At 49.5% G+C, this 57,671-nt stretch carries 48 protein-coding genes and 1 pseudogene (1 of these 49 only partly in view); 25 read left to right on the plus strand and 24 right to left on the minus strand.

Annotated features, from left to right (window positions below; translation table 11 throughout):
* Positions 1–303: 303 nt before the first annotated feature.
* Positions 304–375 (plus strand): annotated as a pseudogene (locus tag HMPREF2606_RS11150) (dioxygenase); the annotation flags it as partial.
* A 75-nt stretch (positions 376–450) separates the two neighbouring features.
* Here the strand turns inward: HMPREF2606_RS11150 and HMPREF2606_RS08435 are convergent.
* Complete coding sequence (locus HMPREF2606_RS08435) at positions 451–1,509, minus strand: pseudouridine synthase (protein WP_003686367.1); 1,059 nt, start codon at positions 1,507–1,509, stop codon at positions 451–453.
* Between the two features lie 159 nt (positions 1,510–1,668).
* Positions 1,669–2,301 carry a pyridoxamine 5'-phosphate oxidase gene (gene pdxH / locus HMPREF2606_RS08440; RefSeq protein WP_003686383.1) on the minus strand — a complete coding sequence of 211 codons (633 nt, stop codon included), beginning with the start codon at positions 2,299–2,301 and terminating at the stop codon, positions 1,669–1,671.
* A gap of 111 nt (positions 2,302–2,412) precedes the next feature.
* Between pdxH and dut the strand changes: the two genes are divergently transcribed.
* The 3 genes from dut to guaA all read left to right on the plus strand — a co-directional run bounded on the left by dut (position 2,413) and on the right by guaA (position 5,092).
* Complete coding sequence (gene dut / locus HMPREF2606_RS08445) at positions 2,413–2,865, plus strand: dUTP diphosphatase (RefSeq protein WP_004520325.1); 453 nt, start codon at positions 2,413–2,415, stop codon at positions 2,863–2,865.
* 186 nt (positions 2,866–3,051) lie between these two features.
* Complete coding sequence (locus HMPREF2606_RS08450; RefSeq protein ID WP_039862324.1) at positions 3,052–3,378, plus strand: hypothetical protein; 327 nt, start codon at positions 3,052–3,054, stop codon at positions 3,376–3,378.
* A 148-nt stretch (positions 3,379–3,526) separates the two neighbouring features.
* Positions 3,527–5,092, plus strand: coding sequence for a glutamine-hydrolyzing GMP synthase (guaA, locus tag HMPREF2606_RS08455; RefSeq protein ID WP_070843516.1), 1,566 nt, complete (start codon positions 3,527–3,529; stop codon positions 5,090–5,092).
* A gap of 71 nt (positions 5,093–5,163) precedes the next feature.
* Here the strand turns inward: guaA and gloB are convergent, their stop codons facing one another.
* The 8 genes from gloB to HMPREF2606_RS08495 all read right to left on the minus strand — a co-directional run bounded on the left by gloB (position 5,164) and on the right by HMPREF2606_RS08495 (position 17,959).
* Positions 5,164–5,913 carry a hydroxyacylglutathione hydrolase gene (gloB, locus tag HMPREF2606_RS08460; protein ID WP_070583951.1) on the minus strand — a complete coding sequence of 250 codons (750 nt, stop codon included), beginning with the start codon at positions 5,911–5,913 and terminating at the stop codon, positions 5,164–5,166.
* A gap of 23 nt (positions 5,914–5,936) precedes the next feature.
* Positions 5,937–7,022, minus strand: coding sequence for a hypothetical protein (locus tag HMPREF2606_RS08465; protein ID WP_070843517.1), 1,086 nt, complete (start codon positions 7,020–7,022; stop codon positions 5,937–5,939).
* Positions 7,023–7,206: 184 nt separating this feature from the next.
* Positions 7,207–8,010, minus strand: coding sequence for an HNH endonuclease (locus HMPREF2606_RS08470; RefSeq protein WP_070711932.1), 804 nt, complete (start codon positions 8,008–8,010; stop codon positions 7,207–7,209).
* A gap of 222 nt (positions 8,011–8,232) precedes the next feature.
* Positions 8,233–12,159, minus strand: a complete 3,927-nt coding sequence (gene purL / locus HMPREF2606_RS08475; RefSeq protein ID WP_070711933.1) for a phosphoribosylformylglycinamidine synthase — start codon at positions 12,157–12,159, stop codon at positions 8,233–8,235.
* Between the two features lie 309 nt (positions 12,160–12,468).
* On the minus strand, positions 12,469–14,469 hold the full coding sequence (gene rep / locus HMPREF2606_RS08480) for a DNA helicase Rep (RefSeq protein ID WP_070583946.1): 2,001 nt from the start codon (positions 14,467–14,469) through the stop codon (positions 12,469–12,471).
* Positions 14,470–14,559: 90 nt separating this feature from the next.
* Positions 14,560–15,495, minus strand: coding sequence for a dihydroorotate oxidase (locus HMPREF2606_RS08485; RefSeq protein ID WP_070711934.1), 936 nt, complete (start codon positions 15,493–15,495; stop codon positions 14,560–14,562).
* Positions 15,496–15,720: 225 nt separating this feature from the next.
* Complete coding sequence (locus HMPREF2606_RS08490; RefSeq protein ID WP_070711935.1) at positions 15,721–16,902, minus strand: aspartate aminotransferase family protein; 1,182 nt, start codon at positions 16,900–16,902, stop codon at positions 15,721–15,723.
* A gap of 112 nt (positions 16,903–17,014) precedes the next feature.
* Positions 17,015–17,959, minus strand: coding sequence for a class I SAM-dependent methyltransferase (locus HMPREF2606_RS08495; RefSeq protein WP_070843518.1), 945 nt, complete (start codon positions 17,957–17,959; stop codon positions 17,015–17,017).
* A 337-nt stretch (positions 17,960–18,296) separates the two neighbouring features.
* Here HMPREF2606_RS08495 and HMPREF2606_RS08500 point away from each other — a divergent pair, with 337 nt between their 5' ends.
* A complete protein-coding gene (locus HMPREF2606_RS08500; RefSeq protein ID WP_070843519.1) occupies positions 18,297–19,706 on the plus strand; it encodes a DEAD/DEAH box helicase in 1,410 nt (469 codons plus the stop codon).
* Between the two features lie 127 nt (positions 19,707–19,833).
* Here HMPREF2606_RS08500 and leuB read toward each other — a convergent pair whose 3' ends face one another.
* The 7 genes from leuB to leuC form a co-directional block, all read right to left on the minus strand.
* Positions 19,834–20,904 (minus strand): 3-isopropylmalate dehydrogenase, encoded by a 1,071-nt coding sequence (gene leuB, locus HMPREF2606_RS08505; protein ID WP_070843520.1) that lies wholly within the window; start codon positions 20,902–20,904, stop codon positions 19,834–19,836.
* Between the two features lie 66 nt (positions 20,905–20,970).
* Positions 20,971–21,834 (minus strand): DUF1444 family protein, encoded by an 864-nt coding sequence (locus HMPREF2606_RS08510; RefSeq protein WP_070843521.1) that lies wholly within the window; start codon positions 21,832–21,834, stop codon positions 20,971–20,973.
* Positions 21,835–21,872: 38 nt separating this feature from the next.
* The gene (locus tag HMPREF2606_RS08515; RefSeq protein ID WP_070843522.1) at positions 21,873–22,334 is read right to left on the minus strand and encodes a NanQ anomerase/TabA/YiaL family protein; all 462 of its coding nucleotides are present in this window, start codon (positions 22,332–22,334) and stop codon (positions 21,873–21,875) included.
* A gap of 64 nt (positions 22,335–22,398) precedes the next feature.
* Entirely contained in the window at positions 22,399–23,040 is a 642-nt protein-coding gene (gene leuD, locus HMPREF2606_RS08520; protein ID WP_070843523.1) for a 3-isopropylmalate dehydratase small subunit, read from the minus strand.
* Between the two features lie 45 nt (positions 23,041–23,085).
* Entirely contained in the window at positions 23,086–23,451 is a 366-nt protein-coding gene (locus tag HMPREF2606_RS08525; RefSeq protein ID WP_070843524.1) for a VOC family protein, read from the minus strand.
* 103 nt (positions 23,452–23,554) lie between these two features.
* On the minus strand, positions 23,555–23,809 hold the full coding sequence (locus HMPREF2606_RS08530) for a hypothetical protein (RefSeq protein ID WP_070843525.1): 255 nt from the start codon (positions 23,807–23,809) through the stop codon (positions 23,555–23,557).
* Between the two features lie 124 nt (positions 23,810–23,933).
* Positions 23,934–25,343, minus strand: coding sequence for a 3-isopropylmalate dehydratase large subunit (leuC, locus tag HMPREF2606_RS08535; protein WP_049335217.1), 1,410 nt, complete (start codon positions 25,341–25,343; stop codon positions 23,934–23,936).
* 264 nt (positions 25,344–25,607) lie between these two features.
* Here leuC and gshA point away from each other — a divergent pair, with 264 nt between their 5' ends.
* The 7 genes from gshA (at position 25,608) to HMPREF2606_RS08570 (ending at position 35,022) form a co-directional block, all read left to right on the plus strand.
* Entirely contained in the window at positions 25,608–26,966 is a 1,359-nt protein-coding gene (gshA, locus tag HMPREF2606_RS08540; RefSeq protein ID WP_070843526.1) for a glutamate--cysteine ligase, read from the plus strand.
* A gap of 102 nt (positions 26,967–27,068) precedes the next feature.
* Complete coding sequence (corA, locus tag HMPREF2606_RS08545; protein WP_070843527.1) at positions 27,069–28,139, plus strand: magnesium/cobalt transporter CorA; 1,071 nt, start codon at positions 27,069–27,071, stop codon at positions 28,137–28,139.
* Between the two features lie 114 nt (positions 28,140–28,253).
* Entirely contained in the window at positions 28,254–28,736 is a 483-nt protein-coding gene (locus tag HMPREF2606_RS08550; protein WP_049351048.1) for an acyl-CoA thioesterase, read from the plus strand.
* Positions 28,737–28,863: 127 nt separating this feature from the next.
* Positions 28,864–31,635: a DNA gyrase subunit A gene (gene gyrA / locus HMPREF2606_RS08555; RefSeq protein ID WP_070843528.1), complete on the plus strand. Its 2,772-nt coding sequence runs from the start codon at positions 28,864–28,866 to the stop codon at positions 31,633–31,635.
* 64 nt (positions 31,636–31,699) lie between these two features.
* A complete protein-coding gene (uvrC, locus tag HMPREF2606_RS08560; RefSeq protein WP_070843529.1) occupies positions 31,700–33,541 on the plus strand; it encodes an excinuclease ABC subunit UvrC in 1,842 nt (613 codons plus the stop codon).
* A 27-nt stretch (positions 33,542–33,568) separates the two neighbouring features.
* Positions 33,569–34,318, plus strand: coding sequence for a type I 3-dehydroquinate dehydratase (gene aroD, locus HMPREF2606_RS08565; RefSeq protein WP_070711945.1), 750 nt, complete (start codon positions 33,569–33,571; stop codon positions 34,316–34,318).
* 134 nt (positions 34,319–34,452) lie between these two features.
* Positions 34,453–35,022 (plus strand): acetate uptake transporter, encoded by a 570-nt coding sequence (locus tag HMPREF2606_RS08570; protein WP_070711946.1) that lies wholly within the window; start codon positions 34,453–34,455, stop codon positions 35,020–35,022.
* A 77-nt stretch (positions 35,023–35,099) separates the two neighbouring features.
* Here HMPREF2606_RS08570 and yfaE read toward each other — a convergent pair whose 3' ends face one another.
* The 4 genes from yfaE to nrdA all read right to left on the minus strand — a co-directional run bounded on the left by yfaE (position 35,100) and on the right by nrdA (position 39,901).
* On the minus strand, positions 35,100–35,399 hold the full coding sequence (yfaE, locus tag HMPREF2606_RS08575) for a class I ribonucleotide reductase maintenance protein YfaE (RefSeq protein ID WP_070711947.1): 300 nt from the start codon (positions 35,397–35,399) through the stop codon (positions 35,100–35,102).
* Between the two features lie 105 nt (positions 35,400–35,504).
* Positions 35,505–36,638: a class Ia ribonucleoside-diphosphate reductase subunit beta gene (gene nrdB, locus HMPREF2606_RS08580; protein ID WP_141756537.1), complete on the minus strand. Its 1,134-nt coding sequence runs from the start codon at positions 36,636–36,638 to the stop codon at positions 35,505–35,507.
* Between the two features lie 79 nt (positions 36,639–36,717).
* Complete coding sequence (locus tag HMPREF2606_RS08585; RefSeq protein ID WP_070711949.1) at positions 36,718–37,581, minus strand: DUF4393 domain-containing protein; 864 nt, start codon at positions 37,579–37,581, stop codon at positions 36,718–36,720.
* 40 nt (positions 37,582–37,621) lie between these two features.
* Positions 37,622–39,901 (minus strand): class 1a ribonucleoside-diphosphate reductase subunit alpha, encoded by a 2,280-nt coding sequence (gene nrdA, locus HMPREF2606_RS08590; protein ID WP_070843530.1) that lies wholly within the window; start codon positions 39,899–39,901, stop codon positions 37,622–37,624.
* A gap of 391 nt (positions 39,902–40,292) precedes the next feature.
* On the opposite strand from nrdA, the gene HMPREF2606_RS08595 reads away from it, so the two are divergent.
* Positions 40,293–40,625, plus strand: a complete 333-nt coding sequence (locus HMPREF2606_RS08595) for a hypothetical protein (RefSeq protein WP_039862332.1) — start codon at positions 40,293–40,295, stop codon at positions 40,623–40,625.
* Between the two features lie 51 nt (positions 40,626–40,676).
* On the opposite strand, the gene HMPREF2606_RS08600 is transcribed toward HMPREF2606_RS08595, so the two are convergent.
* Positions 40,677–41,411 carry an epoxyqueuosine reductase QueH gene (locus tag HMPREF2606_RS08600; RefSeq protein WP_004520363.1) on the minus strand — a complete coding sequence of 245 codons (735 nt, stop codon included), beginning with the start codon at positions 41,409–41,411 and terminating at the stop codon, positions 40,677–40,679.
* 113 nt (positions 41,412–41,524) lie between these two features.
* Positions 41,525–42,955, minus strand: coding sequence for a patatin-like phospholipase family protein (locus tag HMPREF2606_RS08605; RefSeq protein WP_070843531.1), 1,431 nt, complete (start codon positions 42,953–42,955; stop codon positions 41,525–41,527).
* A 140-nt stretch (positions 42,956–43,095) separates the two neighbouring features.
* Here HMPREF2606_RS08605 and recO point away from each other — a divergent pair, with 140 nt between their 5' ends.
* From recO to HMPREF2606_RS08660, 11 genes are all read left to right on the plus strand, one after another.
* On the plus strand, positions 43,096–43,839 hold the full coding sequence (gene recO / locus HMPREF2606_RS08610) for a DNA repair protein RecO (protein WP_049335205.1): 744 nt from the start codon (positions 43,096–43,098) through the stop codon (positions 43,837–43,839).
* Between the two features lie 69 nt (positions 43,840–43,908).
* On the plus strand, positions 43,909–44,637 hold the full coding sequence (gene pdxJ, locus HMPREF2606_RS08615; protein ID WP_070711954.1) for a pyridoxine 5'-phosphate synthase: 729 nt from the start codon (positions 43,909–43,911) through the stop codon (positions 44,635–44,637).
* A gap of 88 nt (positions 44,638–44,725) precedes the next feature.
* Complete coding sequence (acpS, locus tag HMPREF2606_RS08620) at positions 44,726–45,103, plus strand: holo-ACP synthase (RefSeq protein WP_070711955.1); 378 nt, start codon at positions 44,726–44,728, stop codon at positions 45,101–45,103.
* Between the two features lie 153 nt (positions 45,104–45,256).
* Entirely contained in the window at positions 45,257–46,060 is an 804-nt protein-coding gene (locus HMPREF2606_RS08625; protein WP_283122359.1) for an NUDIX domain-containing protein, read from the plus strand.
* Between the two features lies 1 nt (position 46,061).
* The gene (locus HMPREF2606_RS08630) at positions 46,062–46,484 is read left to right on the plus strand and encodes a hypothetical protein (RefSeq protein WP_070711957.1); all 423 of its coding nucleotides are present in this window, start codon (positions 46,062–46,064) and stop codon (positions 46,482–46,484) included.
* Positions 46,485–47,249: 765 nt separating this feature from the next.
* Positions 47,250–48,125: a methylisocitrate lyase gene (gene prpB / locus HMPREF2606_RS08635; protein ID WP_039862334.1), complete on the plus strand. Its 876-nt coding sequence runs from the start codon at positions 47,250–47,252 to the stop codon at positions 48,123–48,125.
* A gap of 84 nt (positions 48,126–48,209) precedes the next feature.
* Positions 48,210–49,364, plus strand: a complete 1,155-nt coding sequence (gene prpC, locus HMPREF2606_RS08640) for a bifunctional 2-methylcitrate synthase/citrate synthase (RefSeq protein ID WP_070711958.1) — start codon at positions 48,210–48,212, stop codon at positions 49,362–49,364.
* A gap of 425 nt (positions 49,365–49,789) precedes the next feature.
* Positions 49,790–50,578: a TSUP family transporter gene (locus tag HMPREF2606_RS08645; RefSeq protein ID WP_070711959.1), complete on the plus strand. Its 789-nt coding sequence runs from the start codon at positions 49,790–49,792 to the stop codon at positions 50,576–50,578.
* 80 nt (positions 50,579–50,658) lie between these two features.
* On the plus strand, positions 50,659–53,265 hold the full coding sequence (acnD, locus tag HMPREF2606_RS08650) for a Fe/S-dependent 2-methylisocitrate dehydratase AcnD (protein ID WP_070711960.1): 2,607 nt from the start codon (positions 50,659–50,661) through the stop codon (positions 53,263–53,265).
* A gap of 118 nt (positions 53,266–53,383) precedes the next feature.
* Positions 53,384–54,553 (plus strand): 2-methylaconitate cis-trans isomerase PrpF, encoded by a 1,170-nt coding sequence (prpF, locus tag HMPREF2606_RS08655; protein WP_070711961.1) that lies wholly within the window; start codon positions 53,384–53,386, stop codon positions 54,551–54,553.
* A gap of 211 nt (positions 54,554–54,764) precedes the next feature.
* Positions 54,765–55,976 (plus strand): acetate kinase, encoded by a 1,212-nt coding sequence (locus tag HMPREF2606_RS08660; protein ID WP_049343851.1) that lies wholly within the window; start codon positions 54,765–54,767, stop codon positions 55,974–55,976.
* A gap of 74 nt (positions 55,977–56,050) precedes the next feature.
* On the opposite strand, the gene purM is transcribed toward HMPREF2606_RS08660, so the two are convergent.
* Complete coding sequence (gene purM / locus HMPREF2606_RS08665; protein WP_003686290.1) at positions 56,051–57,085, minus strand: phosphoribosylformylglycinamidine cyclo-ligase; 1,035 nt, start codon at positions 57,083–57,085, stop codon at positions 56,051–56,053.
* Positions 57,086–57,288: 203 nt separating this feature from the next.
* Here purM and HMPREF2606_RS08670 point away from each other — a divergent pair, with 203 nt between their 5' ends.
* Positions 57,289–57,671, plus strand: the 5' end (the start) of a protein-coding gene (locus HMPREF2606_RS08670) for an AI-2E family transporter (protein WP_070711962.1). 688 nt of this gene lie beyond the right edge of the window; 383 of the gene's 1,071 nt are visible here — the first part of the coding sequence; its start codon is at positions 57,289–57,291; its stop codon lies beyond the right edge, outside the window.

Genomic DNA, 57,671 nt, shown 5'->3' on the forward strand with positions numbered 1-57,671 from the left:
AAAGCAGAAATTGCCAAACTGGATGGCACGTTCGTCGCCATCATGCATCACGACACGGTGGATAATTTGAAACGCATCTTCGCGTGGAAAACGGGGCAGTAACCGTTAAACATGGTGTGACCGGCACACCTTACTTTTTCTCTAAACATTTCAGACGACCTATTTTTAACTTTGCAGCAAAGCCAAAGAATATTTCATCATTTCCTACTGGGAAAGTATGTTGTTCATAAATTGAGATTTATTGCTTAATCATTTATCCGTACAATCCGCCTCATCAGATATTAAGGAGGCAACGATGAAAAAATGCCTGTATTATTTGTCGGACATGGCAGTCCGATGAATGTGTTGGATAAGGAAAATCCTTTCAATACCCACTATTTTTATGACTTAGGCAAGATTTTGTCGGGCTGAGACGATTTTGCAAAAGTCTCAGCCCCGATTTATCTTACATTAACTTTTCTTCCGGCGACGTTCGCCCGGCAGCAGCATATCCGCCCATTTGATGATGTTGGCGACTTCTGCCGGATTGAGTTCGTAGAACTGGCCTCGTTTGAGGCGGTTTGGCAGGCCGATAGGGCCGAAGCCTACGCGGACGAGGCGGCTGACGGTCAGGCCTTGGCTTTCAAAGATACGGCGTACTTCGCGGTTGCGGCCTTCTTTAATGACGACGTTGTACCATTTGTTTGCGCCTTCGCCGCCTTGTTCGTAGATGCGTTCTACTTTAGCCAAACCGTCTTCGAGCATGACGCCTTCTTCGGTCAGGACGCGCATTTGTTCGGTGGTCAACTCGCCCAATACGCGCACGGCGTATTCGCGTTCTACTTCAAAGCTGGGGTGGGCAAAGCGTTGAACAAGTTCGCCTGAAGTGGTCAGGATCAAAAGGCCGCTGGTATTGATGTCCAAACGGCCGATGGCCACCCAGCGGCTGCTGGCTGCTTGCGGCAGGCGGTCGAAAATGCTGACGCGGCCTTGCGGGTCGTCGCGGGAAACGATTTCGCCTTCTTGTTTGTAGTAGAGGATAATGCGTGGCAGGCGGTCGGCCCATTTGAGTTTGATGATGCTGCCTTTGACGGTAACGTGGTCGTCGGGCGTAACTTTTTCGCCCAGTTGGGCCACGCGGCCGTTGACCGTTACCCAGCCGTTGCTGATCCATTCTTCCATTTCGCGACGTGAGCCGACACCGGAAGCGGCCAGGACTTTTTGCAGGCGTTCGGGCTCGAAGCGTGAAAGGTCGCTGCGGCGTTCTTTCAAATCGCGGGCGTGCTCCATGATTTTTTGGTTGGGATTGCGGACCACCAGTTTTTTGGCTTTGGCAGCACGTTGTTTTGGCGCGGTATTTTGAGCTTTGGGGCCGTCTGAAACTTTTTGGCCGTAAGGTTTGCCTGATGTTTTTCGCTCGTCGTCGGGACGTTTTTTATTGGCAAAGGATTTGGCCGGTTTGGAAGGTTTTTTGGCGGTAGACGATACGCCGTCGCGCCATTGGCGTTTGCTGGAAGGCTGTTTGGACATGATTTTTCCTAACTCGCTTGAAAAAGCGGTTCTTCTGCGGCGGTTGCGGCAGGGGTTGGATTGGGGGAAAAGGCCGTCTGAAAATCAAATTCAGACGGCCTGCCGATGAAAGGTTGTATTGTAACTCAACCAGTAAATTTTTGTTTGAAAATCCGAAAATTATGGCGAAAGGCGTTCGCGTATCCAGTTGCCGTCAACCAGGCGGTATTGGATGCGGTCGTGCAGGCGGCTGGGGCGGCCCTGCCAGAATTCGATGCGGTCTGGGATGACGAGATAGCCGCCCCAATGCGGCGGGCGGGGAACATGCAGAGGGTGTTTGACACCGACGGCCGCGGCCTTGGCCACCAATACGGCTTTGCTGGAAATCACTTCGCTTTGCGCGCTTGCCCATGCGCCAATACGGCTGGTATATGGGCGGCTTTCAAAATATTCGTCTGAAGCGGCGGCGTCGAGTTTTTCAATGCGTCCTTCAACGCGCACTTGGCGTTCAAGTTCCGGCCAGAAAAAAGTCATGGCGGCAAAAGGGTGAGCCGTATAGGAACGGCCTTTTCGGCTGTGGTAATTGGTAAAGAAAACAAAGCCTTTAGGGTTGACTTCTTTCAGCAGTACCATGCGGCTGTTGGGCCTGCCGTCTTCGCCCACGGCGGCAACGTTGACCGCGGTCGGCTCGTTGACTTCGGCGTGAATCGCTTCGTTCAGCCATTGCTCGAATTGGACAATCGGGTCGGCGTGGCATTCGGCTTCCGACAGCTCGCGTTTGCTGTAATCTTCGCGGATATTGTGCAGATCCATGATTTTTCTCCTTAGGTCTGACTGAATCATACTCCGTTTTTTCAGACGGCCTCAAGGGCATTTGTGTATAATCGTAGCCCTTTCCAATATAGAACAATACGGAGTCCTGTCATGCAAACCGAAGTCGAACTGAAAATCTTAAATCCGAAAATGGCCGATTCCCTGCCTGCTTATGCAACGCCCGGTTCTGCCGGTTTGGATTTGCGTGCCTGCTTGGATGAAGCTGTTGTGTTGCAGCCGGGCGATGTGTATCTCGTTCCTACCGGTTTGGCGGTGTATTTGGCCAACCCTGCTTACGCAGCCGTTTTGTTGCCGCGTTCCGGCTTGGGTCATAAACACGGTATTGTTTTGGGTAATTTGGTCGGTTTGATTGACTCGGATTATCAAGGCGAATTGAAGGTTTCTTTGTGGAACCGTGGTAAAGAAGCGTTTACCATCGAGCCGATGGAGCGTATCGCGCAAATGATGATTGTGCCGGTTGTCCAAGCTGCGTTTAAGGTTGTGGACGAGTTTGCCGCCAGCGAGCGCGGTGAAGGCGGATTCGGCAGCACCGGCAAAGCCTGATGATTTAAAAGGCCGTCTGAAACAGGGAAAATTGAAATATTCGATTTCGGTTTGCCGCTGTTCAGACGGCCTTTTTGTTGTGCCAACCTTTGCATAATTACACACAAGATTGCATTTTTATATCTTGCCTGCATGGCCGGCGCACCCAATAATACAGGCCGTCTGAAACCTTTACGGAGCGTTGTTATGTCCCGTCCTTCACTTTTTCTGCCTTTGTTTTTGATTATCTTTGGTGCGATTTGGTTTTTACGCGCTACGGATATTTTGCCTGCGACATCGACAATGATTGCCGGCGCATTAATTATTTTGGGCTTTGCCGTGTTGATTATGGACGGCATCAACAAACAGTCTATCGTTTCCGGCCCGATGCTGGTTTATATCGGTACAGCCATTTATCTGCACATGAGCTACTGGATTTACCTCTCGCCGCTGCTGGCCATCGGCATGGTCGTATTGGGTTGCCTGCTGTTGCTCTCGCGCAGCGATATGATTCCTGAGAAACACACAAAATAGAAAGATGAGAGATTTGGGTTTTGCCCTATAAAGGCCGTCTGAACAATGGTATAATCCGCCGCTTCAGACGGCCTTTTTTATTGTGGTTTAAATTTGAAATTTATCCTCCCGGCCGCACCGTTTTCTTACATTTTGCAAAGTTTCCGCCATGACCCAAGACAAAATCCTTATTCTCGACTTCGGCTCGCAAGTTACCCAGCTGATCGCCCGCCGCGTGCGTGAAGCCCATGTTTACTGCGAACTGCATTCTTTCGACATGCCTTTGGAAGAAATCAAAGCCTTCAACCCGAAAGGCATCATCCTCTCCGGCGGTCCTAATTCCGTTTACGAATCCGATTATCAAGCCGATACCGGTATTTTTGATTTGGGCATTCCGGTTTTGGGCATCTGCTACGGTATGCAATTTATGGCGCACCACTTGGGCGGTGAAGTTAGTCCGGGCAACCAACGCGAATTCGGTTATGCGCAAGTTAAAACCATCGACAGCGAGCTGACACGCGGCATTCAAGATGATGCACCTAATACGCTCGACGTATGGATGAGTCATGGCGATAAAGTTTCCAAACTGCCTACCGGCTTCTCTATCATCGGCGATACCCCGTCTTGCCCGATTGCCATGATGGAAAACGCTGAAAAACAATTCTACGGCATCCAATTCCACCCTGAAGTGACCCACACCAAACAAGGCCGCGCGCTGTTGAACCGCTTTGTCTTGGATATTTGCGGCGCACAACCAAGCTGGACCATGCCGAACTACATCGAAGAAGCCGTTGCCAAAATCCGCGAACAAGTCGGCAGCGACGAAGTGATTTTAGGTTTGTCCGGCGGCGTGGACTCTTCCGTAGCGGCCGCACTGATTCACCACGCCATCGGCGACCAACTGACCTGCGTGTTTGTTGACCACGGTCTGTTGCGTTTAAACGAAGGCAAAATGGTGATGGATATGTTTGCCCGCAACTTGGGCGTACGCGTGATTCACGTTGATGCCGAAGAGCAGTTTTTGGCGAAACTTGCCGGCGTTACCGACCCCGAGAAAAAACGCAAAATCATCGGTGCGGAATTTATCGAAGTATTCGACGCTGAAGAGAAAAAACTCACCAACGCCAAATGGTTGGCGCAAGGTACGATTTACCCTGACGTAATCGAATCCGCAGGCGCGAAAACCAAAAAAGCCCACGCCATCAAATCCCACCACAACGTAGGCGGCCTGCCTGAAAACATGAAGCTCAAATTGCTTGAACCATTGCGCGACTTGTTCAAAGACGAAGTGCGCGAATTGGGCGTCGCTTTGGGTCTGCCGCGTGAAATGGTGTACCGTCATCCGTTCCCGGGCCCAGGTTTGGGTGTGCGTATCTTGGGCGAAGTGAAAAAAGAATACGCCGACTTGCTCCGTCAGGCAGACGATATTTTCATTCAAGAATTGCGCAATACTACCGATGAAAACGGCACATCTTGGTATGACCTGACCAGCCAAGCCTTTGCCGTATTCCTGCCTGTGAAATCCGTCGGCGTAATGGGCGACGGCCGTACTTACGATTACGTCGTTGCCTTGCGTGCCGTGATTACCAGCGACTTTATGACTGCGCACTGGGCTGAGTTGCCTTACTCGCTGCTTGGCCGTGTGTCCAACCGCATCATCAACGAAGTCAAAGGCATCAACCGCGTGGTTTACGATGTAAGCGGCAAACCGCCTGCCACGATTGAATGGGAATAATCCCTAAAAAATAAAGGCCGTCTGAACAGATATTGTTCAGACGGCCTTTATTTTTTAGGGACTAAGCCCAATTAAAATTGATTTTTCAATTCACGCAAAGCAGCGAAGACTTCGAGTTCGCTGTTTAATTTTCGTCCGCTCAATTCTTCGGCGCGTACCTGAACTTTGGGCAGGTGTATGCGGAAAAACGGGTTGACTTTGCGTTCGTGCGCCAGGCTGACAGGTAATGTCGGCGTGTGTTTGGCTGCGGTCAAGGCCGTCTGAATGTCGGCGTTGTCCGGCTCGATATGCAGGGCGAAGCGCAGATTGGAGGCTGTATATTCGTGCGCCGGATAAAACAGCGTTTCTTCGGGCAGCTGGTTGAATCGGTGGAAGCTGTCGTAAAGCTGCTCGATTGTGCCGGTAAATACGCGGCCGCAACCAGCGGAGAACAAGGTATCACCGCAGAAAACGTGCAGGCCGTCTGAGTTTTCCAGCAGATAGCTGATGTGGCGGTCGGTATGGCCGGGGGTTGCCCAAACGGTAACCAAGCCTTCGCCAAACGGGAACTGAGTACCTGCGGTGACGGTATGCGTCGCCACGTCGATGTCGCTTTCGCCATAGATCGGAGATTCTAAAAAGCCGTGGAACAGGCTTTTTGCGCCGCCGGTATGATCGGGGTGCGGATGGGTAATCCATGTTTGCGCCAGCATTAGGCGGTTGTGGACGAGGAATTTCAAAACGGGCGTGGCATCAGACGGATCGACGCAGGCGGCATGGTTGCCTTCTTGAATCATCCAGATGTAGTTGTCGTTTAGAGCTTGGATTGGCGTGATTTTCATATGCTTTCTTCTGGTTTGGGGTTTCAGACGGCCTCTAAATAATCTTTGATATTCGGGCTTTGGCCGAATACGGCTTCATGGGCTTGCTGGATACACAGTCGGTTGAACAGCAATCTTTGGGTTTGGTCGCCGTCGATAATCCGCACTTGGCCTTGCAGTTTGGGCGCGTCGTGATGAAAGGTATTCTTAAACGCGTGCCAACGGTCGGTTTGCAGATGGACGATGGCAAACATATCGTGCGAAATATTAACGCCGACGCTAAATAGCTTGGCCGAGGCTTGCAGGCAGAAACTGCTGTCGCCAAACAGGCACAGCCCCGTGTTTTCCGGATAGCGGAACAATTCGATTTTCACTGCTTCGGGTTCGGCAAAGATGTTGCAAAACAGTCGTTCAAACAACGACGGTTGCGCCACGCCTTCGCTCAACATACCGTAAAGCCCGCCCAGCCAATCGACATAGCCGAGAAAGGTGAAACGGTAGTCCTGCATAATGGCTTCGATGCGCTTGGGGTCGCGTTTGCTGATCAAGCGGACAAATTCAAAACCGACTTCCGGCAGCCGCGCCCGAAGTGTTTGGTGCAGGCGGTGGGCAAACAGGTTTTTATGGTTGTGCGGATTGCGCAGGATACCGAGGAATTTCAGTCGCAATATCCGCCACAAGGCATCCGGTACTTTGACGGTATCGGCATTTGCCGTAGTTGTTTTCAGACGGCCTGCAGGTAAGGTGCGCAGATGATTGCAGGCCTCTTCGTAGCCGCTTTCATGACGGTTGAACCAGCTTTCCAGATTGTATTGGTTGGCGGAGTCTTCGACAAAGGTCAGCGTATAGAGGTTTTTCGCCGCCAAGTTGCCGATGATGTTGACGCTTATCGCTTCGCTGCGGTTTTGTTCTTTGCTACGGGCTTTTTCGCCAGTATGAAACATTGACAGAGGCAGGCGGTAAACGTTTTGGTTTTGCGGGCTGACCTGCGGATTATGCGCATGCTGCCGCTGCTCGGTTTGGGCGATGAAGTGGTGTTCCTTCGTCGGATTCGCAGTCAACAGGGCGTAAGGCTTTTCTCCGCATTCGGAAAATTCACAATCGCTGAGGATAAAGGCTTGTCGAGTCATAATGTCGGGAAAGGCCGTCTGAATATGTCGATTATAGTTTAAAAGTGGCAATTATACAGAATGACGGCGACGAGTTTGGTCTTTATACGCAAAAGGACGCAAAAAGGTCATCTGAAAACGGATATAGCGAGGTTCGCTAAATCGTTTTCAGACAACCTTAAATCAACGGACTGTTCAACACTATTTATTCTTCTTTTTGGAAAACATGGTTGAGGTGATACTCGAAATATTTTTCGCTTTCAGGTTCGATTTTTAATTTCATATCGGGAGAAATTCCAAGCCGCTTTTGATTTTCCAGATCGATTTTCGGACTGATTTTTATCGTACCGTCGGCATCAAACGTAATCAGTCCGCTATCGAATAATGCGTCAATATTGGGTGCGAGCATCAGTCCATTGAAGGGATCTAACCTCTCTTCATTATTGCATTTGCTCCAAGGTTTGATATGGCTGGCAATAAGTAAAGACCGAACATCTAGACCTGTTAGCGGGCAGTTCGGATACAGTTCGAGTAGTTTTTGCCGGAATCTGCCTTGCCCTTGACGGGCTTTTATCAAAGTTTCAATTTCGGTTCGCTTTTCTGGATTAGTCTCGGAGGCTAAACATTCTTCGAGTTCGTCTATATCAGATTTTAAGGACAGGGTAGAAGCTACCTGAAAATTTGGTATTCCCATGAGCCGTCCTACCAGTAATCCGTTTTTCTTACAGGTTCCGCATGGAGTTAGTTCTCTCCTGTATTCATCCAGGCTCCATTTTTCAAGTTCTTCAATTGAGTTTGAGCAAACTTTGAAATATTTTCCAGTTGTGCGCCCCGGCCTTTTATTTAGTTGGTTACAATTAGCAAAATGTATTTTGGGATAATCTTTCCAAATCTTAGAAGGGTCTTTAGTTTGATCTATATTTAATACAAATCCATTTGGGTTTTCATCAATCCATTTAATATAGTCATCATCATTCGGCATGTTTTTAAAAATTACTATGTTAGACATAAGCTTCTCCAAATCTTTCTATAAATTCAATTAAGTTTATTTGTATATAGGTTCGGGACAAAAAATCTAGGCCGTCATTCCCGCGCAGGCGGGAATGACGGCGGTCGGCTCGGTCTTATACGCAAAAGAACATAAAGGTCGTCTGAAAACAGATATAGCAGGTTTCACTAAATCGTTTTCAGACGACCTTTTCTTTAAAGCCGAATCAAATCAGCCTGCCGGTTAACCCAAAGCCTTCCTTGCTCCGGCGAAGAGGCGGTACCAGCCGGACAGTTCCGTCCAGTCTTCCGGTTTCCAGCTCATTTGTGCGGCGCGGTACACGCGTTCGGGGTGGGGCATCATGATGGTGACGCGGCCGTCGGCGTTGGTCACACCGGCGATACCTTGAGGAGAGCCGTTAGGGTTGAGCGGATAAGTTTGGGTCACTTGGTTTTGACCGTCCACATATTGCAGCGCAATGCCCAAATCGGCGGAAATATTGCCGCCGTGAAGTGCGAAGTCGGCGCGGCCTTCGCCGTGGCTGACCACGACAGGCAGGCTGGAGCCTTGCATTTCGTTCAGAATCAGCGATGCGGATTTTGGAACATGAACCATACTCAGGCGCGCTTCAAACTGTTCGCTCAAGTTGCGTTTGAACTTCGGCCATGTTTCTGCGCCCGGGATAATCTCGGCAAGGTTGCTGACCATTTGACAGCCGTTGCACACGCCCAATGTCAGCGTGTTCGGGTCGGCGAAGAAGGCGGCAAATTGGTCGCGCAGAGCAGGGTGGAACAGGATGGATTTCGCCCAGCCTTCGCCTGCGCCGAGTACGTCGCCGTAGCTGAAGCCGCCGCACGCCGCCAGCATTTTGAAGTCGGTAAGGTGGACGCGGCCTGCCATCAGGTCGGACATATGCACGTCGTAAGCATCGAATCCGGCGCGGGTGAAGGCGGCGGCCATTTCGATTTGTCCGTTCACGCCCTGTTCGCGCAGGATGGCGATTTTGGGTTTCGCGCCGCTGTTGACGAAAGGCGCGGCGATGTCTTCGTTCACGTCGAACTTCACGTCGGCAAACAATGCGCTGCGGTCGTTGTCGTCAATCAGGGCAAACTCACTGTCGGCGCAGGCAGGGTTGTCGCGCAGACGTTGAATGGCGTGGCTGGTTTCCTGCCATGCGCGTTGCAGGTCGGTAAGGGATTGATTGAAAAATTCTTCTCCTGCATTGATGACCATATGGCCGCTGTCGGCAAACTCTCCCAAATGGTGCAGCGTGAGATTCAGTTTCTCGCACAAATTGAAAATATATTCGTGGTCGGCAGCGTGAACAGCAATAACGGCTCCTAATTCTTCGTTAAACAGGGTAGTTAGGACAAATTTTTGCCATTCTTGAGACGAGTAATACTCGTTTTGAACGTTAATATTTTTACTTACCATTGTCAGCAGGTCGAGATTCATGCCACGGCGAGAAGCAAATGCCATTTCTGCCAGAGTCACAAACAAACCGCCGTCGCTGCGGTCGTGGTAGGCCAGCAACTTATCTTCTTGAACGAGTTGCTGAATTAACTGATAAAACGCTTTCAGATGGCCTGCATCAATATCAGGTGCTTCGCCGCCGCTTCGGTTATACACTTGAGCCAGTGCAGACCCACCCATACGGCACTTGTTGTTGCCTAAGTCAATCATCAGCAGAATAGCGAATGAATTGGCATTGTCTTTTAATACGGGCGTAACGGTTTTGCGTACGTCTTGAACTGGCGCGAACGCGGAGATAATCAGGCTCAACGGCGAGACGACAGATTTTTTCTCTTCGCCGTCCTGCCACACGGTTTTCATTGACAGGCTGTCTTTGCCTACGGGGATGCTCAGATCCAATGCCTGACAGGCTTGGGAGACGGCTTCGACGGTGCGGTAAAGTTTTTCGTCTTCGCCTTCGTTGCCGCATGCCGCCATCCAGTTGGCGGAGAGTTTGATATTGCCGATGTCGCCGATGTTGACTGCCGCGATGTTGGTGATGGCTTCGCCGACGCACATTCTGCCCGAAGCAGGCGCGTCAAACAGGGCGACAGTCGGTTTTTCTCCCATAGACATCGCTTCGCCACGATAGGTATTGAAGCCCATCATGGTAACGGCGCAGTCGGCTACGGGGGTTTGGTATTTGCCGACCATTTGGTCGCGGTGGGTCATGCCGCCGACACTGCGGTCGCCGATGGTAATTAGGAAGTTTTTAGCAGCTACGGTAGGCAGACGCAGAACGCGGTAGGCGGCTTCGGTAATGTCGATATCGCCGGCGTTAAACGGTTTTTCAGACGGCGTAACTGTTTTGTCGGTGCGCGTGGTTTTGGGTGGTTTGCCAAGCAAAACGTTCAACGGCAAATCGACAGGATTGTTGGAGAACAAGTCGTCGCGCACTTTCAAATGGCCGTCGTCGGTCGCCGTGCCGACCACGGCAAATGGGCAGCGTTCGCGTTCGCAGATGGCGCGGAAGGTGTCCAAATCTTTTTCCAAAATCGACAACACATAACGCTCTTGCGATTCGTTACACCAAATTTGCAATGGGCTGAGGCCGTGTTCTTCCAGCGGTACTTCGCGCAGTTTGAATACCGCGCCGCGGCCGGCATCGTTGACGAGTTCAGGGAAGGCGTTGGACAAGCCACCTGCGCCGACATCGTGGATGGAGATAATCGGGTTTTGGTCGCCAAGCTGCCAGCAACGGTCGATGACTTCTTGCGCGCGGCGTTCGATTTCGGGGTTGCCGCGTTGTACGGAGTTGAAGTCCAAAGATGCGTCGTTTGTGCCGGTGTTCATGGAAGAGGCTGCGCCGCCGCCCAAGCCGATGAGCATACCCGGGCCGCCCAGTTGGATAAGCAATGCGCCTTCGGGGATTTCGTCTTTGTGTGTTTGCTGTGCCTGAATGCTGCCCAAGCCGCCGGCAATCATAATCGGTTTGTGATAGCCGCGAACCTGACCGTCGAACTTCTCTTCAAAAGTACGGAAGTAGCCCAAGAGGTTCGGACGGCCGAATTCGTTGTTGAACGCTGCGCCGCCGATCGGGCCTTCAATCATGATGTCTAAAGGAGAAGCAATATGGCCGGGTTTGCCGTAAGCTTGTTCCCAAGGTTGCTCCAAGCCAGGGATATTCAGGTTGGAGACGGTAAAGCCGGTCAAGCCTGCTTTCGGACGTGAGCCTTTACCTGTTGCGCCTTCATCGCGGATTTCACCGCCCGCGCCCGTTGCCGCGCCCGCAAACGGCGCGATGGCGGTCGGGTGGTTGTGTGTTTCCACTTTCATGATGATATGGGTGTCTTCTTCGTGGAAACGGTAGCCTTGGTTTTCTGCCGCATTTGGATAGAAACGTTCGACTTTTGCGCCTTCGATCACGGACGAATTGTCTTTATAGGCAACGACCGTGCCTTCGGGATGCGCATTGTGTGTGTCGCGAATCATGCCGAAAAGGGATTTCGGTTGTTTTTCGCCGTTGAGGATGAAGTCGGCGTTGAAGATTTTGTGGCGGCAGTGTTCGCTGTTTGCCTGCGCGAACATCATCAATTCCACATCGGACGGATTGCGGTTTAAAACTTGGTAGTTTTCGACCAGATAATCGATTTCGTCGGCTGAAAGCGCCAAGCCCATTTCGGTATTGGCTTTGACCAATGCCTCTTTACCGCCGCCCAATACATCTACGCTGGAGAAGGTTTCCGATTGGATATGGTGGAACAGTTGCGCCGCCGCATCGATGTCGGTCAACACGCTTTCGGTCATGCGGTCGTGCAACAGGGCTGCCCATTGTTGTTTTTGCCCGTCGGTAAGCGCACCTTCCAACCATACGGCCATGCCGCGTTCGATACGTTCAATGCCTTCCAAACCGCAGTTTTCGGCGATATTGGTTGCTTTGGAAGCCCAAGGAGAAATGGTGCCCAAACGGGGCGTTACCAAAAATAAATGCAAGCCCTCGCGCGCTTTGGGCGTTTGTTCAACGCTTTGCGCTGCCAGTAAGGCTTGCAGTTTTTCGACTGTCGCGGCATCAAGTGCTTTTTCGCTACCGACAAAATACCAAAATTCGCTGCTTAATTTGACTTCGGGCAGGCCGAGGGCGGCTGCTTTTTGGAAGAGTTTTTCAACACGGAAATCGGAAAGGGCGGTTACACCGCGCAAGGGCAGAACAACAGACATGGATTCAGCTCACAAAATGCAGTTGGGGAATCCATTATTATACCTGAAAAATGCAATTTTGCTTGTGAATTTATACTTCAAGTGTTGACAATTTTTGCTTGTGAATTGAAGGGGAATAAGGCAATCGTGTCACCTGCTTTTTTATTTTTGCACCTGATTATTCGATTATTTTTGTTTTTTTTTTTGAAGAATCGGGAGGAATGGGGACGGATAGGCATAAAGGAATAAAGTAAAAATTATTTAATTGTTGTCTTTGATATTTTGCTGACAATAAGGCCGTCTGAAACCTTACTTTCAGACGGCCTTGCTTTATCCTTTTCTTTTGTTTCCCAACATGTCCAGCAATCCTGCCAGATTGCTTTTTCCTTCTTCCTTACTCACAATCGGCTCGCCGCCTTTGCGGCCTAGGATTTTGATGTCTTCCTGCGGCATTTCGTCTATGAAGCGGCTCGGCTCGGGGAACTGCCATGTGCCTTGCTTTTTGCGTTTGAGGCAGTGGGTCAGTATAAGCTGGCGTTTGGCACGGGTAATGCCGACGTACATCAGACGGCGTTCTTCTTCGACATTGTCTTCTTCTATGCTGTCGTTGTGCGGCAAGATGCCTTCTTCGCAACCGACAAGGAAAACGTAGGGGTATTCCAAACCTTTGGAAGCGTGCAGGGTTGAGAGTTTGACGGCATCGATTTCTTCTTCGCTTTTGCCCTCCAAAAGCGTCATCAGGGCGATGGTTTGGGCAAGCTCGATGATGTTTTTGCCGTCTTGCTCGCCTTTGCGTTCCAGCCAGCCGGTCAGGTCGGTAACGTTACGCCATTTGATTTCACCTGCTTTGCCTTCCTCATTGGCCAACAGGTGGTTTTCGTAGTCGATTTCTTTTAGCAGGTTATGAATAAGCTCGCCTGCTTCGCTGGTTTCGGCTTTGGTGCGGTAGTTTTCAATCATATCCATGAAGGCTTGCAGGTGTTGGCGGTTGGTATGGTTCAATAGGGCAAGCGCTTCTTCGGTTTGCGCGGCTTCATATAGGCTGCATTCGTGTTCGTGCGCGTAGGTGTTGAGCTTGCCCAATGTAACGTCGCCGATGCCGCGTTTAGGCGTGGTCACGGCGCGCAGGAAGGCGGGATCGTCGTTGGGGTTGGCAAGCAGGCGCAAATAGGACAAAACGTCTTTGATTTCGGCTTTGTCGAAAAAGCTTTGTCCTCCGGAGAGTTGGTAGGGAACACGCGCGCTGCGCAAGGATTCTTCAAAAATCCGCGCCTGATGGTTGCCGCGGTATAACACGGCGAAATCGGCGTATTGGGTTTTGTCGCCGCCGACCAGCTTCTGTTTGACGATTTGGCTGACGACCCAGTCGGCTTCGTGCTGCTCGCTTTGGCAGGCAACGACTTTGACGATTTCGCCTTCGCCGAACTGCGACCAAAGTTTTTTGGTAAAGAGTTTGGGGTTGTTTTCGATGACTTTGTTGGCGATTTTGAGAATCCGCGCGGTGGAGCGGTAGTTTTGCTCCAGCTTGATGACCTTCATCTGCGGATAGTCTTCCTGCATTTTACGCAGGTTTTCCATGTTTGCGCCGCGCCATGCGTAGATGGACTGGTCGTCGTCGCCGACGGCGGTAAACATGCCTTCCGCGCCGGTCAAGAGCTTCATCAGGGTAAATTGGCAGGTGTTGGTGTCCTGGCATTCGTCAACCAGCAGATAACGCAGCCGCCGCTGCCATTTGTTGCGCACTTCGCTGTTTTGCTGCAAGAGTACGGCTGGTAGGCGGATTAAGTCGTCGAAGTCCACTGCCTGATAGCTTTGCAGGGTTTCCTGATAACTCGCATAGACGTGCGCTGTTTGTTGTTCCCACACATTAGCGGCCGTCTGAACTACTTCTTCAGGCGTTTTTAAATCGTTTTTCCAAAGGGAAATTTGATGTTGCGCTTTGAATATGGCTTCTTTGCCCGTACCGCCCAAAAGCTCGCCGATTATTTTGGCGCTGTCGGTAGAGTCGAGGATGGAAAAGTTTTTTTTGTAACCGATTTGATCGGCTTCTTCGCGCAAAATCTTCATACCCAAAGAGTGGAAGGTGCAAATCGTCAGCCCGCGCGTTTGCGACTTAGGCAACATTTTGGAGACGCGCTCCTGCATTTCCGTAGCTGCTTTATTGGTAAAGGTAATCGCGGCGACGGTATGCGGCAGATAGCCGACATTGACAATCAAATGCTTGATTTTTTGCGTAATCACACCGGTTTTTCCGCTGCCTGCACCGGCAAGGACGAGCAGGGGGCCGCCTAGATATTTGACCGCGGCTTGCTGTTGGGGGTTGAGTTTCATTGAAGGGGAAGACGGGTAATGTGGGGAGCAATTATACAACAAGGCCGTCTGAAATTTTCAGACGGCCTTGGGCGTTTTTTAGAGTAAACCTTATGCAAAATATTTCAATTTGCCTTTGAAGTCTTCCAGCTTCTCATAGCCTTTTTGCACCATGATGGCTTTTAATTCAAGGGAAACCCGTTCAAAAATGTCTACGCCTTGCTGGTGTAGCGCCGTGCCGATCTGCACCATGCTTGCGCCGCACAAGATGTGTTCAAACGCATCACGGCCGCTGTAAACGCCGCCCGTTCCGATAACTTGGATAGACGGATCCAGTCTTTGATAGAACGCGTGGACATTGGCGAGCGCAGTCGGTTTGATGTATTGGCCGCCTATGCCGCCGAAGCCGTTTTTCGGGCGGATGACGACGGATTCGTCTTCGATATACATGCCGTTGCCGATGGAGTTAACGCAGTTGACGAATTTTAGGGGATAGCGGTTGAACACTTTCGCCGCTTGATCAAAATGGGCTATATCGAAATACGGCGGCAATTTGATGCCCAAGGGCTTGTCGAAGTAGGTAAACGTATTATCCAAAATCATCTCGGTTGTTTCAAAGTCATAGGCGATTTGCGGTTTGCCGGCGACGTTTGGGCAGGATAGGTTGAGTTCGGTAATGCCGTTAAACCCGCTATTTTGCACTTTTTCCAACAGGATATGTGTTTCGCCGGGCGATAGACCGACCAATGATAGGAAAAATGTCCGTTCCGGCTCAGATTCTTGAAGGGTAAGCAGGTAATCCAGATAGTAATCAATGCCTTGATTCGGCAAACCCATCGAATTGATGCTGCCGAGAGGCACGTCCCGATAACGCGGCTCTGGGTTGCCTTGACGCGGGGTAAGCGTTGCGGTCTTGGTAATGAAAGTGCCTGCCGAAGACTGTCTGACCGCTTCCAATTCCTCAACAGTCATACATAAAACACCTGCCGCATTCATCAGACAGTTGTCAAAAGAAAAACCGGCAATTTGGGTTTTCAACGATATCATCTCCTGCTCCTTTTCTTCGTAAAATCAAATTGTTTGACAAGCGTAGCACGAAGAGGTGTCACGATTTTTAACAAACATCAAATGACAAAGCATGTAGGCGGATGTTGTTTTCAATATTAAAAAAAGGCCGTCTGAAAAACTCAAACGGTCTTTCAGACGGCTTTCACTATATGGCATTAATAGAACCAAAAGCTGTCGGCTGATTTGGATATTGGGTTTTAAAAATCAGGCCAACCATTCGGTTAAAGACGCTTCAAAACGTTTCAAGCCTTCGGCCATATCTTCATCGTTCAGCAGCAGGCTGGGGGCGAAGCGCACGACATTGGCGCCGGCAACCAGTACCATCAGGCCGTGTTTCAAAGCGGCGGCGGTGATTTCCGATGCCTTGCCTGCGTATTCGTCTGCCAACACGCAGCCAAGCAGTAAGCCCATGCCGCGGACTTCTTTAAATACGCCGGTCTTTTCGCCTATTTCACGCAAGGCTGTCTGAAGTTTTTGGCCTTGTTGTTTAACGTGTGCCAATGTTTCGGGCGCATTGATGATGTCAAATGCACGGCTGCCGACTGCGCACGCCATCGGATTGCCGCCAAAGGTTGAGCCATGTGTTCCGGGGCCGAAGGTTGGGGCGATTTTATCGGTGGTCAGAATTGCGCCAATCGGGAAGCCGCCGCCCAAGGCTTTGGCGGAGCTGAGAATATCGGGTGTTACGCCGTAATGCTCGTAGGCAAACAGTTTGCCCGTATGCCCCATGCCGGTTTGCACTTCGTCCAAAATCAGCAATGCTCCGTGCTTGTCGCATAAACGGCGTGCGGCTTGCAGATATTCTTGGGTGGCAGGCAGGATGCCGCTTTCGCCTTGAATCGGCTCGATAATCACAGCGCAGGTTTTGTCGCTGATGGTTGCTTCTAATGCGACAACATCATTGAAGGGAACGTGGGTAATGCCGGCCGGCAGCGGCGCGTAGTCTTTGCTGTATTTGGGCTGGCCGCCGACGGATACGGTAAACAGGGTGCGGCCGTGGAAGCTGTTGAGGCAGGAGATGATTTCGGTTTTATGCTCGCCAAAATGATCGCGGCCGTATTTGCGCGCCAGTTTCAGCGCGGCTTCATTGGCCTCTGCGCCGGAATTGCAGAAAAACACCTTGTCGGCAAAGGTATTTTCGACCAATTTTTTGGCCAATTCTTGAGCCGGTTGGGTGGTATAGATATTAGAAATGTGCCAGAGTTTTTGCGACTGCTCGGCCAAGGCTGCGACCAAATCGGGATGGCAATGACCCAGCGCGTTCACAGCAATACCGCCTGACAGATCAATGTATTCTCGTCCTTCGGTATCCCAAACCCGGCTGCCGAGCGCGCGTTCCGGAATCATGGGGGCGAATGAGAAATTGGGTGTCAGGTAGTTTTGCATTTTCTTTTCCTTTTAATATTGTCAACAATTTTTTCAATTATGCGCCTATTGATTGAGAGATTCAATATGGCAATCAGGCCGTCTGAAAACTGGCTTTCAGACGGCCTGATGCTTATTTATGCTTGATTTCCCAGCATTGATGGATTTTTTTGTTGCGGAAATCGTCGGGAACGGACTGTTTGGAAATGTCTTTGACGGCATATTGTTCCGCGACCGAATCGTCCAACACAAAGCTGCGCAAGTTGTTGGAGAAATACAGAATGCCGTCTGAAGCGAGCAGGCTCATTGCGCCGTCAATCAGCTTTTTATGGTCACGCTGGATGTCGAGGATGTCGAGCATCTTTTTGCTGTTGGAAAAGCTGGGCGGATCCATGACGATCAGGTCGAACTTTTTGCCTTCGTCTGCGGCATTTTGCAGGTATTGGAACACATCGGCGCGGACAATTTTGTGTTGTTCGGTGTCGATGCCGTTGAGTTCGAAATTGCGTTTTGCCCACTCGAGATAAGTATTGGATAAATCAACAGTTTCGCTGGATACCGCGCCACCGGTTGCGGCATAGACGGTAAAGCTGCCTGTGTAGGAAAACAGGTTGAGGAAGCGTTTGCCCGCTGCGGTTTCGCCGACTTTTTTGCGCGTGTTGCGGTGGTCAAGGAAGAGGCCGGTATCGAGGTATTTGTCGAGGTTGACCCAAAACTTGCGGCCGTTTTCAGTGATGACGAAATCGTCGCCGGTTTTGCCGGTTTTCTCGTATTGTTGTAAACCTTTTTGACGTTCTCGGCGTTTGAGGTGGATTTGTTCGGGTGCAAAACCGGTCACAAAACCAATGGCTTCCAATACATCGGCAAGCCATGCTTCGTATTCTTCGGGCTGCATCAGCCAGCCGGTATCGTATTCCTGAAGATGGATTTGGTCGCCGTAAACATCGACGGCAAAGGGAAATTGGGGAATATCGCGGTCGTAAATGCGCCAGGTTTCGATATTGTTGCGTTTGGCCCATTTCATAAGATGTTTGATGTTTTTGCCCAAGCGGTTGGCAAAGGGGGTAATGTCGGTCATGGTTTTCAGACGGCCTGAATAAGTATTAGGAAGGGGTTGGATTTTAACGCACTTGATGTCTTTTTGCTTGACTGTTATCCATAAAATCTATATTATCCGCCGTTCGCCTTTTGATACGAAGCCATCGTCATCCAACCTAAACCGCCGTTTCGGGCGCGTTTCTTTTATTGCTTGCATATTTGCAAAGCCTTTTCTGTGCAGGTTGTCGTCGATGTTAACCACAAGCAAGATGCTTGCGACAACCCTGTAACTTCACATTTCCCGTATCGTTACTTTCCTTTGCTTCAGGTCGTCTGAAATTGTTCAGGCGTGCGCGTTGTTGTCTCTTAGGATAGATATGTCTATTAAATTTGCTGATTTGAACCTTGATAAAAACATTTTGTCTGCCGTAAGCAGCGAGGGTTATGAAAGCCCGACCCCGATTCAGGCGCAAGCGATTCCGTTTGCTTTGGACGGTCGCGACATTATGGCTTCGGCACAAACCGGTTCAGGCAAAACCGCAGCCTTCCTGCTGCCGACTTTGCAAAAACTGACCAAACGCAGCGAAAAACCGGGCAAAGGCCCGCGTGCTTTGGTATTGACTCCGACCCGCGAACTGGCGGCTCAGGTGGAAAAAAACGCGCTGGCGTATGCTAAAAATATGCGTTGGTTCCGCACCGTCAGCATCGTCGGTGGCGCATCTTTCGGCTACCAAACCCGTGCTTTGAGCAAACCGGTTGACCTGATTGTCGCCACTCCGGGCCGTCTGATGGACTTGATGCAAAGTGGCAAAGTTGATTTTGAACGTTTGGAAGTGCTGATTCTGGACGAAGCCGACCGTATGTTGGACATGGGCTTTATCGACGACATCGAAACTATCGTTGAAGCGACGCCTAGCGACCGTCAGACTTTGTTGTTCTCCGCCACTTGGGACGGCGCGGTGGGCAAACTGGCGCGCAAGCTGACCAAAGACCCTGAAACCATCGAAGTTGAGCGTGTGGACGATCAAGGCAAAATCGAAGAGCAGCTGCTGTACTGCGACGATATGCGCCATAAAAACCGCCTGCTCGACCACATCTTGCGCGATGCCAACATCGACCAATGCGTGATTTTCACGTCCACCAAAGCCATGACCGAAGTCATCGCGGATGAATTGTACGAAAAAGGTTTTGCCGCCAACTGCCTGCACGGCGATATGCCGCAAGGCTGGCGTAACCGCACGCTGATGGACTTGCGTAAAGGCCGCTGCAAAATTTTGGTTGCCACCGATGTTGCAGCACGCGGTATCGATGTACCAACCATTACCCACGTTATCAACTACGACTTGCCGAAACAGGCTGAAGACTACGTTCACCGCATCGGCCGTACCGGTCGCGCTGGTCGTACCGGTATTGCGATTACTTTTGCTGAAGTGAACGAATACGTCAAAGTACACAAAATCGAAAAATACATCGGCCGTAAATTGCCTGAGCTGACCATCGAAGGCATGGAGCCGACACGTAAACGCAAATCTGCCGGTGGCAAACCGAAAGGCAAAGGCGGTTGGGGCGATCGTAAATCCGGCGGCTGGCGCGGCGATAAGAAACCGGCTAAAGAAGGCTTTAGCGGCAAATCACGCGGCGAAGGCCATAAAAAAGACGGTTTCAAGAAAGATGGCTTTAAGAAAGATGGTTTCAAAAAAGCTGACGGTTTCAAAAAAGGCGGCGAAGGCTTTAAAGGCAAGCGTAAGTCTAACGACAGCTTTGGCGGTAAACACAAAAGAGGTTGATTTTTTCAATCTTAAGGCCGTCTGAGAAAGACATAAGGGCGTGTGAAGACACGCCCTTTTTTATGGTTTCAAGTTTTCGCATATAAAAAAGCGTGGGATTGGTCCCACGCTTTTTTCAGACGGCCTCTTACAAAGCGGCCAATACGGCATCGCCCATTTCGGAGCAGGAAACCAGTTTGGTACCTTCTTCATAAATGTCGCCGGTACGCAAGCCTTGTTGCAGTACTTTTTGTACGGCGTTTTCAACTTGTTGCGCGCGTGCTTCGTCATTCAGGCTATAACGCAGCAGCATGGCAAGAGACAATACGGTTGCCAGCGGATTGGCTTTGTTTTGACCGGCAATGTCGGGAGCGGAGCCGTGAGACGGTTCGTACAGGCCTTTGCCGTTTTCGTCCAAAGAAGCAGAAGGCAGCATACCGATGGAACCGGTCAGCATGGAGGCTTCGTCAGAGAGAATATCGCCGAAGATGTTGCCGGTGGCAATCACGTCAAATTGTTTGGGCGCGCGTACCAACTGCATGGCGGCATTGTCCACGTACATATGGGAAAGCTCGACGTCAGGATATTCTTTGCCGATTTCTTCAAAGATTTCGCGCCACAGTTCGGTGGTTTCCAAAACGTTGGCTTTGCCTACAGAGCAGACTTTTTTGCTGCGTTTTTGGGCGGATTGGAAGGCAACGTGGGCAATACGGCGGATTTCGCTTTCGCTGTATTTCATGGTGTTGTAGCCTTCGCGTTCGCCGTTTTCCAAAACACGGATGCCGCGCGGTTCGCCAAAGTAAATATCGCCGGTCAGTTCGCGTACGATAAGAATGTCGAGGCCGGCTACGATTTCCGGTTTCAGAGTGGAAGCGTTGGCCAGCTCGGGATAAAGGATGGCAGGGCGCAGGTTGGCAAACAGATTCAAGTCTTTACGGATGGCCAACAAGCCGCGTTCAGGGCGCAACGGACGATCGAGATTATCGTATTGAGGAGAACCGACTGCACCAAGCAGGACCGCATCGGCTTTACGGCAAAGGTTTTGCGTGAATTCTGGATAAGGATGGCCGTATTCGTCATAGGCTTCGCCGCCCAAAGGCGCATATTCGTAGCTGACATCCAAACCTTGTTCGATAAGTTTGTCGAGTACACGGACGGTTTCTGCAACGATTTCAGGGCCGATGCCGTCGCCGCGCAAGATAGCGATATGTTTGGTCATTTCGGGTTTCCTTATGGGAAGGTTTTAGGTAAAGGGCAGGTCGCCTGTTTTTCAGACGGCCTTAAATCAATTTGCTCTGAAAACGCTGATTGTACCATTATGGTACTGGTAAAGCTGGGTAGAAATTGCGTAGGCAGAGTCTTCAAATGCCTGTAGGGCAATATTCGCCATCGCCTGCAAAGCTTCTTCATCGGATGGGCTGCAAACGAGCAGGGTGTTGCGTGCCGGGACTGCAAAAACGGGGTTGGCCGGCAGCATAGGATCGTCTTTAAGTACTTCGTCTAAAAGCAAAATCAGGGAAGCATCATAGTCGTTGTCCAAATGGATTTGGGTCAATGACCAACCTTCGGCATGATGAATTTGGACACGTCCATTCATCCGTTGGCGCAGATTATCCATGGCGGTACGATACAAGGCGTCTTCATCTTCAATACCGGCCTCTTTCATATGCTCACGATTGAGCGTATGCATGGATTCTTCCGTATCCACCATGTAAAGCAACATGATATCGCCTGCAATCGGTTTATATACCAGGTAATCGGCAGGTTCGTCTTTGTCCGTATTTGTAATCAGTCTGACGTTTTCCAGATAAATTGTATTTTTAATCGTCGGAAGAATTTGTTGTGCTGAAACACTGGCATCAGTGTCCTGAATCTTATTGATAACCGCTAAATTGGCAGCAACAATAGCCTCCAAGGCCTCGGGATTTTGCAGATAACTTGTGTAATGGTTGCTCAAATATGTGCTGAACGATGCTTCATCGTCTTCGGAAAACTGGACGATGATAGGCGAAGAAGCAATGTTTTCGCCCCAGTCGATTTTCACCTCAAGATCCAATTCTTCTTGAATACGACGGGCAAAGTATTCGACAAATTCCTGCCAAGTCATTAATTTAGGTTTGGAGCGGAACAACCTGCTGAAAAAAGACATATTGTGTCCTGAATAAGGGGATAAGGCCGTCTGAAAAATTATAGACGTTCGGTTTCAACACGAATTTTAAAAACAACTTTGCGTATGTTCGCCCTGTCGCCGACCAATGGGGCATGCGCATCATTCGGGAAAAATAGCGCAAATTCGCCAGGCTCTAAGGTCAGCCAAGTCTCCGGCTCGCAGTTGAAAAACTCAATATCGCGCTTTTCATTGTAGCCTAAACCGTTTTTCAGACGGCCTCTGTCTATCCAGCCATACGTTTCGCTGCCATCAATCGGTGTTTGAATATCAATATGTTTTAAGTGCGCTTCAGGCTGGGCTTCGCCTTTAGTCCTCATCGGCTCGCTGCCGATAAAAATACGGATATTGGGATTCTCGCACGGCACTTGACCATCCGGCAGCTTGGCAAAATCTAGGGTCTGCAACAAATGGAAAGCCTCGGCAAAGTCGGGATGCAGGGCAGCATAGCGGGTGGCATTGCTTATGGTGTCGGTAATCATAGTGTATTTTTGTAGATTAAAGGCCGTCTGAAACACTTCAATTTTTCAGACGGCCTTTTGTATATTAACCGTTAAACAGCCAAGGCTGGCTTTGGCGGCGTTTTTCTTCAAAGGCGTGAATTTCGTCAGCGTGTTGCAGGGTTAAGCCGATTTCGTCCAAGCCGTTTAAGAGGCAGTGTTTGCGGTGTTCGGTAATGTCGAATGTGAATGTTTCGCCGCTAGGGGTGGTCAGTGTTTGCTCGGCAAGGTCGATGGAGAGCTGATAGCCATCGTTGGCTTCAACTTCTTTGAAAAGCTGGTCAACCTGTTCTTCTGTCAAAACGATAGGCAAAAGGCCGTTTTTGTAGCAGTTGTTGAAGAAGATGTCGGCGAAGCTGGGGGCGATGACGGCGCGGAAGCCGTAGTCGTCCAATGCCCAAGGGGCGTGTTCGCGTGAAGAGCCGCAACCGAAGTTTTTACGCGTCAACAGGATTTGTGCGCCTTGATAGCGTGGTTGGTTCAGGGAGAAATCCGGATTCAACGGGCGTTTGCTGTTGTCCATGCCCGGTTCGCCGTGGTCGAGGTAACGCCATTCATCAAAGGCATTGGGGCCGAAGCCGCTGCGTTTGATGGATTTCAGAAATTGTTTGGGGATAATGGCATCGGTATCGACGTTGCTGCGGTCAAGCGGGGCGACGATGGCGGTAATTTTGGTAAAGGCTTTCATGTCAGGTTCTTATAGTAATAATGGGAAATTTTATGGATATTCGGGTTAGCGTGTGCTGTGCAAACCGATTCGGTTGCCTTCTGTGTCTTCGATAAATGCTGCAAAGCCGTTGGCAATGCGGAATTTCTCTTGTAACAGTTTGCCGCCTGCTGCAACGGCTTTTTCTACTGTTTCGGCACAATCCGGGCAATTGAAGAAAATAGTCGTTCCACCGTGGCCGGGCTGGGCATTACTGTCGTGCCAAATCATGCCGGCCGTACCGTGTTGCGTGTAATCGGCTGGAAAAATGATGAAACGGAATCCGTTGCCGCCAACGTCTTGCAGGGGCTTGTCGAATACGGATTCGTAAAATGCTTTGGCTCGATCCAAATCATGAGCGTGAATACCAAACCAGCTTGATGGATTACTCATTGTTTCTTCCTTTGCTTGGAATCGTGAAAATGTCTGAAAAATTAATAATGTATCAGGCCGTCTGAAACGGAGTCAGGAGCTTCAGACGGCCTGATTTACCGAATTATTCGGTAGCGGCTTCAATTTTGTTACCAACATGGCTCATGCCGCGGCCTACTGCATTGCCACCTTTTTTAACGGCTTCGCCGGTTTTGTCGGCAACGTGTTCTGCCGTTTCTTTGGTTTTATCGGCTACGCGCTCGGCAGTCTCTTTGGTTTTGTCCCAATTGCGGTTGGCATCATCTTTTGCGCCGGACCAAGTGCTGGAACAAGCTGACAGGATGAGGGCTGCGGCAGCCAATGCAAACAGTTTTTTCATACTAGATTCCTTTCGAGTTATCAATGATTGAGAAGGTTTTCGGACGTTTTGCGCAATAGGAAAACTTACTTGAGCAAGGTATTGTTTCAGACGGCCTGGTCAATAAAGGCCGTCTGAAAATACTTTAAGCCATAGTGCGGATGTCTGTAAAGTAGCCGGTCACTGCGGCTGCGGCTGCCATGGCAGGGCTGACGAGGTGAGTGCGTCCGCCGTTGCCTTGACGGCCTTCAAAGTTACGGTTGGAGGTGGAGGCGCAACGTTGTCCCGGGGTCAGGCGGTCGGCATTCATGGCGAGGCACATAGAGCAGCCCGGTTCACGCCATTCAAAACCGGCTTCGATAAATACTTCGTGCAAGCCTTCTTTTTCGGCCTGTTCTTTAACCAAACCGGAGCCTGGAACAATCAATACGCGTTGTACATTGTCCGCTTTTTTGCGGCCTTTGGCGATAGCGGCGGCTTCGCGCAAGTCTTCGATACGGCTGTTGGTGCAAGAACCGATAAAGACGATATCGACAGGGATTTCGTTTAATGGCGTACCGGCTTCCAAGCCCATGTATTCAAGGGCGCGTTCCATGCCGCTGCGTTTGACTGGATCGGCTTCTTCGGCAGGATTAGGCACTTTGCCACTGATGTCTAAAACCATTTCAGGCGATGTGCCCCAAGTCACTTGAGGCTCGATGTCTTCGGCTTTGAAGTGGTATTCTTTATCGAATACTGCGCCTTCGTCAGACACCAGCGTACGCCAGTATTCAACGGCTTTGTCCCATGCTTCGCCTTTAGGTGCGAAAGGTTTGCCTTTTACATAGTCGATGGTGGTTTGGTCAACGGCAACCATGCCTGAGCGCGCACCGGCTTCAATCGCCATATTGCACAAGGTCATGCGGCCTTCCATGGAAAGGCTGCGGATGGCTTCGCCGCCAAATTCGATGGCGTAGCCTGTACCGCCTGCCGTACCGATTTGGCCGATGATATAAAGCGCTACGTCTTTAGCGGTAACACCGGGTTTCAGACGGCCTTCAACGGAAATCAGCATGGATTTGGATTTTTTAGCGGTAATACATTGGGTCGCCATGGTGTGTTCGACTTCGGAAGTGCCGATACCGTGCGCTAATGCGCCGAATGCGCCGTGGGTAGAAGTGTGTGAGTCTCCGCAGACGACGGTCATGCCGGGCAGGGTGGCACCTTGTTCCGGGCCCATGACGTGCACAATGCCTTGACCTTTATCCATGAACGGGAAGTAGGCGAGTGCGCCAAACTCTTTAATGTTTTTGTCCAAAGTATCGACTTGCAGTTTGGAAATCGGGTCTTGGATGCCTTTGTCCCAGTCGCCTGTCGGGGTGTTGTGGTCGGCTGTGGAGACTACGCTGTCGATACGCCAGAGTTTGCGGCCGGCCATTTTCAAGCCTTCAAATGCTTGCGGGCTGGTTACTTCGTGAACCAGGTGGCGGTCGATGTAAAGCAGGACAGTGCCGTCTTCTTCTTCGCGGACGACGTGGCTGTTCCAAAGTTTATCGTAAAGGGTTTGTGCGCTCATGATGAGTATTCTTTGCTATTGGTAGGTATGAATGATGGTTTGCGTTTATGGGCGGATTTTAGGCTTTTTATAGGGGCTGCGCAATAGGAATTTGTCCAATTTTTAAAATTTGTTGCAAAGTTTCAAAAACACTTGTCAAAAATTAGACAAATTGTAGAATTGTTGACAAAAAGATGCATCTTATCTGAAAGAATGCTTGTCGAAATGCACTAAAAAGTTCTATCATTCTCACTCAACATCCACACTTACCAAGAGGTATAGAGAATGAAATTACCGGTAATGGCTCCTGAGCATCTGACTCAATTACGGGAATTTGAGAAAAAAGTCCTTGCCAATCATGTCAAAATCGAAGCATGGTTCCGTTCGCATTGGAACGAACACCGTCCGCCATTTTATGGTTCGGTTGACATCCGTAATGCCGGTTACAAAATTTCATCTATCGATATGAACCTGTTTCCGGGCGGCTTCAATAATTTGAATCCCAACTTTATCCCGCTGGCGGCGGTTGCCGCGCAAGATGCGGTACAGCGCGCATGTGAAACGGCAAAATCCGTATTGATTATTCCTGAAAACCACACGCGCAACACATTCTATCTGCAAAACGTTTACGCACTCAGCGAGATTTTGCGTTCGGCAGGATACGAGGTGCGCTTGGGCAGCCTGAATCCGGAAGTGACTGAGCCAACCGAGTTTGAAACTGCGTTGGGCGACAAAATTTTGCTTGAGCCTTTATTGCGTACCCGTGAGCGTGTACATCTCGCAGATGGCTTCTCGCCTTGCGTTGTTTTGTTGAACAATGACTTGTCTGCGGGCATCCCTGAAATCCTTAAAGACATCAGTCAAACCGTATTGCCTCCATTGCATGGCGGCTGGACGACTCGCCGTAAAACCGAACACTTCGGCGCGTATAACCAAGTTGCTGCCGACTTTGCCAAGTTGATTGACATCGATGAATGGCAAATTAACCCTTATTTTGAAAAAATCAGCGGTTTGGATTTCCAAGAGCGTGAAGGCGAGGATGCATTAGCAGGCGCGGTAGAGCGTGTATTGGCGAAAATTCAAGCCAAATACGACGAATTGGGTATTGCCGACCAGCCTTTCGTTATTGTGAAAGCCGATGCAGGTACTTACGGCATGGGCGTGATGAGCGTTAAATCTGCAAATGAAGTGCGCGGCTTGAACCGTAAAAACCGCAATAAAATGGCGAAAGTCAAAGAAGGTTTGGAAGTTAGCGAAGTTATTGTCCAAGAAGGTATTTATACTTACGAAACCATGAACGGCGCCGTGTGCGAACCCGTTGTGTATATGATGGACCGTTTCGTTATCGGCGGTTTCTTCCGTGTACACGAAGGCCGTGGCGCGGACGAAAACCTCAACGCCGGCGGTATGGTATTTGTGCCACTGTCCAACAGCATTCCCACCGGCAGTGGCGACAATTCCCAAGAAGCGCCCGAAGCCTGCAAGCGCGTATTTGAACAATGGGACTCGCTCGGCATGCCGCGCTCTGAAAAAGACTGCGACGTGGACAACGAACACAACCGCCTCTACGTTTACGGCGTAATGGCGCGCCTGTCCTTGCTTGCCGCTGCATTGGAGTTGGAGAAAACCGCACCTCAAGCCTAATAAAACGTGGATCAATATTGTCAGGCCGTCTGAAAATCAGTTTTCAGACGGCCTTTTCTGTCTGTACAATTCATTCTAACTAAAAAAACATGATTTATTTTTATGAGCAAACCAGCCAATCCAGTTGAGACAACCGACAATCTGCAAGACCAAACCATGCAGCGCAGCAATACCGACAATGCGCCGCGTTCTGCTATCCATCAAACCTTGTATTCCGCCGATACCTTTGCTCAGCATGATTATCTTGCCGGAAAAAACTTGCCCGATATTGCCCGCCCGCAAGAAGGTCAAATCAACTGGCTACATTTTGTCGGTATCAATGATGCTGCTTTGCTCAAACACGCGCTTGAGCCTTACGGCATTCATGAGCTGGTTATTGAGGATATTCTCAGCCGCAAACAGCGTCCGAAAATTGAAGATTACGGCAACTATGTGTTTACTGCCGCACAGGTTTACCACTATACCTCCACGGGCAAGCTCCATTCTGACCAAGTGTATGTGATTATCGGCAAAGATTTTGTGTTGTCTTTCCAACAAAAACCGTTGGGCTTGTTCAGCCATCTCCGCCGGCAGATGCACGAAAATCCGCACAATATTTTGAACAAAAATACGGCGTTTCTTGCTTATTGCCTGCTTGACCGTATTGTGGACGACTATTTCATTGTTTTGGAGTCGTACAACAACCGTGTCGAAGCAATAGACAAGTCACTGTTTAAAAATGAAAATAGCGATATTCTCAGTAAGATCCACCGCCTCAAGCGCGATGCCGTTCGTCTACGGCGCACGCTTTTGCCATTGCGCGACGTGTTCTACCAACTGGCCGTGCGCGGCGATTTTGCTATTTTCAAAGGCGAATCGACCGTCTATCTGCGCGACGTATACGACCACAATATGCAGCTTATCGAATCGCTTGATGCCTCGCGTGATATGGTGTTGAGCATGATGGACATTTATCTTTCCTTCCAATCTAACCGCATGAACCAGCAAATGCGCGTGTTGACGGTTATTACCATCATCTTTATGCCGCTGACCGTCATCACCGGCATTTACGGCATGAACTTCGACAATATGCCCGAGCTGCATTGGCATTACGGCTATTTCATGGTTTTGGGTGTGATGCTGTGCATCATCATCGGACTGCTGATTTTCTTTTCGCGTAGAAAATGGCTGTAAACGGGTAGGCAAGGGATTGAAATCCAACGTTTAAAAACGGTAGAATGATTTGGCACACGTGCAGTCTGAAGTTTTCAGACAATTTAAAAATAAATATCAAAAGGAGAAGAAACTATGAAACCGGAACGCCAACTACCTTCCCATGAACTGATCATGTCCGAGCTGATGATGCCTTATACGGCAAACTTCAGCGGCAATGTTCACGGTGGCGATCTTCTGCGCCTGCTTGATCAAGTGGCATATTCCTGCGCCTGCCGTTACAGCGGTACCTATTGCGTTACTCTGTCTGTTGATAAAGTATTGTTTAAAGAGCCCATTCATGTCGGCGAACTGGTAACCTTTTACGCCAGTATCAACTACACCGGCCGTACCTCTATGGAAGTCGGTATCCGTGTGGAGGCGCAAAACATCCACACTGGCGAAGTGCGTCATACCAACAGCTGCTACTTCACCATGGTTGCTGTTGAAGACGGTAAGCCGGTTCCTGTCCCACCTTTGGAAATCAATACACCGCGCCAACGCTGCCGTTATGAAAGGGCTAAAAAGCGTAAAGAGTTGAGTCTGCAGGCTGCGGACAAAGATTCTGGCTGTAACTAAATTAAATTTATTAAATAATGAAGGCCGTCTGAAACCCTGTTTCAGACGGCCTTCACGCAAAAGCCATAAACCGCTTGTTTTGTGGTAGAATCAACAAGATTTTTGCCATACGAAATTACAGATAATCATGACCGACGCAACCATCCGCAACGACCATAAATTTGCACTCGAAACCCTGCCTGTCAGCCTTGAAGACGAAATGCGCAAGAGCTACCTCGATTACGCCATGAGCGTGATTGTGGGCCGAGCCCTGCCGGATGTCCGCGACGGTCTCAAGCCGGTACACCGCCGCGTGTTGTACGCGATGCACGAGTTGAAAAACAACTGGAATTCCGCCTATAAAAAATCGGCGCGTATCGTCGGCGACGTTATCGGTAAATATCACCCTCACGGTGATACAGCCGTTTACGACACCATCGTCCGCATGGCACAAGACTTCTCCATGCGTTATGTGCTGATCGACGGTCAGGGCAACTTCGGTTCTGTCGACGGCTTGGCTGCAGCAGCCATGCGTTATACCGAAATCCGCATGGAAAAAATTTCCCATGAAATGCTGGCGGATATCGAGGAAGAAACCGTTAATTTCGGCCCCAACTATGACGGTAGCGAACATGAGCCGCTGGTATTGCCGACCCGTTTCCCTGCGCTGTTAGTCAATGGTTCGTCCGGTATTGCCGTCGGTATGGCAACCAATATCCCGCCGCACAATTTGGGCGATACCATCAATGCCTGCCTACGTTTGTTGGACGAGCCTGAAACTGAAATCGACGAGCTGATCAATATCATCCAAGCGCCCGATTTCCCAACAGGCGCAACTATTTACGGCTTGAGCGGCGTGCGCGAAGGCTATAAAACCGGCCGCGGCCGTGTAGTGATGCGCGGTAAAACCCATATCGAGCCTATCGGTAAAAACGGTGAACGCGAAGCCATCGTTATCGATGAAATCCCATATCAAGTAAACAAAGCCAAGCTGGTTGAGAAAATCGGCGAGTTGGTACGCGAAAAAACGCTGGAAGGCGTATCCGACCTGCGCGACGAGTCCGATAAATCCGGTATGCGTGTCGTGATCGAATTGAAACGCAATGAAAATGCCGAAGTCGTTTTGAACCAACTCTACAAACTGACCCAGCTGCAAGACAGTTTCGGTATTAATATGGTGGCCTTGGTTGATGGCCAGCCGCGCTTGCTGAACCTGAAACAAATCCTGTCCGAATTCCTGCGCCATCGTCGCGAAGTCGTTACCCGCCGTACCTTATTCCGCCTGAAAAAAGCGCGTCATGAAGGCCATATTGCCGAAGGTAAAGCAGTTGCTTTGTCCAATATCGACGAAATCATCCGTCTGATCAAAGAATCTGCCAATGCGCCGGAAGCCAAAGAAAAACTGCTGTCCCGCCCATGGCGCAGCAGCTTGGTTGAAGACATGCTCAGCCGTACCGATTTAGACCTGCACATGATGCGCCCTGAAGGCTTGCCAGAGAATTTGGGCCTGCACAGCCAAGGCTATTACCTGAGCGAATTGCAAGCCGATGCCATTTTGCGCATGAGCTTGCGTAACCTGACCGGTCTCGATCAGGAAGAAATTGTCGGCGAATATAAGAATCTAATGAGTAAAATCATTGATTTTGTGGATATTCTTTCCAAACCTGAGCGCGTTACCCAAATCATCCGCGAAGAATTGGCAGACATCAAAGCCAACTTCGGCGATGAACGCCGCAGCGAAATTAATCCGTTTGGCGGCGATATCGCCGATGAAGACCTGATTCCGCAACGCGAAATGGTCGTTACCCTGACTCATGGCGGCTACATCAAAACCCAACCGACTACCGATTATCAGGCGCAGCGTCGCGGCGGCCGCGGCAAACAGGCAACGGCAACCAAAGACGAAGACTTTATCGAAACCCTGTTTGTTGCCAATACGCATGATTATTTGATGTGCTTTACCAATTTGGGCAAGTGCCATTGGATTAAAGTGTACAAACTGCCGGAAGGCGGCCGTAACAGCCGTGGTCGTCCGATTAACAACGTCATCCAATTGGAAGAAGGCGAAAAAGTCAGCGCGATTTTGGCTGTCCGTGAGTTCCCGGAAGATCAATACGTTTTCTTCGCCACCGCACAAGGCATGGTGAAAAAAGTCCAACTGTCTGCGTTTAAAAACGTCCGCAGCCAAGGCATTAAAGCCATCGCGCTTAAAGAAGGCGATTACTTGGTCGGCGCAGCGCAAACCGGCGGTGCGGACGACATTATGTTGTTCTCCAACTTGGGCAAAGCCATCCGCTTTAACGAATATTGGGAAAAATCCGGTAACGATGAAGCAGAAGATGCAGATATCGAAACCGAAAACGAAGATTCAGACGGCCTGGATGATGAAAATGCCGAAAACGCATTGCCAAGCGGCAAACACGGTGTCCGTCCGTCCGGTCGCGGCAGCGGCGGTTTGCGCGGTATGCGCCTGCCGGCCGATGGCAAGATTGTCAGCTTGATTACCTTCGCCCCCGAGGCCGAGCAAAGCGACTTGCAAGTATTGACCGCTACGGCAAACGGCTATGGCAAACGTACCCCGATTGCCGATTACAGCCGTAAAAACAAAGGCGGCCAAGGCAATATCGCCATCAATACCGGCGAGCGCAACGGCGATTTGGTTGCCGCCACTTTGGTCAGCGAAACTGACGACCTGATGCTGATTACCAGCGGCGGTGTCCTGATTCGTACCAAAGTTGAGCAAATCCGCGAGACCGGCCGAGCTGCCGCAGGCGTGCGTCTGATTAATCTGGATGAAGGCGAAACCTTGGTCAGCTTGGAGCGTGTGGCCGAAGAGGCTGAAGATGAATCCCCTTTAGAAAGCGATGCAGCCGAAAACCAAGTGGTAGAAGCTGAAGATACTTCGTCTCAAGAATCTTAAACGTCAATGAAAAAGGCCGTCTGAAAAGTTTTCAGACGGCCTGCTTATTCCAAAAGAAAATCCCGTGAGCGCAACCGAACCGTTCGATTTACCTCTTTTTCTGAAAAATCTGCCCAATCTGCCGGGCGTGTACCGTTTTTTTGACGAAGACAACAATGTTTTGTATGTCGGCAAAGCGGTCAATCTCAAGCGGCGCGTTTCCAGCTATTTCCAAAAAAACGACCATTCGCCGCGCATCGCATTGATGGTAAAACAGGTTCACCATATCGAAACCACCATCACGCGTTCCGAAGCCGAAGCGCTGATCCTCGAAAACAACTTCATCAAAGCCTTGTCGCCGAAATACAATATCCTTTTCCGCGATGATAAAAGCTATCCTTATTTGATGCTCAGCGGCCATCAATATCCGCAAATGGCGTATTACCGCGGCACGCTGAAAAAGCCTAATCAATATTTCGGTCCGTATCCGAACAGCAACGCCGTGCGCGACAGCATTCAGGTGTTGCAAAAAGTCTTTATGCTGCGTACCTGCGAAGACAGCGTATTCGAGCATCGCGACCGTCCTTGTCTGCTTTACCAAATCAAACGCTGTACCGCGCCTTGTGTCGGCCACATCAGCGAAGAAGATTATCGCGACAGCGTGCGTGAAGCCGCGACTTTCCTCAATGGCAAAACTGATGAATTGACGCGCACCTTGCAACACAAAATGCAAACTGCCGCCGCGAATTTACAGTTTGAAGAAGCCGCCCGTTACCGCGATCAAATCCAAGCGCTCGGCATCATGCAGAGTAATCAGTTTATCGACAGCAAAAATCCGAACAATCCAAACGATATCGATTTGCTCGCACTGGCGGTTTCAGACGGCCTGGTCTGTGTACACTGGGTCAGCATACGCGGCGGGCGGCACGTCGGTGATAAAAGCTTTTTCCCCGACACCAAAAACGATCCCGAACCAAACGGACAAGATTACGCCGAAGCCTTTGTCGCCCAACATTATCTGGGCAAAAGCAAACCCGACATCATCATCAGCAACTTTCCCATTCCCGATGCGCTGAAAGAGGCTTTGGAAGGCGAACACGGCAAACAGATGCAATTTGTCACCAAAACCATAGGCGAACGCAAAGTCTGGTTGAAAATGGCGGAGCAAAATGCACAAATGGCGATTGCCCAACGCCGCCTGCAACAAAGCAGCCAGCAACACCGCATCGACGAACTGGCCAAAATCCTCGGCATGGATTCAGACGGCCTCAATCGCCTTGAATGCTTCGACATCAGCCACACGCAAGGCGAAGCCACGATTGCGTCTTGTGTTGTGTACGATGAACAAAACATCCAGCCTTCGCAATACCGCCGCTACAACATCACCACCGCCAAACCCGGCGACGACTACGCCGCCATGCGCGAAGTGTTGACGCGCCGTTACGGCAAAATGCAGGAAGCCGAAGCCAACGGCGAGGCCGTCAAATGGCCGGATGTCGTGTTGATTGACGGCGGCAAAGGGCAAATCGGCGTAGCCGTATCGGTATGGGAAGAACTCGGGCTACACATTCCTTTGGTCGGTATCGCCAAAGGCCTCGAGCGCAAAGCCGGCATGGAAGAACTCATTCTGCCTTTTACCGGAGAAGTTTTCCGCCTGCCGCCCAACAGCCCGGCTTTACATTTATTGCAAACCGTACGCGATGAATCGCACCGATTTGCCATTACAGGCCACCGCAAAAAACGCGACAAAGCGCGCGTTACTTCCTCACTCAGCGAAATCCCCGGTATCGGTAGCAAACGCCGCCAAGCATTGCTTACCCGATTCGGTGGCCTGCGCGGCGTGATTGCAGCCAGCCGCGAGGATTTAGAAAAAGTGGAAGGTATCAGCAAAGCCTTGGCGGAAACCATTTACGAGCATCTGCACTGATTGGCTTGAACAGCAAAAAGGAACAATATGAAATCTGTCATCATCAAAAATATCGAGATCGGCAAAGGTCTGCCTAAAATTGCCGTGCCGCTGGTGGCTGCCAATACGCAGGAATTGGAGCAGGCTTTGCGCGTATTGAAAGAGACGGCTTTTGACATTATTGAATTTCGTGCGGATTTTTTCCAAAAAGCGCTTAATGCCGATTTTATTGTCGAGCAATTAGGCATTGTCCGACAGGCTTTTCCTGACAAGCCTTTGCTGTTTACGTTTAGAAGGGCGCAAGAGGGTGGTAATATGCCTTGTTCTGACGACTATTATTTTGAATTATTGGAAAAAATCATCCGTTCCAAACAAGCCGATATTATCGACATCGAGCTTTTTGCCGAGGAAGGCGGCGTAAAACAAACCATTGCTTTGGCGCATGAGTATCAGACTGCCGCCTTACTTTGCAATCACGATTTCCAGGCCACGCCGTCTTTAGTAGACATTACAGGCCGTCTGAAAACAATGGCCGAGTGGGGCGCGGATATCTGCAAAATTGCCGTCATGCCGCAATCGCCGCAAGATGTATTGACTTTATTGCAGGCAACATATGATGTTTCACAAATTATCGACCGCCCGATTATTACTATGTCCATGGGTCAAACCGGAGCCGTCAGCCGCTTGGCCGGCTCGACTTTCGGCTCGGCCGTTACCTTTGGTGCTGCAGGAAAAACGTCGGCCCCCGGCCAAATTGATGCCAACGAATTAAGGAAAATCTTAGCGATTTTGGGATAGTTTAATTATTAATATTCAAGGCCGTCTGAAAAATATTTTTCAGACGGCCTGATTTTTTTAAATTTATTTCTTTTAATTTTAAATAAAATAGGTAACAATGGGTTTCCTATTTTAATAACCAGAGGAGAAATAAAATGACTACTACTAAAGAAAACCTGGCGAACCCAGGTCCAGTAGGCCTGTGTGGCTTTGCATTGACAACTTGGTTGCTCAGTCTGATTAACGGCGGCTTTTTTACTGCTCAAGAGGGTGTCGGCTTAGTTTTGGGCATGGCTCTCGCCTTTGGTGGTATCGCCCAAGTTATTGCCGGTATGTTTGAGTTCAAGAAAGGCAATACGTTTGGCTTTACCGCTTTTATCAGCTATGGCGCCTTCTGGTGGACATGGGCTTTGTTTACCATCTTTTTCAAAGGTGAAACAGCTCCGGCATTTATCGGCTGGTATCTTTGCGCATGGGGTATGTTTTCGCTGATGATGTTTGTGGCCACCTTGACCAAGCCTAAAGTATTGAGCGGTATTTTCTTTTTCTTGACACTGACTTTCTTTGCATTGGGTATTGGCGATGGCATGGAAAATCATAGCATCGTCCATATCGGCGGTTGCTTAGGCTTGGTAACTGCACTTGGTGCGTTCTACTTGGCAGCGGCAGAGGTCATCAACGAATCTTTTGGCCGTACTGTTTTGCCGGTTGGCGAGCGTAAATAAGGTTGCTTAAACAAAATGCCGTTTGAACGGTGGAAATGAAATCAAAGATTTCGACCGCAATGTTCAGACGGCATTTTTTATTTGTCTTCAAATAAATCGACATCAAATAAATCCGGCTCTTTAATTCGCTCCCGACAATCAAGCTTGATGTCTTCGGTAACCCGACAGCAGCACGGCAAAATTTCTCCGGGCGCGACAAAAGCGAGCAGAAAATTATCATAAGAGACTTTCCCATCCAAGATTTTGACCCGGCATGAACCGCAATAGCCGCTGCGACATTGGTATTCAACCTCGTGTCCGGTGCGCTCCAAGCCCTCCAATAAGGTTTCGCCTTGTTGGAGTTGGAAGGTTTTGTCGTGTGTGCTGATGAGTGCCATATGATTTGTTTGGATTGGAAAGGCCGTCTGAAACGGTGTAAAGACGAAATCAAAGATTTCTGCCACACCGTTCAGACGGCCTTGATCATAAAACCGAATGTTCGATTACAGCTCGAAATCGCCTAAATCGTCGGCATTGACTTCCGAATCAATCTGACCAATCAGGTAAGAGGAAATTTCTACTTCCTGTGGCGCAACCTGTACATTGTCAGAAGACAACCATGCGTTGATCCAAGGAATCGGATTTTGAGTCGCACCTTCAAATCCGGCAGGAAGGCCAACCGCCTGCATACGCAGATTGGTAATGTATTCAACGTATTGAGCCAGAATTTCTTTATTCAGGCCAATCATTGAGCCGTCTTTAAACAGATAGGCAGCCCATTCTTTTTCCTGCTCGGCTGCTTTTTTGAAGAGGTTGAAGCACTCGTCCTGCAATTCATCGGCAATTTCAGCCATTTCAGAATCATCGGCACCGGCACGCATCAGGTTGAGCATATGCTGGGTGCTGGTCAAATGCAGGGCTTCGTCACGGGCAATCAGCTTGATGATTTTAGCGTTGCCTTCCATCAATTCGCGCTCGGCAAAGGCGAACGAGCAGGCAAATGAAACGTAGAAGCGGATGGCTTCCAATACGTTGACGCACATCAGGCAGAGATAGAGTTTTTTCTTCAACTCGCGCAAAGATACGGTAACAAGCTTGCCGCCGACATTGTGCGTGCCTTCGCCCAGCAGATTGTAATACTGGGTGTATTCAATCAAATCATCGTAATAGCAGGCAATGTCTTCAGCACGGGCGATGATGTATTTGTTTTGCACAATATCATCGAACACGACCGAAGGATCATTCACGATATTACGGATGATATGAGTGTAGCTGCGCGAGTGAATGGTTTCGCTGAAGCTCCACGTTTCAATCCAAGTTTCCAGCTCGGGAATCGACACCAAAGGCAAGAACGCAACATTTGGGCTGCGGCCTTGGATCGAATCGAGCAGAGTTTGGTATTTCAGATTGCTGATGAAAATATGTTTTTCGTGTTCGGGCAAGTTCGCATAGTCGATACGGTCGCGCGACACGTCGATTTCTTCCGGACGCCAGAAAAACGACAGCTGCTTTTCAATCAGTTTTTCAAATACTTCGTATTTCTGCTGGTCATAACGGGCAACATTCACCGGCTGACCAAAAAACATCGGCTCTTTCAGCGCGTCGTTTTTGGTTTTGGAAAAGGTGCTGTATGACATGGTTAAGTGTTCGCAGGACATGGTATTTCTCTTCCTAAGAATAGAATTTACATCTTAAAAAAACATTTTATTATATAAATTAACAACATATATCCACAAATACTTTCCCCATTGAAGTTAATTCACATATACCTTTTTTTAACTTTAATTCCTTTTCTACTAAGTAATTTTCGATATCTGAAATAGAAACATTATTATCCGAAGCAATTTTATCTTTAGGATATTTTTCTAATAATTTTTGAACTTCCAATCTCCTATTCGTAACTAGATTATTTCTACTTAAATCCATAAACAAGTCAGTGGTGTAAAAATCTTCATATACTTTGTCATTTGTAAAATATTTATCTAAATCAATTTGTACCAAACCTAATTGAACTAAATTATCTATGGATACAGCTATTTTTTCTATGTTCTTTTCTCCAAGTACAAGGCAAACAATTGAACTAAGATCATAGTATCCATCCCCATTGTTATCTTCAATATAATATTTTCCAATCGCTACACTTTTTGACTCTTTCATTAATTGAAGTAATTTCGCATCATCGGACGACAAAGACTTAACTTTTTCAACAAAGCTATTATGGATTTTTCCATTATTCCTAGCATCGAAAGAGGCTGATACCAACTTCGCAAATATTTCTCTAAGCTCCTCTTCTTCAAGGTAATATTGAGATGCTTCGATGACAGGCCCCAAAATACTATATTTCGGTTCTTGAATTTCTTCTTGAGGAATTTTTTCTAAATTTTCATTAAGTCTATTACTAAAATCATCTAACTCTTTTTTCCTTTTCAGTTGCTGTTTTTCCAACCATAAATCACAAGAACCAAATACTTGCTTCCATACTAAATTTAATGTATGAGCCGGTGCTTCAGCTCCCTTTGTCAATAACGTTGTGACACCTGCTGTTAAAACAGTTACAACTGTTGTATCCATAATACTCATATCCAATTTTCTTAGAAATCTTCAACAATCTTTAACATGCTCAAATCTTACAAGCCCCGCCCGAACAGCCGTCATCTTGAATATCGGTCTGCGTATCGTCTGCGCCATCACGGGTGTTGTGGTAGTACAGGGTTTTGACGCCGTATTTATAGGCGGTCAGCAGGTCTTTGAGCATTTGTTTCATGGAAACTTTGCTGCCTTCAAATTTGTTCGGGTCGTAGGCGGTATTGGCGGAAATCGATTGATCGACAAATTTTTGCATTACACCGACGAGTTTCAGGTAGCCTTCGTTACCCGGAAGCTGCCACAGGGTTTCGTAGGCATCTTTCAGGGTTTCAAATTCCGGTACGACTTGTTTCAAAATACCGTCTTTTGATGCTTTAACGCTGACCAGGCCACGTGGAGGCTCGATGCCGTTGGTGGCGTTGGCAATTTGCGAGCTGGTTTCAGACGGCATGAGTGCGGTCAGGGTAGAGTTGCGCAGGCCGTATTTGACGATGCCAGCGCGCAGGCTTTCCCAGTCGTAATGCAAAGGCTCGTTGCACACGGCGTCCAAGTCTTTTTTGTAGGTGTCGATAGGCAGTTTGCCTTGCGAATAAACGGTTTGGTTGAAGAGCGGGCATGCGCCGTATTCTTTGGCAAGGTTTACCGATGCTTTGAGCAGGTAATACTGCATGGCTTCAAAGGTACGGTGGGTCAGGCCGAGCGCGGAATCGTCGCTGTAACGTACGCCGTTTTTCGCCAGATAGTAGGCGTAGTTGATGACGCCGATACCAAGCGTGCGGCGGTTCATGGTTGCGGTGCGTGCTGCTGCAACCGGATAGTCTTGATAATCCAGCAGTGCATCAAGTGCGCGTACGGTCAAATCGGCAAGCTCTTCCAGTTCGTCCAAGTTGTTCAATGCGCCCAAGTTGAAGGCAGACAAGGTACACAAGGCAATTTCGCCGTTCGGATCGTTGATGTTATCCAAAGGCTTGGTCGGCAGGGCGATTTCCATACACAAGTTGGACTGATGAACAGGCGCAACGTGTGGATCAAACGGGCTGTGCGTGTTGCAGTGGTCAACGTTTTGGATGTAGATACGACCGGTACCGGCGCGCTCCTGCATCAGGGTAGAGAACAATTCTGTTGCCGGCAAAGTACGTTTGCGGATGTTTGGATCTTGCTCGTATTGAGTGTAGAGGCGCTCGAATTCGTCTTGATCGGCGAAGAAGGCATCATACAAACCCGGAACTTCATTCGGCGAGAACAGGGTAATATTGCCGCCTTTGATCAAGCGGGTGTACAGCAGACGGTTGATTTGCACGCCGTAGTCCAGTTGGCGGATACGGTTGTCTTCTACGCCGCGGTTGTTTTTCAATACCAACAGGCTTTCGGCTTCGATGTGCCACAATGGGTAGAACAAGGTTGCCGCGCCACCGCGTACGCCGCCTTGCGAGCAGGATTTAACCGCCGCTTGAAACATTTTGAAGAATGGGATACAGCCAGTGTGTTGTGCTTCGCCGCCACGGATTTCACTACCCAAGCCACGGATACGGCCGGCGTTGATGCCGATGCCTGCGCGTTGGGAAACGTATTTCACAATCGCGCTGGTGGTGGCGTTGATGGAGTCGAGGCTGTCGTCACATTCAATCAATACGCAGCTTGAGAATTGACGGGTAGGCGTACGCACGCCGCTCATGATAGGTGTAGGCAGCGATACTTTGAATGTGGAAACGGCATCGTAAAAGCGTTTGACGTAATCCAAACGGGTCTCTTTCGGATATTTGCTGAAGAGACACATGGCGACCAAAATATATAAGAACTGCGGCGTTTCATAAATTTGGCGGGTAACGCGGTTTTGAACCAGATATTTGCCTTCCAGCTGTTTTACGGCTGCATAAGAGAAGGTCATATCGCGGCTGTGGTCGATATAGGCATTCAGCTCGTCGAATTCTTCGCGACTGTAATCTGCGATGATGTGGCGGTCGTATTTACCTGCTTCGGTCAGTTTTTTAACGTGATCGTAGAGGTGGGGCGGTTCGAATTCGCCATAAGCGATTTTACGCAGATGGAAAATGGCGAGGCGGGCGGCCAGATATTGATAATCAGGCGTATCTTGTGAGATCAGGTCGGCCGCGGCCTTGATGATGGTTTCATGGATGTCGTCGGTACGGATACCGTTGTAAAACTGAATATGTGATTTGAGCTCGACTTGCGATACGGAGACGTTTTGTAAGCCTTCCGCCGCCCAAGTAACAACACGGTGGATTTTGTCTAAATTGATATCTTCCAAGCGTCCGTCGCGTTTGGTTACTTTAATATTCGTTGCTGCATTCATTGTTCAGTCTTCCCATTAAAAAACACAAGATACGGTATGTGATTGCTTTGAACGGCACAATATAATGTATTTTTCTTTGTTTAACTAGACTTGACAATGCGCTTTTTTCGGGGTGTGGATTAGGGGATGGGAGGCTTAAACTAGATTTTATGTGGCTTTGTGGCGATTTGGCATTATTTTGCGTTTGCATCACATTTTGCCAGACATTGGCTAGAGGCTTATGAAATAAAGAAATTTATATTCAGGTTTCGTCTAAATGGAAGGAGTGTTAAATTTTGCAAAGCAAGTAGTATGATGTAGTAATTAACCACATTTTTGTCATGTAAAAAATGGGCGTTTTGCCGGTGCCCTGGCGAAACATATAATGGAAAAACTATTTAGGAGGCGAATCATGTTAATGTTGAAAAATTTAGGTTCCGCACTGACGGCGGTTGCCGTATTGAGCTTGGGTACTTATTCTGCCGAAGTTGCGGCCAAACCGCATGGCCATCATGTGAGCAAACACCAGCAGGCAAAGAAAAACAAATTGCATCCTGCTTGTAAGAGATACCTTGAGCGCCGTGCCGCTTGGTATCGCTACAAAGGCAATAAGGCCGAGTTGAGGGAAAACCGTAAAGCGGCAAAAGCGTTCCGCGGTTTGTCTTATGCCGAGCAAAAAATTCAATGCCAAGCTGCTTATCAGGCATTTGATGATTTTGATCACGGCAAATTCCGCCGCCGTTAATCGTCTGATTTAAACAAAGGCCGTCTGAATGTTTCAGACGGCCTTTGATATTTATTTCTCAACAATGATTTTGTTTTCGGCTTGAGGCTCGTATTGGGTGGATTCATCACCGTAATACAACACGCCCAGCTTGATGGGGATGCGGCCTTGCGATTTGCGGTGGGCATTGGAGTCACGCAGGGAGTAGGCGCAACCGCAATATTCTTGTTGGTAGAAATGCTCGCGCTTGCTGATTTCAATCATGCGTGCGCTGCCGCCGCCTTTGCGCCAGTTGAAATCCCAATAAACCAAGTCATCGTACGGCTCGGCAGCGCGATGGCCGCAGCCGTTAATTTGTTTCATGTCTTTCCAGCGTGAAATGCCCAGTGAGCTGGTGAAGACATGAAAGCCGTTTTCATGGGCGTATTGCGCCGCTTTTTCAAAACGCATGTCGAAACACATGGTGCAGCGGATACCGCGTTCGGGTTCGAATTCCATGCCTTTGGCTTTGGCGAACCATTCTTTACGGTCGTTTTCGTAGTCATCGTCTTTATCGACAAAAGGGATGCCAAATTTGTCCGCAAAGCGCATATTTTCTTCTTTGCGCAACATATATTCTTTGTGTGGATGGATATTGGGGTTGTAAAAATAAATGGTGTATTCGATGCCGCTGGCAAGCATGGCTTCCATCACTTCGCCGGAACATGGGGCGCAGCAGGAATGCAGCAGGACTTTTTTATGGCCGCCGGGCGGAACGAGAATAGGGCGGTCAATATCGGTAACGATAGGCGTGGTTTTTTCGGTCATGGTTGTATTCTGTTTTTGATATTTTTTCAGACGGCCTTTATCTCTGAGGCCGTCTGAAGGGGTTGAAATCTATTTGTCTATTTTAACAGAGCAATACTTTATGGAACAGTTTGTTACTGCTTTTTCTTTTCGTTCAATGGCTTGAACTCTTGTTCATCCAGAGGCGGGGCTGCGAAGATGGTGTCTGGATTGGGGTGCGCTCCGAATTCTGTCAGCAGGTTGCGGTAGTCCAACGATTGCTTCATCAGTTCGGCAGCGGCGGTACGCAGGTTGTCCACATCTTCCGGCGGCAGATAAAAACTGGTCGGAATATTCAATACTTTTTCCCTCAACTCGGAAGGAGGGAGGTCTTTGAGGTTAAGGCTGACGAAGGAGAAGCCGATGCCGTCGGTTTGTTTGTCTTTATTCCACTGATCGACGAAGGCACGGAAACGGCGCAGGGATTCTTGCGAGTTTTGGTCAATGGGGATATTGACGATGGAGGAGACGACGTCGCGGAAACCGGGAACGGCCGCGGTTTTGTCCAAATTGCTGCTGACTTGGTTTTGGGCATTGACGTTGATGACGACGATATGGCGGATGTTGTTTTGCAGGATTTTGTTTGTCAGGATTTTTTCCGGGTACATTTCCGTCATATCCAAAAGGCTACGCATACCCAGATTGTCGGTCAGGCCGCCGTCTATCAGGTGGATGTAGGGTCGGTTTTTCCCGTCTGCGTATTTTTGGAAGCGCTCGTAAAATTCTTTTATGGTGCGGCTTTGTTGTCTGCCTGTTTCGCTGTCGTCTGCATCTTCGATTTTGATCGGCGGCGTGTAGCTGCAGCGTCCGCCGTTGTTGTTTAGGGTAATCGGTGCAAATACCATAGGCACGGAGCTTGAAGCTGCGACGGCGCGGGCAAGTCGCAAGTCGCCCAAGTCGATACACATCGGGTCGAAATATTCCTGCGTGAAATTGAAACGCTCGCCTATGCCCATATCGGTGGCGGAAATGATGGCAAACGGGCCCTTGGCATTTTTTTCCAAATCGCGGAAAGTGGTTTTGCCGAAAAGGTAGTTTTCAAACTGCTCCTGCAACAGATCACCGCGTCCGTATTCAGGCGAGGCCAGTCGGGGCAGATTGGACATGGAGAATGCCTGTTTGACGACTTGGCGTTGGAAGTTTTGGTGTAGGAAACGTTTATAAAACAAGGGAATGGTTTCTTCACCCTTGAGTGCAAAATAAGCCGCCAAAACCGAGCCGCCGGATACGCCAACAACGACATCGACGTTGGCCAGCAAGGATTTTCTTTTGCCGCCGATGGTTACCTGCTGCTTGTTGAGCTGTTCCAAAACGCCGTAACCTAAGGTACCGCCGCCGGAGAACATCAATACAATAAGCGTATCGTCTTCGTTGTTGCGCTGAAGTTGGCTGGTTTCAAAGCGGTAGCCGCGCTGCAGGTCGACCGTATCAATGCCGGCAACAGGCTGATATTTCACCAGCGAGCAGGCGGATAATAGGGCTGCGGAGAGCAGGGAAAGGGCAGATTTAAAAGGGAATTTCGGCATAAACACAGGAAAGTCAGTTGTTCATTCAAAACGGATTATAAAGGTTTTCAGACGGCCTTTATAGAAGGCGGATTTTCAGACGGCCTTTTTGCGTCGATTTTCCGTTATAATCGACACAATCTTTATCTTTCCAAACCCTTATGGCGCAACCAAACCGCATCAACCACGAACCTATCTTTCTGCTTGCCTCCGCCCCGTGGCGCGAGAGCAGCTTGTGGGTGGAAGCTTTCAGCCGCCGTTATGGGCGGGTGGCTTTGTTGGCCAGAAGTGCGCGCAAACGGCAGAGCGAATTGCGCGGCGTGTTGGTGCCGTTTGTGCCGGTGAGCGCGTCTTGGTATGGTTCGCAAGAGTTGAAGACCCTGCATCGCGCCGAATGGATAGGCGGTTGGCCGCAGCCGCAGGGCAGGGCTTTGTTCAGTGGATTGTATGTGAACGAGTTGATGCTGAAATTGACCGTCCGCGAAGACCCGTTGCCCGAGCTTTATGATGTTTTGGCAAAGACCATGAAAACCATCTGTTGCGAGGCCAACCATATTGCCACTTTGCGCCGTTTTGAATGGTCGCTGCTGACACGCTTGGGCTTTGCCCCCGATTTGTTCCATGACGGCAACGGAAATGAAATCAACGGTGAAGAAACTTATTGGCTCACACCGGAAGAGGCTGTGGTTCCCCTGGCCGAGGCCGACCGTTTCCATGCGCTCAATAAGGGCGTTGCCGTATTGGGCGCGACGTTAATTGATTTGAGGGAAGGCAGTTTCGTTCATCAGGAAAGTCTGGGGCAGGCTTTGAAAGTGACGCGGCTTTTGATTGACAACCTTCTGCCCGAGGGCATCAAGTCTCGGCAGGTTTTGCAGCAGTTGCAGCAGTTTGGCTTGGGCAGTTGAATTTTTTTCAGACGGCCTGTGATATGAGTAGGCTCAGGCCGTCTGAAACTTTAATGAAAGGACATTATTATGTTGTTAGGCGTAAACATCGACCATATTGCCACCGTCCGCAATGCGCGCGGTACGATTTATCCCAGCCCTGTCGAAGCGGCGCTGATTGCGGAAACCCACGGCGCAGATTTGATTACCATGCACTTGCGTGAAGACCGCCGCCATATTAAAGATGCGGACGTGTTTGCCGTTAAAAACGCCATCCGCACGCGTCTGAATTTGGAAATGGCGCTGACGGAAGAAATGCTGGAAAATGCGCTCAACGTCATGCCGGAAGATGTGTGCATCGTTCCTGAAAAACGTCAAGAAGTGACCACTGAAGGCGGTTTGGATGTATTGGCGCAACAGGATAAAGTGGCCGAGTTCACCAAAATCCTGACCGACGCAGGCATCCGCGTGTCCTTGTTTATCGATGCCGACAACGCGCAAATCCAAGCCGCTTATGATGTCGGCGCGCCCGTTATCGAATTGCACACCGGCGCATATGCCGATGCGCACAGCCATGCCGAGCAGATGAAACAATTCGAGCGCATTCAAAACGGTGCGCATTACGCCAGCGATTTGGGTTTGGTCGTCAATGCCGGACACGGCCTGACCATTCACAACGTTACGCCGATTGCTCAAATTCTCGCCATCCGCGAGTTGAACATCGGTCATTCGCTGATTTCCCAAGCACTCTTCCTCGGCTTGCCAGAAGCTGTCCGCCAAATGAAGGAAGTCATGTTCAGAGCCAGAATGCTGCCTTAACGGCATCAGCCATACAGGCTAAAGCGGTTTGCTTTGGCCTGTATTCACACTTTCAGACGGCCTGACTATTTAAACAAGGAGCAGACCCATGATTTATGGAATCGGTACAGACATTGTTTCCCTCAAACGCATTATCCGCCTGAACAAAAAATTCGGACTGGCATTTGCGCAACGCATTCTCAGCCCGGAAGAGCTGTTGGAATTTCCGCAAGCAGGCAAACCGGTTAACTATCTTGCTAAACGCTTTGCCGCCAAAGAGGCTTTTGCCAAAGCCGTCGGTACAGGCATACGCGGCGTGGTGTCTTTCCGCAACATTGGTGTCGGACATGACGCATTGGGCAAACCTGAGTTATTTTTTGCACCGGCTTTAACCAAATGGCTAGAAGAGCAGGGTATCAGCGGTTGTCATCTGAGCATGAGCGATGAAGAAGATACCGTCATGGCTTTTGTCATTGCGGAAAAATAAGGCCGGATTTAAGTATTCTGAAAGATAAAATCCTTTTCAGACGGCCTGAAGGGTTAGATATTTGTTGAAAGTCGGGCGTATGGGCCCGACATCGTTTTTTTACGCATAAATCGGCAGGTGTCGCCGCCTGCCTCATATAAGAATAATCTCATGATGACTGAAGACACACGTCCATTGGTGCAAGTGGTTGCCGGGATTTTGCTCGACAAAAACGGCCGCTACCTGCTCAGTTCCCGCCCCGAGGGCAAACCGTATGCCGGCTATTGGGAATTTGCCGGCGGCAAGGTGGAAGCCGGTGAAAGTGATTTTCAAGCCTTGCAACGCGAGTTTGAAGAAGAACTCGGCATCCGTATCCTCGCCGCTACGCCGTGGCTGACGAAAGTCCATTCCTACGAACACGCACATGTACGTCTGCATTTTTTATGGGTGGAAGCCGACCAATGGACGGGCGAAATCCAATCGAGGGAAGGGCAGAAATGGGCATGGCAGAAGGCAGGGGATTTTACCGTTGCGCCGATGTTGCCTGCCAATAGCGCATTATTACGTTCCCTATCCATTCCGCGCCAGCTTCAAGGCCGTCTGAAAAGCGGATTTATCGGTCAAAACAGCATGGGCGAATATCATGTTGTGCCGTATCTGTCGGCTCAGCATCAAACCGCATCTGCTGCATTGTTGGATTTTGCCGATTGGCAACAAGGCAAACCGATAGAAGCACCCAGCGTGTGGCCAATCATTGAAAACGCCGCACAATGGCAGCAGGTGCAAAATGCCGATGCTGTCGTTTGGAAAGTAGCGAATGAAGCGGCAGCCAAGCAAGTTGTCGATATTTTGGCGCAAGGCGTGCCTATGCCGCTGATTGCAGCTGCTCCGGAAAGTATGGTTTCCATTTATCGCGAACAGTGGCAGAGCATGGGTGTGCATGCTGTTTTGACCGATAATGACATTGAGGCCGTCTGAAATGAGTAAAAATCAAAAACTACTGATTGCCGCTGTCTTACTGATTGTGTTTGCGGCGGCCAAACTGCTGCTCTTGGATTGGTGGCAGCAACAGCAATCAAAAACGAAAGTAGTCGAATGTAATTTGACACAAGGCTGCGTCCTGCCTGACGGTTCAAAAGTGCGTGCAACATCCATCAATACGCACGAGCCATTTGATATTGTGGTGGAGAATGTCCCGAAGAATACGGGCGCGGTCAGTATCAGTTTCAGTATGAAAAACATGGACATGGGCTTCAACCGCTACAACCTGACGCAACAATCGCCGCAAAGTTGGCAGGCTGCGCAAATCCGCTTGCCATTTTGCGTCGAAGGCCGCCATGATTACACTACCGACATTACCATTGGCAAACAGACTTTTCAGACGGCATTTAGTGCAGAGTAGTCATCATGCAAAGGCCGTCTGAAAGTTTAAAGGCAAAAATTTTAATTTTTTCAGAAGGTATATTTAAAAGTTCTTTATAAATGAATCAATTATAAATTATTTTTAGACAGATTGTTTACAATTATTCTGACTATCAGCCAAAAGTACAAAACGGACAGAAGCTAGGCCACACAAGGATTTGATGTGGTGCAACCTGTCCGTTTTTTACATTTGTTGCAAAAAAATCGTTTATTAATAACTGAATTTTTTATAATTTTTTTGAAAAAAGTGTTTGACAAGACCGGTTTTATTTTTTAAATTTGTTTCCATAAATAAAAACTACATCGCACTACAAAGGAACATCATCATGAATCTGTATCAAACCACTCTCTCTTGTTATAGATTTTCTCCCATCTCTGCCGCTCCCGTCGCCGCCAGCTTATTGGCAGTCCCGACGGTCTGAAGGCTCTCAACCCGAATCCAGTTTCCGTATTCCTACAAACGCTTCGGGTTTTAAAATATCTGTATCCCCAACAGCATTCATATACTGATTAATAAAAATTAAAAAACGTATACCTTCGCTTCAGCCTTATTGTATTTATTGTTTTTGATAACTATTTGTATTTATTGATTTTAAATTTTCAGATGGTTGATGATTGAAATTTTACAGGCCGTCTGAAAACAGTTTTTAGAACGATTGTTTCTTTTTAAACGGTTCGTTTCAAGTTGTGAAAAAACTGAGCCGTCCGATTAATACTGAAAAAAAGTCTATAAAGGAGAAATATGATGAGTCAACACTCTGCCGGAGCACGTTTCCGCCAAGCCGTGAAAGAATCAAACCCTCTTGCCGTAGTCGGTTGTGTCAATGCTTACTTTGCACGATTGGCCACCCAAAGCGGTTTCAAAGCAATCTATCTGTCTGGCGGCGGTGTGGCAGCCTGCTCTTGCGGTATCCCTGATTTGGGTATTACCACAATGGAAGATGTGCTGATCGACGCACGACGCATTACGGACAACGTAGATACGCCTTTGCTGGTGGATATTGATGTGGGTTGGGGCGGTGCATTCAATATTGCCCGTACCATTCGCAATTTTGAACGCGCTGGTGTTGCAGCGGTTCACATCGAAGATCAGGTAGCGCAGAAACGCTGCGGCCACCGTCCGAACAAAGCCATCGTTTCTAAAGATGAAATGGTTGACCGTATCAAAGCTGCCGTAGACGCCCGTGTTGATGAAAACTTTGTGATTATGGCGCGTACCGATGCGCTGGCGGTAGAAGGTTTGGATGCCGCTATCGAACGCGCTCAGGCTTGTGTCGAAGCCGGTGCAGACATGATTTTCCCTGAAGCCATGACCGATTTGAAAATGTACCGCCAATTTGCAGATGCAGTGAAAGTACCTGTATTGGCCAACATTACCGAGTTTGGTTCCACTCCGCTTTATACCCAAAGCGAGCTGGCTGAAAACGGCGTGTCACTGGTGCTGTATCCACTGTCATCATTCCGCGCAGCAAGCAAAGCCGCTCTGAATGTTTATGAAGCGATTATGCGCGATGGCACTCAGGCCGCAGTGGTTGACAGTATGCAAACCCGTGCCGAGCTGTACGAGCATCTGAACTATCATGCCTTCGAGCAAAAACTGGATAAATTGTTTCAAAAATAAGTAACCGCTTTCAGACGGCCTTTCAACAAATCCGCATCGGCCGTCTGAAAAATAAAACCCATAAAAATACAAAGGAGAAATACCATGACTGAAACTACTCAAACCCCGACCTTCAAACCTAAAAAATCCGTTGCGCTTTCTGGCGTTGCGGCCGGTAATACCGAATTGTGTACCGTTGGCCGTACCGGCAACGATTTGAGCTATCGCGGTTACGACATCTTGGATTTGGCACAAAAATGCGAGTTTGAAGAAGTCGCCCACCTGCTGATTCACGGTCATCTGCCCAACAAATTCGAGCTGGCCGCTTATAAAGCCAAGCTCAAATCCATGCGCGGCCTGCCTATCCGTGTGATCAAAGTTTTGGAAAGCCTGCCTGCACATACCCATCCGATGGACGTGATGCGTACCGGCGTATCCATGCTGGGCTGCGTTCATCCTGAACGTGAAAGCCATCCGGAAAGTGAAGCGCGCGATATCGCCGACAAACTGATCGCCAGCCTCGGCAGCATCCTCTTGTACTGGTATCAATATTCGCACAACGGCAAACGCATTGAAGTTGAAAGCGACGAAGAGACCATCGGCGGTCATTTCCTGCACCTGTTGCACGGCAAACGCCCAAGCGAATCACACATCAAAGCCATGCACGTTTCACTGATTCTGTATGCTGAACACGAGTTCAACGCTTCTACCTTTACCGCCCGCGTGATTGCCGGTACAGGCTCTGATATGTACTCCAGCATTACCGGTGCAATCGGCGCGTTGAAAGGTCCGAAACACGGCGGCGCAAACGAAGTGGCTTACGATATTCAAAAACGCTACCGCAATGCCGACGAAGCCGAAGCAGACATCCGCGAACGCATCGGCCGCAAAGAAATCGTGATCGGTTTCGGTCATCCGGTGTACACCATTTCCGACCCTCGCAACGTTGTCATTAAAGAAGTGGCACGCGGTTTGAGCAAAGAAACCGGCGATATGCGCCTCTTTGACATTGCCGAACGTTTGGAGAGCGTGATGTGGGAAGAGAAAAAAATGTTCCCGAATCTGGACTGGTTCTCCGCCGTTTCCTACCAAAAATTGGGCGTACCGACCGCTATGTTCACACCGCTGTTCGTAATTTCCCGTACAACCGGTTGGAGCGCACACGTTCTCGAGCAACGCAAAGACGGCAAAATCATCCGTCCAAGCGCAAACTACACAGGCCCTGAAGATTTGGCATTCGTGGAGATTGAAAACCGCTAATACGCGTAACAGCAGGGTGGGTCGCCAGCCCGCCCTATCTCGAAATGCCGTTTGAAAACAATGAATAAATGATGTTTTCGTTTTTCGACGGCCTAGTGCAGTATGCGAGAGAGAGCCGGCCGTTTGGAAAACATGCTGCTCTGCTGTCGTCATTCCCATACAGGCAGAAATTCAAAAGTTGAAATGTTCTGCTGTAAAAAGTGCCGAAAAATTTGAGTTTGGATTTCCGTCTATACGGGAATGATGGTAGCGGAGCAGCAATTTTTTTTCATACCGCGAATAGATTTTAGACAACAAGCAATAAAACAGAATTTATAGTTTCAGACGGCCTTGCCTTATTGGAAAGGTTGTCTGAAATAAGTTTAAAAATTTAACCTAATTGAAGAAGATGTTCCTGTATTGGCGCAAGTAACAGGATAAGAAACATGGAAGATTTATACATAATACTCGCTTTGGGTTTGGTTGCGATGATTGCCGGATTTATCGATGCGATTGCGGGTGGGGGTGGTTTGATTACGCTGCCTGCACTCTTGTTGGCAGGTATTCCTCCCGTGTCGGCAATTGCCACCAACAAGCTGCAAGCAGCCGCTGCTACGTTTTCGGCTACGGTTTCTTTTGCACGCAAAGGTTTGATTGATTGGAAGAAAGGTCTCCCGATTGCGGCAGCATCGTTTGTAGGCGGCGTGGTCGGTGCATTATCGGTCAGCTTGGTTTCCAAAGATATTCTGCTGGCGGTCGTACCGGTTTTGTTGATATTTGTCGCGCTGTATTTTGTGTTTTCGCCCAAGCTCGACGGCAGTAAGGAAGGCAAAGCCAGAATGTCTTTTTTTCTATTCGGGCTGACGGTTGCACCGCTTTTGGGTTTTTACGACGGTGTGTTCGGACCAGGTGTCGGCTCGTTTTTTCTGATTGCCTTTATTGTTTTGCTCGGCTGTAAGCTGTTGAACGCGATGTCTTACACCAAATTGGCGAACGTTGCCTGCAATCTTGGTTCGCTATCGGTATTCCTGCTACACGGTTCGATTATTTTCCCGATTGCGGCAACGATGGCGGTCGGTGCGTTTGTCGGTGCGAATTTAGGTGCGAGATTTGCCGTCCGTTTTGGCTCGAAGCTGATTAAGCCGCTGCTGATTGTCATCAGCATTTCGATGGCTGTGAAATTGTTGATAGACGAGAGAAATCCGCTGTATCAGATGATTGTTTCGATGTTTTAAACCCTTTCAGACGACCCCTTCAACAAACGTCGTCTGAAATCCCAAACCACAAGAAAAATAGATCCACAGGAGAACTGAACATGGCTACCAACCAACGTTACCGCAAACCGCTGCCCGGTACAGATTTGGAATATTACGACGCGCGTCAGGCGTGTGAAGATATCAAACCAGGCTCTTACGACAAGCTGCCTTATACAAGCCGTATCTTGGCTGAGAACTTGGTCAACCGCGCAGACAAAGTCGACCTGCCTACGCTGCAAAGCTGGCTGGGCCAGCTGATTGAGGGAAAACAGGAAATCGACTTTCCTTGGTATCCGGCACGCGTGGTGTGTCACGATATTCTGGGTCAGACAGCGTTGGTGGATTTGGCAGGCCTGCGCGATGCGATTGCAGAAAAAGGCGGCGATCCTTCCAAAGTGAATCCGGTGGTGCAAACCCAGCTTATCGTTGACCACTCTTTAGCCGTTGAATGCGGCGGCTACGATCCTGACGCCTTTCGCAAAAACCGCGAAATCGAAGATCGACGCAACGAAGACCGTTTCCACTTCATCAACTGGACAAAAACCGCATTTGAAAATGTGGACGTGATTCCAGCGGGCAACGGCATTATGCACCAAATCAACTTGGAAAAAATGTCGCCGGTTGTCCAAGTCAAAAACGGCGTGGCATTCCCTGATACTTGTGTGGGTACAGACTCACATACACCGCACGTCGATTCATTGGGCGTGATTTCCGTGGGTGTGGGCGGTTTGGAAGCCGAAACCGTAATGTTGGGCCGTGCGTCCATGATGCGTCTGCCTGATATTGTCGGTGTTGAGCTGACCGGCAAACGCCAGCCGGGCATTACTGCCACCGACATCGTGTTGGCGCTGACCGAATTCTTGCGTAAAGAGCGCGTGGTTGGAGCATTTGTCGAATTCTTCGGTGTGGGCGCAAGAAGCCTCTCCATCGGCGACCGTGCCACTATTTCCAACATGACCCCTGAGTTCGGCGCGACTGCTGCGATGTTCGCTATTGATGAGCAGACCATTGATTATTTGAAACTGACCGGCCGCGACGACGCGCAAGTGAAATTGGTGGAAAACTACGCCAAAACCGCAGGCTTGTGGGCAGATGCCTTGAAAACCGCCGTTTATCCTCGTGTTTTGAAATTTGATTTGAGCAGCGTAACACGCAACATGGCAGGCCCAAGTAACCCACATGCCCGTTTTGCAACCGCCGATTTGGCCAGCAAAGGCTTGGCTAAACCTTATGAAGAGCCTTCAGACGGCCAAATGCCTGACGGTGCAGTGATTATTGCCGCGATTACTTCGTGTACCAATACTTCCAATCCGCGCAACGTTGTTGCCGCCGCGCTGTTGGCACGCAATGCCAACCGTCTTGGCTTGCAACGCAAACCTTGGGTGAAATCTTCGTTTGCCCCGGGTTCAAAAGTAGCCGAAATCTATTTGAAAGAAGCAGGCCTGCTGCCTGAAATGGAAAAACTCGGCTTCGGTATCGTTGCCTTCGCATGTACCACCTGTAACGGCATGAGCGGCGCGCTGGATCCGAAAATCCAGAAAGAAATCATCGACCGCGATTTGTACGCCACCGCCGTACTTTCGGGCAACCGCAACTTCGACGGCCGTATCCATCCGTATGCGAAACAGGCTTTCCTCGCTTCGCCTCCGTTGGTCGTTGCCTACGCGCTGGCAGGCAGCATCCGTTTCGATATTGAAAATGACGTACTCGGCGTTGCAGACGGCAAAGAAATCCGCCTGAAAGACATCTGGCCTACCGATGAAGAAATCGATGCCATCGTTGCCGAATATGTGAAACCGCAACAATTCCGCGACGTTTATATCCCAATGTTCGACACCGGCACAGCGCAAAAAGCACCAAGCCCGCTGTACGACTGGCGTCCTATGTCCACCTACATCCGCCGTCCGCCTTACTGGGAAGGCGCATTGGCTGGGGAACGTACATTGAGCGGTATGCGTCCGCTGGCGATTTTGCCCGACAACATTACCACCGACCACCTCTCGCCATCCAATGCGATTTTGGCCAGCAGTGCCGCAGGCGAATATTTGGCGAAAATGGGTTTGCCTGAAGAAGACTTCAACTCTTACGCCACCCACCGCGGCGATCACTTGACCGCCCAACGCGCAACCTTCGCCAATCCGAAACTGTTTAACGAAATGGTGAGAAACGAAGACGGCAGCGTACGCCAAGGTTCGCTGGCACGCGTTGAACCAGAAGGTCAAACCATGCGCATGTGGGAAGCCATCGAAACCTATATGAACCGCAAACAGCCACTCATCATCATTGCCGGTGCGGACTACGGTCAAGGCTCAAGCCGCGACTGGGCTGCAAAAGGCGTGCGCCTCGCCGGTGTGGAAGCGATTGTTGCCGAAGGCTTCGAGCGTATCCACCGCACCAACTTGATCGGTATGGGCGTGTTGCCGCTGCAGTTCAAACCGGGTACCAACCGCCACACCCTGCAACTGGACGGCACGGAAACCTACGACGTTGTCGGCGAACGCACACCGCGCTGCGACCTGACCCTCGTCATCCACCGTAAAAACGGCGAAACCGTCAAAGTTCCGGTTACCTGCCGCCTCGATACCGCAGAAGAAGTGTTGGTATATGAAGCCGGTGGCGTATTGCAACGTTTCGCACAAGACTTTTTAGAAGGAAATGCAGCGTAAGGTAAATCGGGCATAGTCAAAATGCCCGGGCTACGCTCAAAAAGGTTTTCAGACGGCCTCGAATGTTTGAGAGGCCGTCTGAAAAAACCATACTAAAAAATACAAAGGAGAATTCGGAATGCCGCAAATTAAAATTCCAGCCGTTTACTACCGCGGCGGTACATCTAAAGGCATTTTCTTCAAACGTACCGATCTGCCGGCCGCTGCGCAGGAAGCAGGCGAGGCACGCGACAAAATCCTTTTGCGCGTACTCGGCAGCCCAGACCCTTACGGCAAACAGATTGACGGTTTGGGCAATGCCAGTTCGTCCACCAGCAAAGCCGTGATTTTGGATAAATCCGAACGCGCCGATCACGATGTCGATTATTTGTTTGGACAAGTTTCCATCGACAAACCTTTTGTCGATTGGAGCGGCAACTGCGGTAATCTGACCGCCGCCGTGGGCGCATTTGCCATCGAACAAGGCTTGGTCGATAAATCCAAAATCCCTTCAGACGGCATCTGTACCGTCAAAATCTGGCAAAAAAACATCGGCAAAACCATTATTGCCCATGTGCCGATGCAAAACGGCGCAGTTTTGGAAACAGGCGATTTTGAGCTTGATGGCGTAACGTTCCCTGCCGCTGAAGTACAAATCGAATTTTTAGATCCGGCCGACGGCGAAGGCAGTATGTTCCCAACCGGCAATTTGGTCGATGAAATTGATGTGCCGAATATAGGCCGTCTGAAAGCCACGCTTATCAATGCCGGTATTCCAACCATTTTCCTGAATGCCGCAGATTTGGGCTACACAGGCAAAGAGTTGCAAGACGACATCAACAACGATGCCGCGGCCCTGGAAAAATTTGAAACCATCCGCGCGTATGGCGCGCTGAAAATGGGTTTGATCAGCGATGTATCCGAAGCTGCCACCCGCGCGCATACTCCGAAAGTCGCTTTTGTCGCCCCCGCGGCCGATTACACCGCTTCAAGCGGCAAAACCGTCAAAGCTGCCGACATCGACTTATTGGTACGCGCGCTGAGCATGGGCAAATTGCACCACGCCATGATGGGCACCGCTTCAGTTGCCATCGCTACCGCTGCCGCCGTGTCCGGTACGCTGGTCAACCTTGCAGCCGGAGGTGGAGCGCGTAAAGAAGTCCGTTTCGGTCATCCGTCAGGCACACTGCGTGTCGGTGCCGCCGCCGAATGTCAGGACGGCCAATGGACGGCCACCAAAGCGGTTATGAGCCGTAGCGCACGCGTGATTATGGAAGGACAAGTCCGAGTGCCGGAAGATTGCTTTTAAGTTTTCATACGGCCGCAGCACTAAACAAGGCCGTCTGAAAACCAAATAAGCAGATTTTAGTCAGGTAGCGATACCTGCAATGGAGATTAGGGTTGGGCATAAAGCCTGACTAAACACCAAACCAAAGGCAATCTGAAAAGCTCTCAAATGTTCTTGCTCTTTTCAGACGGCCTGAAGCCAAAAATAATCAAAAATTCAAAGGAGAAACACCATGTCCAACCAACTCATTCTTGTTCTGAACTGCGGCAGCTCTTCACTCAAAGGTGCCGTTATCGACCGTAAAAACGGCAAAGTTCTCTTAAGCTGTCTCGGCGAACGTTTGGGTACGCCCGAAGCAGTCATTACGTTCAGCAAAGACGGCAAAAAATGCCAAACAGCTTTGACCGGCCGTAACGATCATGCCGGTGCCGTAGGTATGTTGCTGAAAGAACTTGAAAAACACGGCCTGCACGACCGCATTAAAGCTATCGGCCACCGCATCGCCCACGGCGGCGAAAAATACAGCGAATCTGTTTTGATCGATCAAGCAGTAATGGACGAACTCAATGCCTGCATTCCGCTCGCTCCGCTGCACAATCCTGCTAATATCAACGGCATTTTGGCTGCGCAAGAGCATTTCCCGGGTCTGCCCAATGTCGGCGTGATGGATACTTCGTTCCACCAAACCATGCCGGAGCGTGCCTACACTTATGCCGTTCCGCGCGAATTGCGTAAAAAATACGCTTTCCGCCGCTACGGTTTCCACGGTACCAGCATGCGTTACGTTGCCCCTGAAGCCGCACGGATTTTGGGCAAACCTCTGGAAGACATCCGTATGATTATTGCCCACTTAGGTAACGGCGCATCCATTACCGCCATCAAAAACGGCAAATCCGTTGACACCAGTATGGGCTTCACGCCGATTGAAGGTTTGGTAATGGGTACACGCTGCGGTGACATCGACCCGGGCGTATACAGCTATCTGACTTCACACGCCGGTTTGGATGTTGCCCAAGTTGATGAAATGCTGAACAAAAAATCAGGTTTGCTCGGTATTTCCGAACTCTCCAATGACTGCCGTTCTTTGGAAATTGCTGCGGATGAAGGCCATGAAGGCGCACGCTTGGCTCTGGAAGTGATGACTTACCGCCTTGCCAAATACATTGCTTCGATGGCTGTGGCTTGTGGTGGCGTTGACGCACTGGTATTTACTGGCGGTATCGGCGAAAACTCGCGTAATATCCGCGCTAAAACTGTTTCCTACTTGGATTTCTTAGGTCTGCACATCGACACCAAAGCCAATATGGACAAACGCTACGGTAACTCCGGTATCATCAGCCCGACAGGTTCTATGCCGGCTGTCTTGGTTGTTCCAACCAATGAAGAGCTGATGATTGCCCACGATACGGCTCAGTTGGCCGGCTTTATGGAAGAAGCAGGCTAGGACGAAGATTTTCCTAGACCATAAACAATAAAAAGTGCGGATTCATCATCCGCACTTTTCTAATTACATCTCAATCAAGCCACTTGGGTTTGATGTTCGTCACCGTTGCGCTCACGAACTGCGCCCAAACGGTAAACGGTTTCGCCTTGTTCGCTCAAGAATGCTTGTACCGCATCGGCATCTTCTTTAGCAATGATAACGACCATACCAATACCGCAGTTGAAGGTACGGTACATTTCTTGGGTTTCCACATTACCTGCTTTTTGCAGCCATTGGAACAGTTTAGGCAATTCCCACGCTTTGGCATCGATTTGTGCGACGGTATTTTCAGGTAAAACGCGAGGTACGTTTTCGGTAATGCCACCGCCGGTAATATGGGCCATGCCTTTAATGGTGAATTTTTCCAAAGCGGCAAGGATAGGTTTCACATACAGGCGGGTAGGGGCGATAATGGCTTCGCGCAAAGTTTTACCGTTGTCGAATTCCGCGTCCAAATCAGGATTGTCGCGCTCGATGATTTTGCGTACCAAAGAGTAGCCGTTGGAGTGTGCGCCGTTGGAAGCCAAGCCCAAAACAACGTCTCCGGCCTGAATGCTGCGGCCGTTAATAACGCGTTCTTTTTCAACCACACCGACGGCAAAACCGGCCAAGTCGTATTCGCCTTCGGGATACATGCCCGGCATTTCGGCAGTTTCACCGCCAATCAAAGCGCAACCGGATTCTTCGCAACCTTGGGCAATACCTTTAATCACATCAGTCGCGCGGGCAACATCCAGCTTGCCGCAAGCGAAATAGTCCAAGAAAAACAAAGGTTCTGCACCTTGGACCAAAATGTCGTTGACGCTCATTGCAACCAAATCGATGCCGACAGTATCGTGTTTGTCCCAGTCGAATGCCAGTTTCAGCTTGGTGCCGACGCCGTCCGTACCGGAAACCAATACCGGATTTTTGTATTTTTTGCCGATTTCGACCAAAGCGCCGAAACCGCCCAAATCACCCAACACTTCAGGGCGCATAGTACGCTTGGCAAAAGGTTTGATGTTTTCGACCAGTTGATCGCCTGCGTCGATATCCACGCCTGCGTCACGATAGCTCAAAGAAGTGCTCATTGGATTTCCTTATTCGGGTATGGGTAGATTGTCGGAGCGTATTTTATCTTAAATTAGAGGATTCAGGCTGATTTTTTTGGCATTATTGTCAACAATTTTTATTTTATCTTAATAGCCGTCACGCGTTCAGACGGCCTTTGTGAATCTGTTATACTGCTTATTTATTTCGAAAACCTTAAACATCAATTGGGAAATACCTTTTTATGTATCAAAAGAAAGCGCGCAGTATAAAACCGTGGATTATTATGGCTTGCGTTATCGCGGCCTTTATTTGGCTTTTATATGCCTTAGGCAATGTTTTGACGCCGTTTATTGTGGCTGCCATTTTGGCCTATGTTTTGAATCCCTTGGTCGAATGGCTGCAATTGAAGCGTATCCGCCGCGCGCCGGCCTCCATGATTATTATGGCGTTTGCTTTGCTGATATTACTGGCGTTGATGCTGATTATTATACCTATGCTGTTAAATCAGTTTAATAATCTGGCCGAACGCCTGCCACAAATCGTGGGCTTCGTTCAAAACAAACTGCTACCATGGCTCAACAGCGTCAGCGGGGATTATATTCAAATCGATCAAGAATCAATCAT

Origin of the sequence: Neisseria sp. HMSC070H10, assembly GCF_001837635.1 — a bacterium.
Classification (GTDB): Bacteria; Pseudomonadota; Gammaproteobacteria; order Burkholderiales; family Neisseriaceae; genus Neisseria; species Neisseria subflava_A.

Bases quoted from the DNA above. Each gene is read 5' to 3' on its own strand.
- HMPREF2606_RS08490 (WP_070711935.1), bottom strand. From the start codon at position 16,902: ATGCAAAACTACCTGACACCCAATTTCTCATTCGCCCCCATGATTCCG.
- HMPREF2606_RS08510 (WP_070843521.1), bottom strand. From the start codon at position 21,834: ATGTCTTTTTTCAGCAGGTTGTTCCGCTCCAAACCTAAATTAATGACT.
- HMPREF2606_RS08530 (WP_070843525.1), bottom strand. From the start codon at position 23,809: ATGAAAAAACTGTTTGCATTGGCTGCCGCAGCCCTCATCCTGTCAGCT.
- gloB (WP_070583951.1), bottom strand. From the start codon at position 5,913: ATGAAAATCACGCCAATCCAAGCTCTAAACGACAACTACATCTGGATG.
- HMPREF2606_RS08465 (WP_070843517.1), bottom strand. From the start codon at position 7,022: ATGACTCGACAAGCCTTTATCCTCAGCGATTGTGAATTTTCCGAATGC.
- prpB (WP_039862334.1), top strand. From the start codon at position 47,250: ATGAGTCAACACTCTGCCGGAGCACGTTTCCGCCAAGCCGTGAAAGAA.
- HMPREF2606_RS08500 (WP_070843519.1), top strand. From the start codon at position 18,297: ATGTCTATTAAATTTGCTGATTTGAACCTTGATAAAAACATTTTGTCT.
- acpS (WP_070711955.1), top strand. From the start codon at position 44,726: ATGATTTATGGAATCGGTACAGACATTGTTTCCCTCAAACGCATTATC.
- HMPREF2606_RS08595 (WP_039862332.1), top strand. From the start codon at position 40,293: ATGTTAATGTTGAAAAATTTAGGTTCCGCACTGACGGCGGTTGCCGTA.
- gyrA (WP_070843528.1), top strand. From the start codon at position 28,864: ATGACCGACGCAACCATCCGCAACGACCATAAATTTGCACTCGAAACC.
- HMPREF2606_RS08435 (WP_003686367.1), bottom strand. From the start codon at position 1,509: ATGTCCAAACAGCCTTCCAGCAAACGCCAATGGCGCGACGGCGTATCG.
- HMPREF2606_RS08605 (WP_070843531.1), bottom strand. From the start codon at position 42,955: ATGCCGAAATTCCCTTTTAAATCTGCCCTTTCCCTGCTCTCCGCAGCC.
- HMPREF2606_RS08570 (WP_070711946.1), top strand. From the start codon at position 34,453: ATGACTACTACTAAAGAAAACCTGGCGAACCCAGGTCCAGTAGGCCTG.
- HMPREF2606_RS08450 (WP_039862324.1), top strand. From the start codon at position 3,052: ATGTCCCGTCCTTCACTTTTTCTGCCTTTGTTTTTGATTATCTTTGGT.
- prpF (WP_070711961.1), top strand. From the start codon at position 53,384: ATGCCGCAAATTAAAATTCCAGCCGTTTACTACCGCGGCGGTACATCT.
- recO (WP_049335205.1), top strand. From the start codon at position 43,096: ATGGCGCAACCAAACCGCATCAACCACGAACCTATCTTTCTGCTTGCC.
- HMPREF2606_RS08630 (WP_070711957.1), top strand. From the start codon at position 46,062: ATGAGTAAAAATCAAAAACTACTGATTGCCGCTGTCTTACTGATTGTG.
- HMPREF2606_RS08600 (WP_004520363.1), bottom strand. From the start codon at position 41,411: ATGACCGAAAAAACCACGCCTATCGTTACCGATATTGACCGCCCTATT.
- HMPREF2606_RS08645 (WP_070711959.1), top strand. From the start codon at position 49,790: ATGGAAGATTTATACATAATACTCGCTTTGGGTTTGGTTGCGATGATT.
- HMPREF2606_RS08515 (WP_070843522.1), bottom strand. From the start codon at position 22,334: ATGATTACCGACACCATAAGCAATGCCACCCGCTATGCTGCCCTGCAT.
- purM (WP_003686290.1), bottom strand. From the start codon at position 57,085: ATGAGCACTTCTTTGAGCTATCGTGACGCAGGCGTGGATATCGACGCA.
- HMPREF2606_RS08660 (WP_049343851.1), top strand. From the start codon at position 54,765: ATGTCCAACCAACTCATTCTTGTTCTGAACTGCGGCAGCTCTTCACTC.
- rep (WP_070583946.1), bottom strand. From the start codon at position 14,469: ATGAAACTCAACCCCCAACAGCAAGCCGCGGTCAAATATCTAGGCGGC.
- leuB (WP_070843520.1), bottom strand. From the start codon at position 20,904: ATGACCAAACATATCGCTATCTTGCGCGGCGACGGCATCGGCCCTGAA.
- dut (WP_004520325.1), top strand. From the start codon at position 2,413: ATGCAAACCGAAGTCGAACTGAAAATCTTAAATCCGAAAATGGCCGAT.
- yfaE (WP_070711947.1), bottom strand. From the start codon at position 35,399: ATGGCACTCATCAGCACACACGACAAAACCTTCCAACTCCAACAAGGC.
- HMPREF2606_RS08625 (WP_283122359.1), top strand. From the start codon at position 45,257: ATGACTGAAGACACACGTCCATTGGTGCAAGTGGTTGCCGGGATTTTG.
- acnD (WP_070711960.1), top strand. From the start codon at position 50,659: ATGGCTACCAACCAACGTTACCGCAAACCGCTGCCCGGTACAGATTTG.
- leuD (WP_070843523.1), bottom strand. From the start codon at position 23,040: ATGAAAGCCTTTACCAAAATTACCGCCATCGTCGCCCCGCTTGACCGC.
- HMPREF2606_RS08550 (WP_049351048.1), top strand. From the start codon at position 28,254: ATGAAACCGGAACGCCAACTACCTTCCCATGAACTGATCATGTCCGAG.
- pdxH (WP_003686383.1), bottom strand. From the start codon at position 2,301: ATGGATCTGCACAATATCCGCGAAGATTACAGCAAACGCGAGCTGTCG.
- gshA (WP_070843526.1), top strand. From the start codon at position 25,608: ATGAAATTACCGGTAATGGCTCCTGAGCATCTGACTCAATTACGGGAA.
- leuC (WP_049335217.1), bottom strand. From the start codon at position 25,343: ATGAGCGCACAAACCCTTTACGATAAACTTTGGAACAGCCACGTCGTC.
- corA (WP_070843527.1), top strand. From the start codon at position 27,069: ATGAGCAAACCAGCCAATCCAGTTGAGACAACCGACAATCTGCAAGAC.
- nrdB (WP_141756537.1), bottom strand. From the start codon at position 36,638: ATGTCATACAGCACCTTTTCCAAAACCAAAAACGACGCGCTGAAAGAG.
- purL (WP_070711933.1), bottom strand. From the start codon at position 12,159: ATGTCTGTTGTTCTGCCCTTGCGCGGTGTAACCGCCCTTTCCGATTTC.
- HMPREF2606_RS08470 (WP_070711932.1), bottom strand. From the start codon at position 8,010: ATGTCTAACATAGTAATTTTTAAAAACATGCCGAATGATGATGACTAT.
- pdxJ (WP_070711954.1), top strand. From the start codon at position 43,909: ATGTTGTTAGGCGTAAACATCGACCATATTGCCACCGTCCGCAATGCG.
- guaA (WP_070843516.1), top strand. From the start codon at position 3,527: ATGACCCAAGACAAAATCCTTATTCTCGACTTCGGCTCGCAAGTTACC.
- HMPREF2606_RS08585 (WP_070711949.1), bottom strand. From the start codon at position 37,581: ATGAGTATTATGGATACAACAGTTGTAACTGTTTTAACAGCAGGTGTC.
- HMPREF2606_RS08485 (WP_070711934.1), bottom strand. From the start codon at position 15,495: ATGATATCGTTGAAAACCCAAATTGCCGGTTTTTCTTTTGACAACTGT.
- HMPREF2606_RS08525 (WP_070843524.1), bottom strand. From the start codon at position 23,451: ATGAGTAATCCATCAAGCTGGTTTGGTATTCACGCTCATGATTTGGAT.
- prpC (WP_070711958.1), top strand. From the start codon at position 48,210: ATGACTGAAACTACTCAAACCCCGACCTTCAAACCTAAAAAATCCGTT.
- nrdA (WP_070843530.1), bottom strand. From the start codon at position 39,901: ATGAATGCAGCAACGAATATTAAAGTAACCAAACGCGACGGACGCTTG.
- aroD (WP_070711945.1), top strand. From the start codon at position 33,569: ATGAAATCTGTCATCATCAAAAATATCGAGATCGGCAAAGGTCTGCCT.
- HMPREF2606_RS08495 (WP_070843518.1), bottom strand. From the start codon at position 17,959: ATGACCGACATTACCCCCTTTGCCAACCGCTTGGGCAAAAACATCAAA.